A 57,671-nucleotide genomic window follows, 5' to 3' on the forward strand; every position below is an offset into this window, starting at 1 on the left:
TGCCTTTCGACAATCCGGCCGCCCGCCAAATGGCCGCGAATGCCACCAATGACGTTATCAATCGCGTCATGCCATTTTTCGACACCGCCGATGTCCTCATCACCCCCACCACACCCGGACCCGCCTGGGAGGCCGGACAACTCACCGGAATGGATTTCCACGGCGCCGCACTCAAATCACTGCCCGCGGCGAGCTGGACCAATATCTGGAATGTCTGCGGTAATCCGGCCGCCGCCATTCCCACCGGATTCTCCGCCTCCGGGCTACCGCTCTCGGCACAGCTGATCGGGCCGCCCGACAGCGAGCTGCGACTCATATCGCTGGCCGCACAGATCGAACAGGCACAACCGTGGTCGGGCCGCCGGCCACGCATCAGCTGAACCTCCCCGAACACGAAAACGTCACGCAGAGAGATGAGTTCATGACACAGCAGATAGAGGCCGCCGCCGTAGCGGCGGTCGCACCCGAATCAGGCACACCACCTGTCCATCGCCTCAAGGCCAATGCCATCGGCCTGCTGGGCGTGGTCTTCATGGCCATTGCCACGGCCGCGCCGATCACCGCCATGACCGGCAATGTCCCGTTCATGATCTCCTCGGGAACCGGAACCGGCACTCCCGCGGCATTTCTCATTGCCATGGTGGTGCTGGCCGTCTTCTCGGTCGGCTTCACCACCATGTCCAAGCACATCACCGCCACCGGTGCGTTCTACGGCTTCATCTCCTACGGTCTGGGCCGGCGCGCCGGACTGGCCGCCGGAGCGCTGGCGGCCTTCGCGTACATGGTGTTCGAACCGTCGCTGGTCGGCATCTTCGCCAGCTTCGGAACCAATACCGTGACAGCACAATTCGGCGTGCACGTGCCGTGGTGGGTGTTCGCGATCATCATGCTGGGCATCAATTCCATCGGCACCTGGTTCGGTGTCGCGGTGGCCGAGAAGCTGCTGGTGGTACTGCTCGCCACCGAGCTGACCGTGCTCGCCGTGATGGCGGTGGCCGTGGCCGTGCACGGCGGCGGGCCGCACGGGTTCTCCTTCGCGCCGCTCAACCCGGTCAATGCCTTCGCCGGACCCTCCGCGGGACTTGGACTGTTCTTCGCCTTCTGGTCCTGGGTCGGCTTCGAATCGACCGCCATGTACGGCGAGGAATCCAAGAATCCGAAGAAGATCATCCCCAAGGCCACCATGATCGCCGTGCTCGGCGTGGGCGTCTTCTACGTCCTGGTCTCCTGGATGGCCATGTCCGGCAACGGTATCGGCGAATCGGCGACGCTGGCGGGCTCGGACAATCCGATGGATGTGTTCTTCCACCCCACCGAAACCTATGTCGGCCACTGGGCCGTGATCGCCATGCAGTGGCTGATGATGACCGGCTCGCTGGCCTGCGGCATGGCCTTCCACAATTGCGCGGCCCGCTACCTGTACGCCCTCGGCCGTGAAGGCGCGATTCCCGGACTGCAGCGCACCATCGGGCGCACCCATCCCCGGCACGGCTCCCCGCATATCGCGGGTCTGGTGCAGACCGTCTTCGCGGCGCTGCTGGTGCTGGCCTTCGGCATCGCGGGCAAGGATCCCTACTCCGGCACCTACACGCTGCTCGCGATCCTCGGCACCATGGCGATTCTGGTGGTGCAGGCGACCTGTTCGTTCGCGGTGCTGATCTACTTCCGCAACAACCATCCCGAGACCCGGCACTGGTTCCGTACGCTGGTCGCCCCGCTCACCGGTGGCATCGCCATGCTCGCCGTGGTCGGGCTGCTGGTGGTGAACATGGGTGCGGCCGCCGGCTCCGAATCCGGATCGCTGGTGCTGCACGCGACACCGTGGCTGGTCGGGGTGATCGCCATCGGCGGCTTCGCATACGCGCAGTACCTCAAGCAGCGCCATCCCGACCGCTACACGCTGCTCGGCCGCACCGTGCTCGAGGAGACACACGAAAGGTAGTGCCCGGTACGGCGCATCGATCGCGATGCGCCGTACCGTCGTGTCTATGAGTGAGCGCCTGGTGATCATCGGTGGGGATGCGACGGGAATGTCGGCGGCTTCGCAGGCACGCCGGATGAAGACTGCGCAGGAGCTCGAGATCATCGTCTTCGAGCGCGGGCATTTCACCTCGTTCTCGGCCTGCGGCATCCCGTACTGGGTGGGCGGGGATGTGCAGGAACGCGATGAGCTGATCGCGCGCACGCCAGAGGAGCATCGGGCCCGCGATATCGATCTGCGCATGCGGACCGAGGTGCTGGAGATCGATGTACCGGGGCGCCGGGTGCGGGCCCGAGATCTGGAGACGGGCACCGAAAGCTGGACGGAATACGACAAACTCGTCATCGCTACCGGTGCGACGCCGATTCGCCCGCCGATTCCGGGAATCGACGCGCAGGGCGTGCACGGCGTCCAAACCCTCGATGACGGACAGGCTCTCATCTCAACGCTCGAATCCACCGCCGGGCGGCGCGCGGTGGTGGTCGGCGCGGGCTATATCGGGGTCGAAATGGCCGAGGCGCTGATCAATCGCGGCTACGACGTCACCATGATCAATCGCGGTACCCAGCCCATGGCCACGCTCGATCCCGATATGGGTGCGCTGATCCGTAAGGCCATGGACGGCATGGGAATTCGCGTCCTGTGCGATGCCGAACTCACCGCCGTACTGACGGACGACGACGGCCACGTCCGCGCCGTCACCACCGCCGATGCCGAATTCCCCGCCGATGTGGTGGTGCTCGGCATCGGCGTGCGACCCGCCACCGAATTGGCCCGCGCCGCCGGACTGCCACTGGGCCAGCACGACGGGCTGCTCACCGATCTCGCCATGCGGGTGCGCGGGTACGAGAACATCTGGGCGGGCGGCGATTGCGTGGAGGTGCTCGATCTGGTCTCCGGCACCGAACGGCATATCGCCCTGGGCACGCACGCCAATAAGCACGGCCAGATCATCGGCGCGAATATCGGCGGCGGCTACGGCACCTTCCCCGGCGTCGTCGGCACCGCGGTCAGCAAGGTCTGCGATCTCGAGGTGGCCCGAACCGGATTGCGCGAGAAGGACGCCCGCGCCGCCGGCCTGCAATTCGTGACCGTCACCATCGAATCCACCAGCCGCTCCGGCTATTTCCCCGGCACAGCAGCCATGACCGTGAAGATGCTCGCCGAACGGCGCACCGGCCGCCTGCTGGGCGTCCAGCTCGTCGGCCGCGAAGGCGCCGCCAAACGCATCGACATCGCCGCCGTAGCACTCACCGCCCGCATGACAGTCGAGCAGATGATCGCCCTCGACCTCGGCTACGCCCCACCCTTCTCCCCCGTCTGGGATCCCATCCTCGTCGCCGCCCGCAAAGCCGCCCTCGCCGTCGAGCGGGGGCGGTGACCGGCCTCAGATACGGCGGCTCTTGCTGGTCTTGGCTCGGGCGGCGCCGAGGATGGTGAGGATCATGACGGTCATGATCTCCATGGTGTTGAAGTTGGCGGACAGGGGTGTCGGGGCGGCTGCCACCGGGACCTGATGCGGCGGTGGCGGTTTGATCACCACCGGGGCGGGCGGCACCACCGGGACCGGGGCCGGGGGAACGGGCTCGGGCGGGATGACGGGTGCGGCCGCGGGAACCACGACGGGCGGGGACGGGAACCCCAGCGGGGTACTGGGGGCCAGCTCGGGGACGGGCAGGAGCAGCATGCAGGTCAGCAGTGCGCTGCCGGTGACGGCGCTGCCGAACATGACACTGCCCGCGCCCGAGGAACCCGGGCCGACCAGACCGCTGGAGCCGAGGATGAATCCGGGGCCGACCAGACCGGAGCCGAGACCGCTGCCGGTCAACAGGCCCAAACCGATTGCGGCACTGCCGACCACGGCGCTGCCCGCGCAGGCGGGCAGGACACTTCCGGGTTGCAATCCCAGAGTCTCGCCCAGCGTGCCTGCTGCCGGGGTTACCGCGACCGGAGCTGGGGGCGGAGGCGGGGGTGCGATTTCGATGCTCTCCGGTTTAGCAGCCACGGCATGACCGGGCTGCGACCCGTGCGCCGGGTTCATGCCCAGCGAGCTGCCCGAGGACGCGCCGCCACCGCCGCCACTACCGGAGTAACCACTCCCGGTCCCGAGTCCGAGCGAACTGCCGGTGGGCCCGTCGACTGCCTGTGGCTGCGAAGACGCACTGCCACTGGCGATCTCGCCGATGACATCGGGCAGGCTCGGATCGGCGCCCGCCACGCCCGGATGCACGCCAAAGACCGCCGCGGCGATCTCTACCGCGGTCACCGCGGCGAATCCTCTTCCGGCTCTTCGTGTTCGGTTCATGTCAACCATGTGCGACTACCTTCTCTCAGCGCGGAAGCCCGCTGGACGGCGCGCCGGAGGCAGTGATGTGCTGGAAGCGGGACAGCGCCAGCTCGAAGGCGTCCTTGGACACCGTGTTCCCGCCCGCGAACGGCCGATCGAGCTGGTAGACGGCCACGATCACCGCGCCGATCACCATTCCGAACAGTCCGGTCATGATCACGCTGCGCCTGGTGACGACCACACCGGAGAGCACGGTGCCGATCAGCAGCATGACCGTGCCGAACCAGAGCGCCACGTAAAGGAAAGTGGGCAAATGGTATTCGGCGTCGATGCCGCGGTCGTACCGCGCTTCGGCAGCCGCATCGAGCGCCGCATCGGCCTTGCTCTGCAGGTCCTTCACATCCGGATCGGTCGACTGCACGCCCGATACCGCCGCACGAATATTGTCGAAGGTGTCCTGGGTGGGCTGGCTGAGCTTCGAGTCATTGGCCATGACCTTCCACTCCTGGCCCACGACCTCTTCGGTGTAGGCGCGTGTGAGGGACTGGATCTGCGAGCGACTGGGCTCGGGCAGAGTATTGGCGGCCTCATAGACGGTGGTCAGCGCCTTGCCCTCGGCAATGGTGTGCGCATGCGTATCGTCGTACTGCTGCCACAGGATCACCACGATGAAGGCCACGATGGCCGCGAAGAACATATTGACCAGATCGAGCACCATATTGCCGGCGGCTTTGTCATCACCGTGTCGCCAGGATTTCGGGCGTATGCGATCGCCGACCACAAAGACGACCACCGCCACAACAGCGAAAAGGACGAGCACACCCAGTTGCAACGCCATACGTGACTCCGTCTCCAGACCCGGGCAACTCCGATTCATCTGGTATTCGGGGCCACAGGCCGGTCGGATTTGTGAATCAGCCGCCGAAAGTGAGGATTGCGGCCGTTATGGCGACGGTGAATTCCAGTGCGGCCCCGAGCACATCGCCATTGAGCCCGCCGAATCGCCGCACACAATGCCGCACCAGCAGCACAGATACACCGAGCGCGGCAATAACACCGACCGGTCCGTCCCACCAATTCCCGGTGCTGAATATCGCTGCCACTACGGCAATTCCGGCCCACAACACGCCGGTGACCACCGACTGCGTCCCCGCCACAAGTGCCCCGAATCCCGCCCCCGGCGCCGCCTCGATCCCCCGCCGGCAAGCCAGCACCACCGCAACCCGCCCCGCGACCACCGCCAGCACCAGCGCCGCCCACCGCCCCGACTCGGCCAGCGCCGCAAACGAAACCGCCTGAATCCCGATCACGAAAATCAGCGCCGCCACCCCGAACGGCCCCGCCCCACCACTCTTCATAACCTCCCGAGCCCGCTCCGGCGCCCCATAACTCCCCAACCCATCCATGGTGTCGGCAAGCCCATCGATATGCATCCCCCGCGTCCCCACCCCCAACCCCGCCACCGCCACAAACCCACCCAGCAACCACGACCCCCCAGCCGCCCCAATCCCCCAAACAACTCCCGCCGCAGCCACTCCAAGCAGCACCCCCACCACGGGAGCCCACCCAATAGCCCGCCCCGCAGCCTTCCGATCCACCGCATCCGGCCCCCGCACCGGCAACACCGTCAACCACGAGACCGCCAACCGCAACCCATTCATGCGCACGCCCCATGCACCGAGATACTCACGTTGTCGAGCAACTTCGATGCGGACGGCGACGGGGTCGAATGTGCCAGCGATACAGAGGGTCCGGCCGGGCGGTGTCGCCCGGCCGTCACGGTTGCATCGTCACGCACCGGCGGGATCTGCCGCGTCGGCGGTGCCGAATGTGCGCGCGACAGAAGGTGTCCGACCGGGCGGATTCGCCCGGCCGTCATGGCTGCGTCGTCAGGCACCGGCGGGTTCGGTTGCGTCGGCGGTGCTGACGCCGGCGTCGGCGAAGGTCGCCATTTCGGAGAGGGTGGCGATGGCGGCGCGGAGGATGGGGAGGGCGGTGACCGCGCCGGAGCCTTCGCCGAGACGCATATTCATTTCGACGAGCGGCTCGAGTTCGAGGCGCTTGAGGGCGATGGTGTGGGACGGTTCGCTGGAGCGGTGCCCGGCGATCCACCATTCGCGTGCTCCGACGGCCAGCTGATCGGCGATCAGGGCGGCGGCGGTGACCACCACGCCGTCAAGGATCACCGGGGTGCGGCGGGCGGCGGCGCGGGCCAGGAAGCCCGCCATGGCGGCCAGGTCGGCGCCGGAAGCGGTGCGCAGCAGGGCAACCGGGTCCTTGATCACCGGGCGCGCACGCCACATGGCATCGCGGATCGCGGCGGTCTTGCGAATCCAGCCGGCATCGTCGACACCGGTGCCACGGCCGACCGCGACCACCGGCTCGGTATCGGTGAGCGCGGCGATCAGCACCGTCGCGGGGGTGGTATTGCCGATTCCCATATCTCCGGCAATGAGAAGGTCTGCGCCGGAATCGATTTCCTCATCGGCAATGGCCGCACCGGCGGCGAGCGCGGTCTGCACCTCGGCCTCGGTCAGCGCATCCTCGCGGTCGATGGATCCGCTGGAACGCCGCACCTTGTGCCGCGAAATCTCCGGAGCCGTATCCCCGTCCACCGCAATGTCTTCCACACGCACAGTGGCATCGGCCAAGCGCGCCAGCACATTCACCGCGGCGCCGCCATTGAGGAAATTCCCGACCATCTGCGCAGTGACCTCACTGGGATACGCCGACACCCCGTGCCGCGCCACCCCGTGATCGCCCGCGAACACCACAATGCGAGCCCGCTCGAACTGCCTCGGCGGACATACGCCCTGGCACGCCGCAACCCAGTTGGCCAACTGCTCCAACCGCCCCAGCGCGCCGGCAGGCTTGGTCAACTGCAACTGCCGCGCCTCAGCGGCGGCCCGCACCACCGGATCGGGACCGTTGACCGGGCCGAACGCAATCCGCGCAGGCTTGGAAAGATTCGCAGCACCCGGCTGCCCAGCCGCACGCGCTGCAGTACTGCCCGCAGCAGGGGTCGCGGGTGCACCGGTCGAGCCGACAGCGGCCTCAGCGGCTGAGTCGGCCACGCCGCCATCCGCCGAATCAGCTGCAACGCCGCCCATGGTGGCGGCACCCTCCGTAACTGTGTCCGGCGCGGTGGCCGGAGCCGCCGACCCGGCTGCGGCGGCCTCAGCCACTCCGCCTACCGCGACGCCGGCGGCAGCCGAAGCGACCGAAGTCGAAGCCGCCTGCGCGACAGAGGGATCAGCCGTCGCCGCGATGTCGGTAGGTACCTGGTTCGAGACCGGCTGTGTGGCAGAAGATTCCGCCACGGTGCCGACAGCAGCACCACCCGCTACCTGCGAGTCGACAACCACGCCGCCACCGAGACCCGAGGTCGCGAGGGCGGCAGCCGACGCGATCGCACGGTCGGGCTTGACCTGGATGGCCTGACCCGCGACCACGAGGTACACCTCATCGCAGAGCTGAGCCAGCCGCTGGTTGAGCGTGCCGAGCTCGTCACGGAAGAGCCGTCCGGAGCGTGTGGCGGGAACGACACCGAACCCCACCTCCGGGCTGACAATGATCAACCGCTCCGGGTAGGTCCCGACGATATCGACAAGCGCGTCCATATCGGATGCGACGGTGCCCCGCGGGGACTCCCAGGCGCCATGGGCATCGATGCGCGCCGTCAACCAGGTACCGAGGTCGTCCACCAGGGTGACCGAGGCCAGCTCGGCCAGCGCCTCGAGCAGATCGTGCTCCACGATGGTCCAGTTCCCTGGCCGCCGAACCCGATGCGCCGCAATACGTTCCGCGAAATCCGCATCGCCGGGATCCGGCACCGCGGTAGCGATATACCGCACCGCCTCCGAGACGACCAACTGTTCAGCAAAGGCCGACTTACCGGACCGGGCTCCACCGAGCACCAGCGTCCGAAGCGGTCGATCGGTTGATTGAGCACTGTGCGACACGTCAGCACGGTATCAACAGCACGCACTCCCCGGCCGACTAGGCACGACTGTCCCCGCCGATTCCCCGCCACAACCTGTGCCACGCACCCCGAGCGCGACCCACATAGAGCTCGAACCACCCGCCTCAGCCGAACCTACGGCAGCGAAGCAACACCGAAATCGCACACCCGGGGCCGAAGTCTTCTCTCCATCACAGGCAACACTCCGAGCGGGCTGCGCGCGGCCCGCCACACAGCCTGCTCGGACCGGCCGGCACACCAGGCGGTCGGCCAGGCCGTGCAGCCAGATCGGGCTGCGAGACCAGATGACTTGGACAAGCCCACTGCGACCGCGGCACTTACGAAACGCGCGCGCCGAATCTGCGGCGGTATTCGACCGGGGCGATGCCGACCATCCGCTGGAAGTGGTGGCGCAGCAGTGCCCCGGAGCCGAATCCGCAGCGGTTGGCGAGGGATTCCAGATCCAGGTCGGTGTCTTCGAGGAGCTGTTTGGCAAGCAGAATCCGCTGCCCGGTCAGCCATTTCACCGGGGTGGTTCCGGTTTCGTCGGCGAAGCGGCGGGCGAAGGTGCGGGTGGACATATTGGTGCGGGCCGAGAGCGATTCGACGGTGTGGGGCAGGTCGAGGTGCTCATCCATCCAGTGCAGTGTGTCGCTGAGGCTGTCGATGCTGCACTCGACGACCGGTCGCTCGATGAACTGACGCTGTCCGCCGTCCCGCTGCGGCGGCACCACCATGCGCCTCGCTATGGCATTGGCCACCGAACTGCCCAGCTCGCGGCGCACCAGATGCAGACAGGCGTCGATCCCGGCGGCCGTGCCGGCACTGGTGATCAGATTGCCCTCGTCCACGAACAACACATCCGGATCGACGGTGGCCAGCGGAAACCGTTGCGCCAGTTGCCCGACATGCCGCCAATGCGTGGTGCACCGCCGCCCGTCCAGCAGTCCGGCCTCCCCTGCCAGGAACGCCCCCGAACAGACGGTCAAGACGGTCGCACCGCGCTGCGAGGCCTCCCGGACAGCTTCCACTACACGCGCATCGAGCAACTGCGCCTCATGGAACGGAAATGCCGGAATCGCCACCAGATCCGCGTCCAGCAGTTCGTCCAGCGCGAATTCCGGCGTTACCTGAATCCCCGGTGAGCTGGTGTTCAGCGGCTTCCCCGGCTCGGCCCCGCAGACCTTGAAGTCGAATCCGGGCAGCCCGTCGCCCGTCCGATCCAGCCCGAAAACCTCACAGACCACGCCGAATTCGAACATGGCGAGCCGCTCGTTGAGTACGACCGCGACCTTCGAAAGCATGACCTCACCCTATCTGGCTGAATCTTTGCGGACAATGTCAGAGCTGCCACTGTTGGCAGTAACTGCACTAGAGAAAACTTACTGCCATGCAAGCCCTCACCGCAATCGCCGCAGCCGGATCCGCAATGACGGTCCTCGGCTATCTCACCTACGGCGCCATGGCCTGGGACACCACCGATTCAGACGACAGCGAGGCATGCAAATGACCACTCTCACCTCCGCGACCGGCCACATCTCCCGCGGCGCGACCACCGAGCCCAAGGCAGCAGCCATGTTCACCCGACTCTTCGCCCTCCTGGCCGCGGCCGGGCGAGCCGTCCCGTTCCATCGCGAATCCCATTGGGAGATGGTCGGATCCACCGGCATCACCGATCGCGACTACGACCGTTCCGCGCTGGAACTGCGCGCCATCGCCGGTGTCCGCGAGCACGGCTGAGATGCCACGCGATGCTCGCCGGTCTCAGCGGTCCGACATCGCCACTGAGCGGCAATATTTGCAGCGAAGCAGCGGTTTGTGACCGCTCAGGCCGACCCCGCCAACGACTGAGGCCGCCCATCAAGGGCGGCCTCAGTCATAACGTTCGAACCGATCTCAGATGCTGTCGCCAGCGGTGACCCGCGGCTTCGGCGCACGCATCCGCCGAATCTGCGACGCGCGCACAAAGGCGTACCAGCCCAGCGAGAACTTCGAATCCGTCGAATCCGGGAACCGCTCCAGCACCCGCTTGTTCACGATGCGCCCCAGAATCACACCTTCGATGATCATGAACAGCATCATCACCAGCATGGCGAGCGTGACGATCGCCTGCAGCGCCGGCGACAGGATCATGCTCAGGATCAACACGAGCGCAAGGGGCATGAACAAACCCAGCAGATTGCGCCGCGCATCGACGATATCGCGCACGTACCCCTTCACCGGACCCTTGTCGCGCGGCAGCAGGAACTGCTCCTCGCCGGCGAGCATGCGGGCGCGCCGATCCTGCACGGTGGCCTTGCGCTCGGCCGAGTCCACCTTGCGCTCGGCCCGGGTACCGCGCAGCGACTTACGCCGGGCGCGGGCCTCCTTCGAGGTCAGGGGCGCCGGTGCGACCGGCCCACGACGGCGGGCCTCGGCCTCACGCCGCTTGGGCGTCGGCCGCCCTTTGGCGGCGGTGGGTGACCGGTCCGCGACCGTCGCCGCGGCACCGGCATCGACGGCAGAGGTGTCGGAGGTGGGGTTGGAATCGCCACGGCGCAGGAACTTCACGCCGACCAGGCTATTCGATAGCGTGTCCACAGGAAGAACCTGGTCCGTCCATTTTGCCGGCAGAGTGGCAGCCGCGCCGCTCAATCCCTGCACTGCCGCCGGATTGCCCGCCGCGTAAGATTGGGAATAGTCGCCAGCAAAGTGGCGTTGAAGGCCACGTGCCGTGCGCCTCTCACGGGGTGAAAACAGGTCCATTAGGAGAGTTCATGACTGTGCAGAACGAGACCACCACTCATGGTGCGACTCTGACGGACGCCGCCGCCCTCAAGGCGAAGGCGCTGCTGGATCAGGAGGGCCGCGACGACCTGGCGCTGCGGATCGCTGTACAGCCGGGTGGTTGTGCCGGCCTGCGCTACCAGCTCTTCTTCGACGATCGCTCGCTCGACGGTGACCTGGTTGTCGAGTTCGGCGGCGTCAAGCTCGCGGTCGACCGCATGAGCGCCCCCTACATCCAGGGCGCCTCGATCGATTTCGTCGACACCATCGAGAAGCAGGGCTTCACCATCGACAACCCGAACGCCACCGGCTCCTGCGCCTGCGGCGACAGCTTCAACTGAGCTAGCCCCACCAGCGCGGAACGTCCCCTCGGGGAAGTTCCGCGCTGCACTATGTCCGGGGTAGTGGCTCCGAGAGTTGGAGCAACCCGTCTCGGACAGTGTATTTTCTAGGTACGGACCCTTCGGTCCGTCTCCCACCGGCCCCGCGACTGCCGTCCCGCATGCAGGTGTGCGCAGCGCACGTCACCAAAGGATCGACGCCCGTGACCATCGCCGTGTCCGCCTCCATCGCGACCGACCACCTCATGCGCTTCCCGGGAAAATTCTCCGATGTCCTGCTGGCGGACAAGCTCGAGCACGTTTCCCTCAGCTTCCTCGTCGACGACCTGGTCATCCGCCGCGGCGGCGTGGCCGGCAATATCGCCTACGCCATGGGCCTGCTCGGCCAGACCCCGCTGCTCGTCGGCGCGGTAGGCCCCGACTTCGCCGAATACCGGCAGTGGCTGGAATCGAATGGCGTGGACTGCTCCGCCGTCCGCATCTCCACCGAGGCGCATACCGCGCGTTTCGTCTGCACCACCGACGAGACCATGGCGCAGATCGCGTCCTTCTACCCCGGCGCCATGAGCGAGGCCCGCGAAATCTCCATCGGCGCACTGGCTTCCGATCGTGAGCTGGCGCTGGTGCTCGTGGGCGCCAATGATCCCGACGCCATGGTGCTGCACACCGAGCAGTGCCGCGGAGCCGGAATCCCTTTCGCCGCAGACCCTTCGCAGCAGCTGGCCCGCCTGGACGGCGAGCAGGCGCTGTCGCTGATCGACGGCGCCGCGTACCTGTTCACCAATGAGTACGAGTGGAGCCTGCTGCTGCAGAAGACCGGGCTCACCGAGGCTGAAATCGCTGAGCGCGTGGGCATTCGGGTCACCACCCTCGGCTCCAAGGGCGCGAAGATCGTCGACCGCGACGGTACCGAGTTGCATGTCGACGTGGTGCCGGACAATGCCAAGGTCGATCCGACCGGTGTCGGCGACGGCTTCCGCGCGGGCTTCCTCACCGGGCATTCGGCGGGCCTGTCGCTGGAGCGTTCGGCCCAACTCGGTTCGCTCATCGCCGTTCTCATCCTCGAGACCACCGGCACCCAGGAGTGGACCCTCGACCACGACGTCGCTCTCAAGCGCCTGCGCGAGGCCTACGGCCCCGAAGCCGCTTCCGAGATCGAGTCGATTCTCCGGTCATGAGCCAATTCCCTTGCTGCACACAGGAAGAGGCTTGCAGCTGCAACCCGTGGGTCACGCCGCATTAGGCTGCATGACACCAGCCTAAACGGTGGCGCGCTGCGCGATGTTCAGCGCAGCGTTGTAGTCCGCATGCTCAGCGAAGCTGCAGGACCTACAACGAAAAGTCTGCTGGTCACGTCGATTCTTGCGATCGATGTGACCGCAGGCCGAGCACCGTTGACTCGTATAAGCCGGATCGACGACTGTAACCGGCACGCCCGCTAGGGCTGCCTTATAGCTGATGAATGACGCCAACTGCGCGAATGCCCACGAATGAAACATGGCTCGCTGGGGCTTGCGGTGCCGTACCCGCTCACGGATGCCCGTCAATTTCTCAACGGCAATCCCGCGACCGGTGCGTTTCGCCTCAGCCACTATCTCTTTGGACACGCAGTGATTGACGTCGGAGACGAACCGCGTTTCACGGCGCGACCGTCGCTTCAATCGACGTTCCCTTGATCCGGCCGCGTACCGTCCACAACGACACGACCTGAAGATTTGCGACCAGGGAGAAGTTGCGGGAGTCGAACGGTTGGGCCGAATCATTACGAAAAGCAACCCTCCGATTTGCGGCGCGCAAATAGCGCGCAGATCCCTTCTTCCCGTAACTGCCCGCAGCAAGGTTCGACCACAGGCTCGCGTAGGCGTCAGCCACCTTCTTGATTACGTGCTGGGCCGCCCACAACCGGCGCAGGTCATTGATTGCACACGGACAGGGTTCCAGACAGCGCAGCCTCAGTCGCACTGTCTGGCATCAGCCTCAATTGAACAACCAACCTCACGAAATCCAGACTATCGAATCGAACAAATTTTCGAGCCGAATCACGTGAAGTAACTTCCCCAAACCCACTGCCAGTCTGTACTATTCGTCCGGATACTGGCTGTTTCAGCGTCACGACTCTGCAACCTGGCCGACTCATTCGTCCCACACACTGACTCCGTAGTCGGCTTTCAACCCATCTGTCCGGACCACCGAGCCAGACCATCAAGGCTGCCGACGACGCTTGTATTCCAGCTCGTTTCGAAGGACTTGATGATGGTGGTACGGGTCGGCATTGTGGATCTCATTTCGACCCGGCCGGACAGCATGACGCGAAGAGTGTTCCTGGAAGCGGTGCACGGGGGCGCCGGTCAGTTGATCGGTGACGAGTATCGGGTCGAGACAACCGTTTTCGGCATCGATCCTAAAGGATCCGTCGACGACGTCGATTGGCCCGCACTGACCGCGATGGACGCTCTGATCGTCAGCGGCAGCGAACCCACCGGAACCGCGATCGGCGCCGAACCCTGCCTGACGATCATCTCGCGCATCCTCACCGAATGCGCAGCCGCGACCTCGGTACTGTTCTCCTGCCAATCAGCCCACGCCGCACTGCATTTGCTCCACGGCATCGACCGCCACCGACTACCCCGGCGTCAGCACGGCGTTTTCGCGCACACGCTTCCGCTCGAGGCTGCTGCCACTACCCACCGGCAGATTGGACTGGCAGTGGATGCCAGTCCAATCGCCGCAGGCCTCGTCCACATCGCAGGCCTGCCCGGCAGCGCGGAACATGGAGACATCTCAGGTCTCGCGGCTGCCGCAGGCACTTCCGACCATCCACGTCTTGCGGGTGATGCAGGCGCCTCTGGCGATTCAGGCCTTGTGGGTGATACCGGTCGCTCACTGACCGCCGGTCTCGCAGGCGCGGTGCCGTTCCCCCACTCCCGCTGGAACGCAATGACTTCCGCGGACCTCCGCGCAGCAGGCGTCCCCCTCCTCCTGGATTCCGCCGAAGCCGAATGGCACCTGGCCACCTCCCCCGACGGCCTGCACCACGTCTTCCTCCAGGGCCACCCCGAATACCTCTGCGACACCATGGCCCGCGAATACCGCCGCGACCTCCGCCGCTGGATCGCCGACCCGACCCTCCCCTTCCCCGACATCCCCCAGAACTACTTCCCCGCCGACACCCACCGGCAACTCCTCGACCACGCCGCCCAGGTCCGCACCCGCCGAGACCCAGCCCTCCTGGACGAATTACCGCTCCCCGCAACCTTCGACGACGTGGCACACAGCTGGGCACCCCACGCCCAGCAGTTCTTCGCCAACTGGATTCACGCCATCCACGCCCTCTGCACGACCGGCGCTCTGGTGCCCACTTACTGAACTCGCCCGCACGATGACACCATCACCCATCCGCGGTACGCCGTTTCACCCCTCGTAACGAGCGCCTCTGGGATCGACGAACCTAACGTCGCGATCTTGCCGGACACAGGCGGTGTCCGATTCGAACCATGCACTCTGCGGCCGTCAGCGCGTGTTCAGGCGGCGAGGTCGGCTTGGCGGGCCGCTTCCAGTTCGAGCGCAGCCCACGTCTTGAAGAAGTCCCGGCGGATCCGCTTACCGAAATACAGCCTGAACAGCACGGCGAACGGGCCTGTGACTCGCACGGTCTTGTGGCAACGAATTCGACCGTCACCGAGATCCTCGAATCGGTTCTCGCCGACCAGTTTTCCGCCGGGTACCCGGCTCTGCGACCCCCATCGGCACAGCGGCTCGACCGTCGTGATTATCCAGTTGACGCCGGGTCCGCCGCGCGGCTTGGACCATCCGGTGGTTCCCGGAGCGAAGGCGCCGTCCAGCCGGGCCGTCTGCTCGTGCGGATCCCACGCTGGACGCCCTTCCACGTCCGTGGCGGTCGCCCACACGACCGCCAGATCCCCGCGGATGACCGTCTCGGCCGAAATCTCGTACATCACAAGAACTCCTATCATGTTGTCGCGACAACACTAACTGTTGTTGCGACAACATGCAATCCTCAACCTGCACTGGACACGCGGATTCCATGACCTCCGGCCGAGCGCGCACGCGATTGCGGAACGACTCGGGCACGGTAGGAGGAACCGTTCCGGTGGGACTGCTGACGGCACACCCTGATCCGGGACAGGTCCGGGTGCCACGATGAGACGCCGAGGCAATAAGCTTCTCGGCATGGGCTCGGACCGTTTGTATTTTCGTCAGCTGCTCGCGGGGCGCGACTGGGCCGTCGGTGACCCGATCGCCACGCAGATGCGGAACTTCGCCTACCTGATCGGGGATCGGGAGAGCGGGGAATGCGTAGTCGTGGACCCCGCGTACGCCGCCTCGGATCTGGTGGATATCGCCGAGGGCGACGGGATGCGGCTGACCGGCGTGCTGGCCACGCACCACCATCCGGACCACGTCGGCGGCACCATGCTCGGGTTCACCCTGAGCGGTGTCAAGGAGCTGCTCGAAAAGACCGATGTGGCAGTGCACGTCAATAACGAAGAGCTCCCGTGGGTCGCGAATGTCACCGGCATCGCGCCCAGCGAGCTGACCGGGCACGCGCACGGCGACAAGGTCAAGGTCGGCGGCTTCGAGATCGAGCTGCTGCACACCCCCGGGCATACGCCGGGCAGCCAGTGCTTCCTGTTCGAGGACAGGCTGATCGCAGGCGACACCTTGTTCGTCGACGGCTGCGGCCGCACCGATTTCCCCGGCGGCAACTCCGACGACATGTTCCGCAGCCTGCGCTCTCTCGCTGCGCTGCAAGGCAATCCAGTCGTCTACCCCGGCCACTGGTACTCGGAAGAGCCCAGCGCGGACCTGTCCACGATCGTGCAGAAGAACTACGTCATGCGCCCGCAGACGCTCGATGAGTGGCAGATGTTCATGCCGAGCTGATCACGCCCGAAGCTCGTTCTTCTCGACGTCGAGAGCAGATAGCGCCCTGCACATCACGGTAGCTCTCGCCGCCGACAATACGACCGCCGTTTTCACACGAAAGTGCCTGCTCCGAAACCGTTCGGAGCAGGCACTTTTCGATCTTTCGGGCCTCAGGCCACGGCCCTCGGCAGAGCACACGTCGTCGTGCGCCAGGCACCTACGCCATGGTGCGCAGCCAGCCGTGGCTATCGGCGAAGGTGCCGCGCTGGATGCCGGTGAGGGTGTCCCGCAGCGCCATGGTGACCTCGCCGGGTTCGCCTCCGCCGATGGTGAATTCGCGATCGGCGGACTTCACCCAGCCGACCGGCGTGATCACTGCGGCGGTGCCGCAGGCGAAAACCTCGGAGATCTCACCGGATTCGGCGCCCTTGCGCCACTCCTCCACTGAGATCTTGCGCTCCTCCACCTTGTAACCGGAGTCCGCGGCCAGCGTCAGCAGCGAGTCGCGGGTAATGCCGGGCAGCAGCGAACCGGACAGCTCCGGCGTCACCAGGCGCGCCTCCGAGCCCGTGCCGAAGACGAAGAAGAGGTTGTTGGTGCCCATCTCCTCGACGTACCTGCGCTCGATCGCGTCCAGCCACACGACCTGATCGCAACCCTCCTCGGAGGCCTGCTTCTGCGCCAGCAGCGAGGACGCGTAATTGCCCGCGACCTTCGCCTCACCGGTGCCGCCGGGAGCCGCGCGCACATATTCGGTGGACAGCCACACCTTCACCGGCTTCACGCCGCGCGGGAAGTACGCGCCGGCCGGGGAGCCGAGCAGCAGGTACTTGTAGGCGCTGGCAGGCTTCACACCCAGTCCGGCCTCGGTGGCGAACATGAACGGCCGCAGGTACAGCGACTCTTCGCCGCCGGCGGGCGGGACCCACTCGGAGTCGACCTCGAGCAGCTGCCGCACGGATTCGATGAACAGGTCTTCGGGCAGCTCGGCCATGGCCATACGCGCGGCCGACCGCTGGAAGCGTGCCGCATTGGCGTCGACACGGAAGGTGGCGATGCTGCCATCGGCCTGCCGGTACGCCTTGAGACCCTCGAAGATGGCCTGTCCGTAGTGAAACACCATGGTCGCCGGGTCCATGGACAGCGGACCGTACGGCTTGACCTCCGCATTGGTCCACTGCCCGTCGATGTAATCGATGGACACCATGTGGTCGGTGAAGAATCGCCCGAAACCGGGCGCCGCGAGAATCTCCTGTCGCCGCTCCGCCGGGGTCGGGGCGGGATGCGGGGTACGGGTGAATTGCGCGGCAACTGTCATGGGTTGGAGTCTAAAACCTCGGGTGCGGAATGGAGCGATCCGGCCTCCCAGCATTGTGCGGACCGGGCAATCCACACCGTCGGCGCTAGGGTGAGGCCGTGTATCCGCAGCCTCCGCCAGCCCCCCGCTCGAACCGGCCCTGGGTGCTGACATTGATCATCGTGACGGCCTTGGCGGCCATCACCGTGCTCGTCGTGGCTGCGATGCAACCGGGGCGGACGGTGGCCGGAAACGCCCTTCCCGCAGACCAATACGGGCCGCAGGACACTGCTACGCATACGCCTTTCACGACTACTACTACGACGACCGCGGCGAAGGCCGTGATCCCCGCCGTGACGCCCGGCTGGCAAACCGCGTACTCCGTATCCCGTAATGCGGTGTACGACGTGCCCAAGAACTGGAAGGTGCCGACTCCGACGACCATTGTTGGGTTCGAGGGCAGTGGGCTGCGGACGGTCATGAGTGGGGCATCGACGTTCAACGAGAAGGCGTGTGGGGATTACGGTCCGCGAGCGATTGCCGGTGTGACCGGGTCGAAGATCGCCGATCTGGCCGGGGCTGCGCGGGATGTGGCGGATACCTGGTCGAAGGCGGCTACCGCTGATAATGGGGATACGAATCCGCAGATCACGCTGAGTTCAGCCGAGACGCTCACTATTCAGGGGCGGGCTGCGGCGCATGTGACGGCGACAATCACCAATCAGGGTGCGGTGGACTGCAAACACACGCCGTCGGGGGTGGTCCACGCGGTCGCGCTCACCGATAACGTCGGGCAGTCCGTGGTCATGGTCATCTACGCGGACCAGGGAGTTTCCGACGCCGCCACCGCGGACACGATGCGGCAGATGTACACCACGGTCCGACCCGCGAACCTCGCACATGCCGACTGCGTTCAGGACCAAACGGTCGTCGGCACCTGGTGCTGAGTCCCGGAGCCCGGCATCTCGATGATTAGCCCCGTGATCATCCCCGGCACGGACCCCCGACATCCGCAGCGTGAGCTCCCCCCATCCCCGGCATCGACCCCCAATGTCCCAAGCATGAACTCCGCCATCCCGGCTCGCCTTTGGCCGGGGATCCATATGCGTCAGGCGTTGGGCCGGGATCCATACGGACGGGCTTGTAGGTAACGAGCTTCCGGCCTGAGCGGTCAAACTTCGAGGCAAGGCGGCAATTTTTGCCGTTCACTGCCAGTCTTTGACCGCTCAGGCCGATTCCCTTTACGCCGTGTGGGATTCGACGAACGGCGGCTTGACGACCTCACACTTCAGGCGACGCCCACGCACGTCGACCTCGACCTCATCACCCGGCTGGATCCCAGCGGCGGTGTCGAGCAGCGCGAGCGCAATACCCACCTTGAGCGTGGGAGAGAAAGTGCCGGAGGTGGTTTCACCGACCTGCTCGTCACCGCGCATCACCGTCTGCCCCTGCCGCAGCACGCCACGGTCAACAGCCTTGAGCCCCAGCAGAACTCGCCGCGGACCGGCAGCCTTCTCCTGTTCCAGCGCAGCCTTGCCCCAGAACTCCGGCTTCTTCCAGCCGACAGCCCAGCCCGTACGCGCCTGCAACGGCGAAATATCAACGGACAGTTCATGTCCGTGCAGCGGGTAACCCATCTCGGTGCGCAACGTATCGCGCGCCCCGAGTCCGGCAGCCTGGCCGCCAGCAGCTTCGACCTCAGTTACCAACGCCCGGAACACCGCTTCCGCGTCAACCCATCGCGGCAGCAGTTCGTACCCCTGCTCGCCGGTGTACCCCGTCCGGCACACCCGCACCGGCCGCCCGTCCCACTCGGCGTCCTCGTACGCCATGTACTCCATGTCGGTAGGCAACCCGAGCTTGGTCAGCACCTCCGCAGCCTTCGGCCCCTGCACCGCGAGCACCGCATACTCCCGATGCTGATCAGTCACAGTGATCCCCTCGGGCGCGACCTTCTGCAGCTCCGCCACCACCGCAGCGGTATTCGCGGCATTGGGCACGAGGAAGATCTCGTCATCACTCACGTAGTAGGCGATCAGATCGTCGATCACACCGCCTTCGGGCGTGCAGCACAGCGTGTACTGCGCCTTCCCGGGGCGAATCCGATTGAGATCGTTCGTCAGCGCCGAGTTCACAAAGGCAGCAGCCCCCGGCCCCTTGACCGTGGCCTTCCCAAGGTGGCTGACATCGAACAGCCCCACCGTGGTCCTGACCGCAGTGTGCTCCCCCACGGTCCCCGCATACGAAACCGGCATCTCCCACCCCCCGAACGGCGCGAAGGTAGCGCCCAACTCGACGTGGACGGCATGAATGGGCCCCTGCAGCAGCTTCTCGTCGGTCACCCGAAGCAGCTTATCGGTCGGCCTGTTTGCGTGCGATTCGCCCGAACCAGAACACCTCAGAGCTCGAGCGGAACCGGAGCAGCACGGTCAGCGTCGTAACTGATGGTGGCCGACTGTCGCGCGGTTGACCTGCGTTAGAGTCTGCTGAAAGTTTGCGGTGAGGGGGATTATGACGTCACAAGTGAATTCCGCCGACCTCCCGGCAGCGGGCACATTCGCGGCCGATCCTCAGGCGCTACTGAACGTGGCCGACTGGCTGGATCGGTCCGCTCAGGACATCGCGGATGCGGTCGATGCGCACATGCGTGCTGTCGGCGAGTTCCTCGGCGGCGACTGGCTGGGCCAGGCTGCGGAGTCGCATCGGGATCCGTGGTCGGAGTGGCACGACGGTACTCGCCGCATTGTCGGCTCGTTTCACACCGATTCCGGACTCCTCCGACAGGCATCGACCGAGTACGACCACGTCGACCAGGCCAGGGCTACAGCGGTCGAGCAAGCCGGCGCGAGCCTCGACCTTCCGCCCGTGGTGTGACGTGGCCGACTTCAGAGTTGACCTCGACGGCCTGCAGCAGCTGATCGACGGCGCCGCGAAACTCGAAACGACAATCGAGGACGCTGTATCCACCATCGAGAAGCAAGTCGACGAACTCCATGTCAACTGGGACGGTGCCGCCGCGATAGCGCACAAAGGTGCGCACGATGAGCGCATAGCCGCCATTAACGAGATGCGCCAGGCACTGGGAGCGCTCCGCGGCAAACTGAACACCGCCCGTACTGCATACGGCGCGGTAGGCCCGATCAATCTCGGGATGTGGCCGTGAGCCCGACGGCAACAGTTCCGGTCATTCTCTGCCGCGCCGACGAATACCACTCTGCAGGTGAGGTATTCGGCGGGATCGTCACCGAAGCAGTGTCTGTCCACGAAGGACTGATCGGCGTCCTCAGCGCCAATGCGGGCATGGCGGGAAGCGACAGCGTCGGGGGAAAATGGGCTGCTTCGTATGACGAAGCCGCAGGTCTGGCGATGTCCACCTCAGCGCGATTGACGACCGCGTCCGGACAAACCCGCGACCTCATCTCAGTTGGCCTGCACAATCTTCAGACAGGTGAGTCGGCCGCCAATTTCAACAGCGTTCCCCCGCCGGCCGCACCTCAGATGTTGCCCGTGCCCTGCCTGGTCGAAACACCGGCATCGGCGGCCGGCGACGGGATCCCTGAACCATTCGGCTGGTCGATCATCAAAGATCTCGTAGGCGCGGCCTGGCCGAACGGACACCAGGATGAACTTCATACCGCCGAGGCGGCCTGGAACACCGCCGCCTCCGACTTCCGCACTCTGGCAATAGGAGTTCCGGAGGCGGTCGGCTTCCTCTCGAACCAGCAATCGGACGAGATCCCGGCCGCGATCGACGCCTGCACACAACGACAGAACGATCTCAACAGCCTTGCGGACGCCTGCCAGAGCCTCGGTCAAGCCTGCGGCGAGTATGCCCACCATCTCGACGAGGCACACCACCAGATCCTTGACGAGCTGAAGGAATTCGCGGCCGAAGCGGTAGTAGGCGAGCTCGCGTTCGCCGCCCTCGCTCCATTCACCGCGGGAATTTCCGAGTGGGTCGGCAATACGGCCCTTGGTGCGCGCGTCGCTATGAAAGCCCGTCGTGTGGCTGCGATTATCGCGAACCTCGCGACCAAGGCCGCCGAAATCGTCTCCCGCACAGTCAAACCGCTATCGAACGCTCTCAAGCCACTGCTCGAGAGAATCAGCACATGGGTCGACGCGGCCCGTACGAAGCTCGCAACAATAGGTCAGGGAACAGGAAAGGTCCTACCAGCCACACTCACCCAAGCCGACGAGGACGCGATCGCGGCGTACACCAACCCATATACTGGCCTATACGAAGAACTCAACAGCGCATTACGGGCGGGCAGCGTGGACGCAACACAGAAAGCGCAGATCAAAGCGGTCGAAGAGGCACTCGCAAAGCTCCCGGATCACAACGGCGTAGTCTTCCGCGGCACCGACCTCCCACCGAACGTCCTTGCCAAATACGAGAAGGGAACAGTGGTCACCGAGGACGCCTTCACCAGCACGTCAGCCTCCGCTGATGAGGCATTTCCCGGAGACACGCAGTTCACGATCCTCTCGAAGTACGGCAAGGACGTCAGCCTCCACTCGGATGTTCCTTCTGAGCAGGAGGTGCTGTTTCCTCCAGGTACCCAATTCGATGTGGTCAGCAAGGTGTTCGACTCGAAGTCCGGCACGACCTTCATTCGCTTGATCCAACGATAGGCGGGAAGCCATGAGCGAAAAGATTGCAGGAAAGACGTTTTCCACCAGGGAGGAACTCGGTCTCGAACCTCTCAGCGAGGAGGAACTCTCCGCAGCCGATCGTATGTTCGCAGAGGCCGAGGCCCGCCAGGCCGCCGTGCCTTCGGAGAAGCGGGTCGTTGCCCCTCGCAAGTTCTGGGATGACACCAGTGGAACTGAATTCGAGCAACGTCCCGAAGAAGACGAGTGATTCGGACGACCGTTTAGCGACCCGAGGCGTATCCCCCTGACTTACAAACGAATTCCAATCCTCTCAGGGCGCTACAGGTATCCGTTCGAGGTACGCGAGTAGCCGCTGTTCGTCCACGACTTCTATCTGCTGGCCCCGCATCTGCAGTTCAGCGACTCGACAAGCTTTGGAAGTGGTGAACACGGAAGCATCCCGGCCCGCGAAACGGTCACCGATCACCAGACAGGTGGTGCGCTTGGTGACGTTCTTGGCAGGTGTCGCGCCGTACGCCGCGATTGCGTCCCATGCCTGCTGGCGGGTCATCGAGGTGAGATCGCCTGTGAACACGACGATCTGGCCAAAGAATGGGTGGCTCGGGTCGGTGCCGGAGATCTCGGGCATGACCAATTCTTCACGGGAGAATACAGATCGGCGAGGTCGACTGAACTGCGGCGTCGGCCGGAACGGCGAGTCGAACCTCAGCCGTTCGAGCACTGTCATCTGCTCGAGCTCGGACAGCGAATCCACTCCGACGATCGCCGCGAGCGCCAGCACGATATCGGCGGCCGCCCTTGCGTCGGCTGCGGCATCGTGGTGCGCGATCAATGAGATGTCCAGTGCCCCAGCGACATCTGGGAGTCGGTAACCGTCGAGGTCGAGATGCTTGCGTGACATCGCTAGACTGCAGCTGAATTCCCACCTCGGAGCTTCGATTCCGCTGTGGCGGCAGGCTTCTCGGATAGCGCCGCTGTCGAATCCGGCGTTGTGCGCGACCAGAGGAAGGTCTCCCACCACCTGGTGCACCTCGGGCCACCGCTGCGCGAAGGTCGGCTGGCCCGCGACCATCGCCGGCCGGATGCCGTGCACGCGAATGTTGTGCGGCGAGAAGAAGTCCACGGCGGTCGGTGGACGGCACAGCCATGAATACGTCTCTTCGCGAATACTGTCACGAACGATCGTCACACCAACCGCGCAGATGCTCCCACGGGAGGAGTTCGCGGTCTCGACGTCGATAGCGGCGAACGACAATCCCGCCACTGTCACCGCACCACGAGCGGCAATGGACGAGCCGTCTTACCGCCCTGTTCGACCAGGAACGGTCGCGCTGCCCGCAGCGCCTCGAACTCCGCCCACCGATCAGCGAGATCCGCGATTCCATGTGCCAAACACAATGCCGGACGGACGGTTTCATCAATCTCGCGCAGTGGCGGAGCAGCTTGGCTCGGATGCACCAGAGCGGGCCACTGCGGCCGAATCAGCTTGTTGGACAGCGTTTCCTGATGCTCAGTAAACCGCTCGTCCACCACCGCAACCTCGGCCAGAACCGCATCCACAGTCGCATCCAAGTCGACAACACCCGTCTCCGCCGTGCCCGCAACCACCTCACCGCCACACCAGATCGCGCAACACCCAGCCGTAATCGTCGAGATCACATCCTCCTGGTCGAGTCCAACCACCCAAGCGCCCGTTAGCCGCGAAAGCCCCATCCCCCGACCAACATTCACATGCCAAACAACCAACCGGTCGCCCACTTTATCGAGCACGGCAACGAGGGACAACACAGTCTGGTTCGTGATGCTCATAACGCTCCGAGTCCGCTGCTGACAGTCTGCACCGGCCACCGTAAACCATGGGTGTGACAAACCAAACGATCTCAGCCCCAACACCTCCGAGCCATTTGCGCTGGCCTCACCATCTGCTTCAGTCACGCCCTTCGATCAGCGCCCTCCACAGAGCATCGAGTCCATCGGTGAACTGGCGGTTCACCTCTCGCTACTCCTTGAAATCCGGCCGTGGGATATGGAAGTTATTGCACTGTGGCTCAATAGTTCCGGTCGGTTGGTTCATGGCCCGTAACCAATCAGAAGCACACCGTGATCACTCTGCACCACACCGATTCATCCTCCATGGAATCGATGAACATCGGCGCAACATCAACTAGTGTCGGGCTGTGGCCAACATGCAGCCGCCTTCGCCCACCCGCCGTGGACCGCGCCGCACGCGACCGGTGACCTTCCGCTTGCATGCGACGGTCGTGGGCACCAAGCCGCCGCTGTACCGAGGGCTGGACGTCTCCTCCGAACTGTTCCTCAACGACCTCAATGAGGTCATCGGCGCATCCTTCGGCTGGGTCAACCGCGCCTCCCACGAATTCCGTTGTGGCGCAGCCGTCGACGACCCCACCGCGGACCGCTACATCTGCCCCGAAGCAGTCGCCGACCGCGACCCCGCCGTCCCCGAGGAGCAGGTCCGCCTGGACGAACTCCTCACCGACCTGGGCGACACCCTGTATTACATCTACGACTTCGCCGACCCCTGGGTGCACCACATCTACGTCGAACAGATCCTGCCCCGCACCGCGAAAATGCCCCGAGCCCGCTGCGTAGGCGGTCAGCGCGACTGCCCCGCAGACGTCGTGGGCGGCATTGCCCGATACGAATACTTGTCTCGCAGAGCAGATTGGGATGACGAAGGGGAATCCTTCGAGTACATCAGCCCGGAAGACATCATCATCGAATCCGAGTACGCAGAGCCCGGGCCGTTCGTCATCGAAGAGATCAACTGGGCGCTGGCCAACACCTTCGGCTACGGGCGGGAGCAGAAGTCAGTCGGTCCATGACGACGCCTTGAACCCCGCCAATCGATGCAAGCGGAAAGTACATCACCGCCAGTTATAGTTGCGTTTAGTATAGATAAAGTATTCTAAGCGCAGAGTTGGTCGACCTTATTCAGAGGAGACCTCGCGAACTGGCCACCGCAACGAAGGTCGAATCTGGGACCCACGTCAGCGCCAACGCTCATGGGCGGATCGGACCTCGACCGGATCACAGTCGCGATTCCGCCCAAAATAGGCACATTCGATTATGACCCGACCGGCACAGTCGCTCGCACCCACGAAGCGGAGTTGATTGCGATTGCCCGCCTCGAGGCCGGGTTCGGCGAGCATCTGGCGCCGCTGGCCGACTTCCTGCTGCGCAGTGAGTCCGTCGCATCTTCCAAGATCGAACACATCGATGCAGGCTGGCGAGCCTTCGGCAAAGCTGTCGCGGGAGGTAAAGCCGGCGACGAGGCGAAGTCGCAATTGGCGGCGGTCAAGGCTCTGATCGCGATGGTCGATGCGGCCGCCGCTGGCACCATCCAGCTCGACGATCTACTCGAAGCACATCGGCTACTGATGGCCGTCGACTAATACACCGCTCGCGATGCGGGACAACTGCGGGATGTGCAGAACTGGATCGGCGGCAGCGACTACACGCCGATCAACCCCGCGCATGTTCCACCGCCCCGAACTGGTTGCCGAGTTGATCACCGATCTGCTGGTTTTCGTCAACCGGGATGATCTGCCGATCCTCGCGCAAGCCGCCATCGCGCATGCACAGTTCGAGCCCATTCACCCGTTCACCCGTTCACCGATGGGAATGGGCGGATCGGACGCGACTGATCAGCGCAGTGCTGCGCCGCCGCGGCCTCACCCTCCGAGTCACCGTACCGCTGGCCTCGGTCATGCGGCAGACACCGGCCGATACTTCATGCACCTCAACCGATTTCGCAATGGCAACGTCGACGCGTTCGTGGAATCCCTGGCAATCGGCGCGATCCACGCCAGCGAGGCCGCGCAGGACTCCGCCCTGGCCCTGGCCGACCTGCTGGCGAGACATCGCCCGCCCGCGTACCAACTCGGCGGATGAGACCCTCCTCGCAGCCCTGCTCGAAACCCCAATCCTCAACGCCGACAACGCACAACACATCGCTGGCACCACCGAAGCCAGCACCTGTCGGGCACTCGGAAGGTTGACCGACGCAGGGATTCTCGAGCTCCTCTCGGACAGCAAACGCAACCGTATCTGGGCCGCGACTGACTGCTTGCCGAGCTGGATGCGCTGAGCGCGGCCATTGGGCGGCGCACAATGGAGCACCTCTAACGAGGCGCCGCCACGTTGGTGTTTCGAATCGGCGCGGCATCACACCGCCCGTCAGGTTCCACCTCCGTGGGCAGGCTGGGCTGATCTCGGTGGAGCTGCGATGGTCGGTCGAACTGGAGATCCAATGTTAAAGCTGTCACGCCCCTTCGTCGCGAATGAACCGTTTGCCAAGGATCTACATTGTGTGTCACGATTTTCGGCTCGGATGCCCCGAGCCGCCCGTTGCGGCGCCCTGTCCCACCGAGGTATCCGTTGCCATGTCTCACCACCGCCGGCCCCGCCGATCTACGGTGGTGCCCGCCACTTGGCCGAAGCGATCACGCTCACGCGTTCCGGCACGCTGGCCTGTCAGTGCGGACTATCTGCCAGCTCACCTCGGCGTTCAGCCTAGGGTATGCGGTGCACCGCGCCACCCACGCCGACAGGAGGTCTCACGTGCCCGACACTGCGTACCGCTTGTCTTTCACAACCGGTGGGTTGCTACGCACGGAAGCCACAGCCATCGCCGATCTCGTGTTGACGACGCCGGATGCGGACACGGCCCGACGCCGTGCAATCTCAGCCAATGTTGTCCAGCAACGCATGGCGTCGTCGACCGAACGAGTGACACGTGAGGTGTTGCAACGATTGACGGCACTGCCGAAGCCGGGGATCGAATTGCTGGCGCATGGTCCGGTCGATGACGGACGACACCTCATGTGGCTGGCGGTTTGCGTGCGATACCGGTTCCTGCGCGATTTCGGCCGCGAGGTGCTGCGCGAACGGCCGGTCGTGACAAACGGAGATTTCGACACCTTCTGGAATGTGCAGTCCTCCTGGGTGGACGCCCTGCGGGATTCGAAATTTTCCACCCGAAACAAACTGCGCCAGAATACTTTCCGTATGATGCGTGAGGCCGGTTACCTTGATGCGGGGGGCGGGGTTCGGCCGGTTCAGCTGTCACCGGCGGTCGTGGACGTGATCCGCGGCGTCTCACCCGCACTGTTCGCCAGCTTTCCGCTGGACACGGCACAGCTAGCTGCAGTGGATCGACCTGGAGGGGGATTCTGATGGTCCGGAACTCGGACGGCATGACGTTCGAACAACGCTTCGAGCACGCCTATCGCGTGATGAGCTCATCACGGTTCTTGGAGATGAAGGGGCTGGGTAACGAAGTCCCCTATTTCATCCTCACCTACCAGCCGCAGGATGAGCCGAAGCTCGCTGCAGCCCGTGACCGCCTATTGCGGCGACTACGGGGCGATGGCACCAAGGTGTGCGAGATCGACCTGTGGGCGCTGGCGTCGCGGCTGTGGCGGGCGACGGGGATCTTCGATCAGATATTGGCCGCGGAGCCGTCGATGACGAAGTCGGAGTTCGGCGACAATGTCGCGAATGTCGTTTCGCCCGTGGAGTATTTGTCGCCACTCATCGCGGAGCAGGTCCGCGCCCTGGATCCGCCCCCGAAGGTGACTGTGCTGTCCAATGTCGGGCGCTTGTTCCCGCTCGTGCGCGCGCACGCGATCCTCAACACCCTTCAACCACTGGTCTCCGACGTCCCGGTGGTGCTGATCTTCCCCGGCTCGTTCCGCCAGTCGACCACTCAGGGCTCATCGCTCGAATTGTTCGACAAGCTCACCGACGACGACTATTACCGTGCTTTCGATCTGCTGGACCAGGAGACCAACTGATGACAATCGAACAGATCCTGGCCAAACCGATCGACCGCCCTCTCGACGGTGTGGTCAAGGCATCCAATCTCTCGGACCTGCGCACCGAGGTCGAGGAGTATGTGATCACCAAGGAGATCGCCCGGCACCTCAGCCAGCTCCTGGATGTGTACGCGCAGCCGGGAGTGCCGCAGTCCAACGGTGTCTGGATCGCGGGCTTCTTCGGTTCCGGTAAATCGCATCTGTTGAAGATGCTGGCGCGCCTGCTCGGCGATATGCCGGCGGGCGAGGTAACCCGTGCCGAGGTCGCCGCCGCGTTCGTCGGCAAGGTGTCCGCCAATGAAAAGCTGCTGCGGGCGGCGATCCAGCGCGCGGCGACGATCCCCGCCAGTTCGCTGTTGTTCAATATCGACGAGAAGGTCGACAAGAACGAGAAGGACCAGCCCGACGCCCTGCTGAAGGTGTTCGTGCAAGTCTTCTACGAGTCGTGCGGGTTCTTCGGCCGACAGCCCTACATCGCCCGATTCGAGCGGGACTTGGCCAGAGAAGGACTTTTCGAGCAGTTCAAGCAGGCGTTCGGGCAGCATTACGGCAAACCATGGGAAAGGGGCCGCGACACGCCTACTTTCGCCGAACCCGCCGTCACGGCCGCGTACCAGGAGATCACCGGCCGATCGCTGCACAACCCGTTGAAAGGCTACCGCGACGACTACACCGTCTCGATCGAGTCCTTCGCCGAGGAGGTGGCCGAATGGCTTGCCGAGCAACAGAATCCTGCCGCACGATTGAACTTCTTCGTCGATGAGATCGGCCAGTTCATCGGCGACGACACCAAACTCATGCTGAGCTTGCAGACCATCGCGGAGAGCCTGTTCACCCGCTGCCAGGGCCGCTCGTGGGTGGTGGTGACCTCGCAGGAAGTGATGGATTCAATCATCGGCGATCGCACCAAATCTCAGAAACAGGACTTCTCGAAGATTCAGGCGCGCTTCGCGGTTCAGCTCAAGCTGGATTCGAAGAATGTGAAGGAAGTGGTGTCCAAGCGCCTGCTTGCGAAGACTCCGGACGGCACGCGAGAGCTCGAGGCGATCTACGAACGCAATGCCGACCGCTTCCGGTCGCTGTTCGCCTTCCAAGGTCAGCGGGCGTACCGCAACTACGCGGCGGCCGAGGATTTCGTCGGTACCTACCCGTTCGTGGACTACCAGTTCGAGCTTTTCCACTCGGCGATGCGCGGCTTGTCCGATAATGGCTCCTTCACGGGTCGGCACGCGTCGGTGGGTGAACGTTCGCTGCTGGGCGTCACCAAGGAGGTCGGCACCGCACTGAAATCCGAGGACGTCGGCTCGCTCGCCACCTTCGACCTCTTCTATGACGGCATCGAGAACGCGGTGCTGTCCGGGACCAAGCGGAACGTGAATTTGGCCGATGAGAATCTGCCAGACGGTCCTTACAAGGCTTTGGCCGTCCGGGTGCTCAAAGTGCTGCTGCTGACCAAGTGGAATGAGCAATTCGAGGCGACGCCCCAGTCGCTGGCGGTGCTGTTGACTCCGGAGATCGAATCGAATGTGGCGAAGTTGCGCGACGATGTCGAGCGCGCGCTGCAACTGCTGTACGCCAACACCTACGTGCAGCGCAACGGCTTGACGTACACCTACCTCACAAATGAGGAGCAGGACGTCGAAAAGGCCATCAAGGCAACCGATCTCAACGAGACCGAGGTCAACAAGCTGCTGAACGACGAAGTGGTGGCGGCCTCGGGGGTGGGTGCGAAGGTCCGGCATGACAAGACCGGCGTCGACCTCAAACTCGAGCGGTCGCTCGACGGAGAGCGGCAGGGCAACAGCGCCCCGCTCGGCGTGCACTTCCTGACTTCGGGGGCGGCCTCGATCCTGGACGTGCAGCATAAGTCCAGCGGCGAGCCTGGGACCGTGTACGTGGTGTTGGACCTCGACCAGCGCACCGTCGACGAAGTGCAACTGTCGGTGCGCACCAGGGAGTACGTGCAGCTGCAATTGGGCAAGATGATTCCGGAGACGCGCCGCAGCATCCTTGAATCGCAGCGCCGCCGCAATACCGAGCGTGATCGCGAGGTCCGCAAGGCGCTACGCGACGCGGTTGAGCGGGCCGCGTTCGTCCACAATGGCGCGGTGCTGACGGTGTCTTCCGGTGCGGCTAAGGAGCGAGTGCAGTCCGCGTTGCAAACCGCGATCGAGGCGAAGTACACCCGTATCAACGAGGCGAGTGGCGTCGCCAGTTACACCGAGAAGGATCTGGGCCGGCTACTAGAGGAAAAGCACACCCTCGATTTCGAGGTCACCTCCACCCTGGAAGCGTTGGCCCAGCAAGTGGTCAATCGCCGGCGTATGGAGAAGACTCACCACAAGGTCACGACGGTGGCGTCACTGGTGAACGAGTTCGCGCTGCCACCCTTCGGCTGGTCCGCGACGGCGGTGCTGACCGCGCTCACGCACGGCGTACGCACCGGCCGCATCCGGTTGGCCCTCGACGGCCGTCCACTGGTGCGCACCCAGGTCGCCGGTGAGCTGCGCAATTCCGCCAAGCACCGCAATATCAGTGTGGATGAGGTGCGCGAGCACGATCCGGCCAAAGTGATGCGGCTGCGTAAATTCCTCACCGAGTTCGCGGACGTAGGGAATCTCCCCGCCACCGCCGAGGACCTGACGCGGCTGACTCGGCAGGAACTCATAAAAAGCGCTGCACTGGTGGCAGATTGGGCGGCGAAGGGTTACCCGTTCGCTGCGGATCTGGGATCGGCCCACGCCAAGGTGCTCGCGACCACACAGGGGCGGGAGGACGACTGGTACCTGGACGGCTTCCTTTCCGGTCCCGCCGATGACCTCCTCGACCTCAAGGACGATCTACTCGATCCGGTTCGCGAATTCCTTAATGGTTCACAAAGCACCATCGTCGATAACGCCCACAACTTCCTGACCGCACGGGGGGGCGAACTCGACGGTGCCGACAGCGCCGACGCGGACCGACTGCGGGTCCTGCTGACCGATCCGCGCTTCTTCCGAGGCGACGGAGTCTCGCGGATCAAGCTACTGCACGAGCAATTGGGCGACCGGTTGAACGCCGCGGTGGCCGCCGACCGGGAGCAGTTGGTGCGCGAGATCGACCAGCGCCGAACCGCGCTCCTCGGCGACGCAGCGTTCCAGTACGCCGAGCCAGCGGCACAGACGGCGGCGACCACACAGTTCGATGCGCTGGTAGCCGGTGTCGAACGGATGGACGGTCGGGGTGCGATCGCGCTGGCGCGCAACCAATTTTCCGGCCAGTACCAGCAGATCATCGAACGGCTGATCGCCACGCGCCCGATCGAAGACCCGGTGGGCGGCGACCCAGCCGAGACCGGCGCGGGTGCAACGAACTCCGGCGAATCCAGCACGGCGCCCGCCGAGACCAAGCCCAAGCCACCACAGCGCACAGCCGTGCAGCTGGCTTCGCTGCATGTGGCCGACGCCCCCACCACACTGTCAACCACCGCACATGTGAACGCCTATGTCGAAGCGCTGCGGGCAAGCCTGCTCGCAGCCATCGCGGAGGGTAAGACGATCATCCGATGAACAACACCACGGCATTGCAGAACTTCGCGACCACCGCGCGCCGCACCCTCAATGAGCAGATGCGTGCGCGGATCACCCAATTGCTCGACGACGTACCCGCGAAGCTGGAGTATCCGCGCGAGGTGGCCATGCTGACCGCGGCTGTCACCGCGCGCGGGGTGAACGGCGCGGCCGAAGAGGCCGCCTATACCTGGTTCAACCGACTCACCGCCGCCCGGTACATGGATTCGAAGGGATTCTCCGGCCTGTACCAGATCGTCTCGCCCGGGGCGGGTTCGGCGTCGGCGCTGCCGGAGATCCTCACCCGTGCACACGCCGGGGCGTTCCCCGACGAGGTGCCCGACGCCGTGCGGTCGGATGTCATCGATCTGCTGTCCGGCGCGCGAGTGTCGCAGAATGCGGATCTGGAGGCGTACACCCTGCTGACACAGGCCGTCTTTCGCGCCTGGCACAACCCGATGCCGGAGGTGTTTCCAGCGGCGGTCGACTGGATTCGGCTGCTTATCCCGAGCGATCTCCTCGCTCCGAATTCGGTGCGGGCGCAGGCTATCCAGGTAATGGACGACCAGGCCTGCAAGGAGGTGGAAGTCGTCGGCTGGTTGTACCAGTTCTACAACGCGGAACTGAAAGCCCAGATCGACAAGGCCAAGACACTGGTCGGCGCGGCGGAGATCGCACCCAAGACCCAGCTGTTCACCCCGCACTGGATCGTCCAATACCTGGTGCAGAACTCGCTCGGGCGGCTCTGGCTGCGGTCAAAACCGTCCAGCGGGCTGCGGACCAGCATGAAGTACTACGTCGAACCCGTTCCCGGACAATCGGATACGGGCGTCACTGTCAGCTCACCGCAGGAGATCCGGGTAGTCGACCCGGCCTGCGGCTCCGGCCATATGCTCACCTACGCCTTCGACCTGCTCTACGACATCTACGAGGAGGAAGGCCTCCCTGCGAGCCAGATCCCGGAACTGATCCTGCGAAACAACCTGCGCGGCCTGGAGATCGACACCCGTGCGGCGCAGCTCGCGTCATTCGCACTGGCGATGAAGGCGCGCACGAAAGACCGACGGTTCCTGACTCGTGACGTGCGGCCGGACATCGTTCACATCGAGGCGGTGTCGTTCAGCGATGATGAGGTTCAGATCATCGTGAACGCGGTGGTCCATGAGGACGCCACGGTGGATCGGGTGGCGTTGGCGCGGTTGCTGTACGCATTCCAGGATGCGGACACGTTCGGATCATTGATTCGGGTGGAGGGCGAGGTAGTGGAGGCGCTCGACATTCAGCTCGATGCGCTTGAGCACGGCGTGCATGCGCTCTACGTGCATCACGCCGTCGATCGGTTGAAGATCCTTGTGCGCCAGGCGAAGTCGTTGACGGATCGGCAGTATCACGTAGCCGTCGCCAATCCGCCCTATCTCGGTAGCGGCAACATGGGAGGTCAACTTAGGGCCTTCGCGAAGAAGGAGTACCCGAAAACTAAGTCGGACCTGTATGCGATGTTCATCGAGCGGAGCCTTGAGCTCGCTACCGCCTCCGGCTCGGTAGCCATGATTACAATGCATTCCTGGATGTTTCTGACTTCATACACAAACTTCCGTCTCAATATGATCGACACGGGACACCTCAAGTCGATGATCCATCTTGGAACACGAGCTTTCGACTCCATTGACGGCGAGGTAGTACAAACCGCAGCCTTTGTCATCGACGTTGACACCAATCCCGACATTAGAGCAATTTTCATTCGCTTGACGGAGGCAAAAAATGAACAGCAGAAATCCGAGGCACTACTTCAAGCTCTGGAAAATGGTGAAGATTCGAATCGATTCGAATCTTCACTGAATGATTCTACTTTTCTGAAAAGTCGAACGATCGCCTACTGGACACCGGCTGGCATCCGAAATGCGTTTAAACTCGGGACCCCGCTTAGGAATGTGAGCCCTCCACGCCTAGGGCTTTGCACAGGAGACAATGGGCTGTTTATTCGCCACTGGTTTGAAGTCTCGGCCGCGAAATTTAATTTCGGCGCTAAATGCAAGGCCGATGCGGAGAATTCGTTGGCCACTTGGTTTCCGTACAACAAAGGAGGTGGCTACCGTCGCTGGTGGGGAAATCAGAGTCTAGTTGTCAACTGGCGAAATGGAGGCGAGGACTGCCATGCATTCGCCCAGAAGAACCCGAACGGTGGTACACGGATTCAGAATACCGAATTCTACTTCCAGAAATGCATTTCCTGGTCAAATGTATCCACAGACACTCCAACTTTCCGCTACTACCCCAGCAGCTTCATGTTTGACCAAAAAGGGCAGGCGATCTTCCCCAGCGAAACCCAATTGAGGACACTGCTTGGCTTCTTGAATTCATCAGCAGTATCAGCGATGACTGAAATTACCTCACCGACCCTCAGTGTCAACGCAGGCGAAATCGCCAATCTCCCGATATCAGCCTCCACCAACCCGGCCGTTGACAGAATTGTCGATGAATTAATCAGCTTACATCGCGCGGATTGGAATGACTACGAAACATCGTGGAATTTCGAGAACAACCCGCTCGTGAGGTTGGGGACAGGCGCCCTTGAGAAGCATTCGAACACCCGCTGGCACGAAGCAATCGGCCTAGTTAGTCATGTGTGCGCGCTTGAGATGCAAAACAACGAATTCTTCGCAGCAGAGTACAGCCTTCAAGGCATCATCAATTGCCAGACTGAGCCCAATCGGGCGACGCTAGTCCAGAACCCGTACTCGCGCTACGCTCCAACAAAAGGCAGTGTACGAAGCGACCTTGAATACAGGGAATTATTCAATCGCGACCTCGCAATTGAACTAGTATCCTTCGGGGTTGGATGCGCAGTGGGTCGCTATAGCCTGAGTCGCCCCGGCCTCGTTCTGGCCGACGCTGGTTCCGGCGTTGCCGATTTCGACCGCGTCGTCCCCGACGCACAGTTCCGCCCGAGCATAAATGGGATCATCCCTATCACCGCCGAACGGTACTTCGAGGACGATATCGTCACTCGAATGCGCGAGTTCCTGGCCACAGCTTTCGGACCTGAGAACCTCGAAGCGAACGTCGTATGGCTGGAGCAAGCACTCGGCAATGGCAAGCCCCTGCCCCTGCGTAAGTACTTCCTTGAGAAGTTCCACGCCGACCATGTCCAGATGTACTCCAAACGCCCCATCTACTGGCAGGTCTCGTCCCCGAACGGCGGTTTCAACGCCCTGTTCTACCTGCATCGCTACACCCCCGCCACTCTGGGCCTCATCCACCAGAATTACGCCGAGGAGTACTGCGCGAAACTCGAGGCCCGCATCGAGCACATCGACCACGCCCTGCTGAGCGCGGCCAAGGGTGAGGCGGCGAAATTGGGTAAGGAGCGTGAAGGGTTGGCGAAGGAGTTGCGGGGTGTGCGGACCTGGATCGATGGAGAGTTGTTCCCGGCCGCGACCGCTGAGATTCCGCTCGATCTGGATGACGGTGTGAAGCAGAACTATCCGAAGCTGGAGGGAGTGGTGAAGCCGGTGAGCGGGCTGTGAGTGCGGTGTCGCCGCAGCGGATCGCCGAGCTGCTAGCCGGTCGGTTCGCGAACTCGTCGGTGCTGACTTGGCAGGATTGGGACGGCGAGCACGCGGAGAGCTTCGATGAGATCGCGGCGATTCTGGGTGAGCAGTTCCCCGGGTTGGTGACATTCCGGGTGGCGGGCAATGAGTTCGGGGTGCGGAACGCCGTGTACGCCGCCCTCGACGCGGGTGATCCGGACTCGGTAAGGGTCCTGATTTATCGGGGCGGGCCCGCCCCAGAACAGTTCCGGGACAACTGGCTGCTCGACATCGAGATCGGCTACGGCGTCTTCACCGCGAACACCTCCGCCATGCTCATGCACGATTTGGGGCTCGACGGCTATGACCTGGCGGGGGTGCTCGATAAGCATCCGAATGTACTACGAACGCCGAAGCAGGTCGCGGCGGCGCGCGCGCATTTGAGTCAGCTGCCAGAGATGGCATCCGAGAAGATGTCCCAGCATCTGCGCGGGGTGCTCAGCGCCACGGCACTCGGATTGCGCGGTACCGGCAGTCACCGCCTGCACCGGATTGTCGAGCGCCTGTTCGAGGATCTGATCGAGGATCGCGCCGACGCGTACGACACGCTCGTCGAGCACGGACTTGGTGAATTCCTTTGGCAGGGTTGCGCTCGCATCTACGGCTATCAGGACGAGCATGATGTCGGGGTGCTGGCATCCTGGTTCTTCGAGCGCGCCTGGACCGGCTGGCACGGCGCGAACAATGCCGCACGGCTCGATTTCGAACGGTGGCGCACCGACCTCGGGTGGCGTCCAGTGTTCACCCGGCTGGCCGAACAGGAACAGAAGCAGCTCAATATCAAAGACCGGGTGCGGTCCGAGAACCCGTCGATGGAACGCCTGGCGGAAATGGACATCTTCCCGGTCGTGGATGCCGAACTGCTAGCAACATTGACCGACGGACTGCTCCGCAAGACGGTGACCGCCGATCAGATTGCCGCGCTGGTGCGGACCCGGTCCATCACGCCGTGGTTCGGTAAGCATGAACACGCCTACCGCGCAATCGAATCCGCAGCCGGCTGTCTGGCCCGTGTTGACGTCTTCAGTCCGAAGATCGCCGACGTCGCGGACGGTGTGCGCCGCTACGCCGAGGAATGGAGCGAAATCGACCGCGCCTACCGCGCCTTCCGATATCACTGCGACAAGGCGCAAGGCAACGTCCACCCGGAGGTCGCGGACCGCGTCGAGCACCGCTACCTCGAGGAGTACCAGCGTCCGCTGGCCGCTGCCTGGCAGGAGCGGGTCGACGCCATGGAGGCCTGGCGGGTTCCTGGCGTCACGCCGCTGTCCGATTTCGCGGCGAAAGATCTGCCCGCCAAGAAGGCGAAGACCCTCATCGTCATCTCCGACGCGCTCCGCTACGAGGTCGGCCGTGAGCTCGCCGACCGGGTGAACACCGAGCATGAATGGTTCAATGCCACCGTCGAACCGCGACTCGCGCCGCTACCGTCGTTCACGCAACTGGGCATGGCTGCGCATTTGCCACATCAGGAACTGGATCTCATCGACGACGAGACCGTGCGCGCCGACGGGCGAACCACCGGCGGGCTCGACAATCGTGCGAAGATCTGGAAACAGGCTGGGGTCAAGGCTATCGGCTTCGAAGAGGCGAACCAGAGCTCACCCGAAGAGCTTGCCTTGCTCTGGTCCGAGTATGCGGCGCTGGTGGTATACCACGACCGGATCGACCGGATCGGCGACAACGCCAAGTCCGAGCAGGACACCCCAGAAGCCTGTCGGCAGGCGATCGACGAGATCATCGCTTTGGTGACGAAGTTCGGTCGCGCCAAGATGCGCACCAGCCGGGTACTCATCACCGCAGACCACGGATTCCTCTATCAGAGCTCACATCTGCAAGACAGTGACTTCCTCAGTGAGCGGGCGCACGGCGACACGGTCGTCAAGACCAAACGCAGGTTCGTCCTCGGGCAAGGCCTGCGCGCCGACCCGGCTTTCACGCTGTGGGAGCCGGAACAACTGGGCCTGATCGGCAGTGTGCAGGTGCAGATCCCGAATTCGCTGTACCGGATGCGCATTCAGGGACGCGGGGTGCGGTTCGTGCACGGCGGCGCGACCTTGCAGGAGGTCGTCGTACCGCTGGTCGAACTGCGTCAGACCAAACAGCGCAAGCAGATTCGCAAAGTAGAGGTCGAGATCTCCACCACCAGCCGGACCGTCACCTCCAGCACCGTCGTGGTCACCTTGACCCAGGCGGAGGCAGTGTCGGCGACGGTGCGCGCCCGGCGACTGCGCGTGGGAGTATGGGCAAACGGCGAACTGCTGTCCAACACCCGGGATATCGACATGGACAGCACCACCGACGACATCAGGGAACGCGTGGTGCGCCTGGAACTGGTGCTCAGCGATGACGCGCAGAAGTACAACGGCAAGGAAGTCAAGATTCGGGCCGACGATCTGCGCGGCGAGAGCAGAATCGACTACAAGGACACCCATGTGGTCCTGCAACGCGGCTTCGGCGGGTTTTTCGATCAGCTGTGACGGAGTGTGCACCGCCTGAGTTCCTGTGCAAAAGTTGAGACTTGGTGTTTCGGCCGAGGCCGATCGGGTCCGGCGCGACCATCGCGCCGAACCCGATAAACCGAACATGGAGGAGCGCGACCGGTGAGCGAGTCAACCCAGCCCGAACCCCGAACGCTGTCCGAACTCGATATCCAGGCCAACGCCGCCTTCCCCGGCTATATCGTCCGCAAGGACCTGGTCGGGCGGGTGCGTGGCAATGCCATCGTCCCCGGTTACGTCTTGGAGTACCTGCTCGCCATGTACGCCGCCGGTGACGATGAGGCCAGCATCGACGCCGGAATCGAGAATGTGCGCGGCATCCTGGCCACGCACTACGTTCATCGCGGAGAAGCGGAGCTGGTCAAATCGACCATCCGCGACAAAGGGCATCACCGGATTATCGACAAAGTGGGGGTTGCGCTCGACGATCGCCGCGACATCCACATCGCCTCCTTCACCAACCTCGGACTGCGCAATATCCCAATTGACGACGGCATTGTCAGGCGCCAGCCCAAACTGCTGACCGGCGGCGTGTGGTGCTTGGTCGACCTCGAGTACACCTCGGGCGACGTCGACGAAGCCCGCTGGTTCATCGCGGCACTGAAACCGATCCAGTTGGGCCAGTTCGACTTCGAGAACTACGTCGCCAAACGTTCCGGATTCGCTACTACCGAATGGATCGACCTGCTGATCCAGACCATCGGCTTCGCCCCCGAACATCTGTCCGACCGAGAGAAGCTGCTACAACTGGTGCGGCTCATCCCGTTCGTGGAACGCAATTACAACCTGATCGAACTCGGACCCAAGGGTACGGGCAAATCTCACATCTACTCCGAATTCTCACCGCACGGCATGCTCATCTCCGGCGGCGAGGTGACCGTACCGAAGCTGTTCGCCAACAACGCCAATCACCAGATCGGACTCGTCGGGTACTGGGACGTAGTCGCCTTCGATGAGTTCGCTGGTCAGAAGCGCGTGGATAAGTCGCTGGTCGACATTATGAAGAACTACATGGCGAACAAGACGTTCTCGCGCGGTATCGAGACCATCGGCGCCGAGGCGTCCATGGTGTTCATCGGCAATACGAATCGCCCGGTGCCCGCGATGCTCGCCCACTCGGACCTGTTCGAGGTGCTGCCCCTTGCCTACCACGACTCCGCGTACCTCGACCGGCTGCACTATTACATTCCGGGCTGGGAGGTGTCGATCATCCGACGTGAACTGTTCACCGATGGTTACGGTTTCGTCGTCGACTACCTGGCCGAAGCCCTCACCCACCTGCGCTCGCTCGATTTCTCCGACGACTACACACCGCGTTTCAAGCTCTCGGACAGTATCTCCACCCGCGATCGTGATGGTGTGCGAAAGACCTTCTCGGGCTTGATGAAACTCATTCACCCCAACCGCGCCGCCACGACGGCCGAGACCGAGGAATTGCTTCGCTTCGCGATCGAGGGCCGCAAACGGGTCAAAGATCAGATCCTGCGAATCGACCGGACGATGGACGAGGTGAAGTTCGGCTACACCGACGCGAGAGGTGTCTGGCACGACGTCAAGACCCAAGAAGAACGCGACTATCCCCAGTACTACGACCATGACTCCGACCACACCGACGAATCCGAAGCACTCCCGGTCGTCGTCTCCGCCGAAAAACCACCCGCACCTGTCGAATTGGTTCCCAAAACGATCGATATCCCCTCGAACGCGCGCGGTCATTCTTACCGCACGCTGATCCTGCCGTACCTGCGTAACGCCCGCAAGATCACCATCGTCGATGCCTACATCCGCACACCACACCAATTACGGAACCTATTCGAACTGCTCGCCGATATCGTTGCCGCTAAACCAATCGACACCCAGATTAAGGTGCACCTGGACACTGTCGAGGAGACCAAAACCTCAGAATTAAAGTTTAAGCAGACGGTCGCTCTGATGGACATCAAGAACGCTGTTCTGGAGGCCGGCATCGTGTTCGACTGCCAACTCCACGACCACGGCGATTTGCACGATCGGTGGATCGTCACCGATACTGGATGGCGGATCATGCTTGGCCGCGGCCTCGATATGTTCGAGCCATACGAACAGCGATTCGATCTGCGCTCTCAGGTTCCCGAACTGAGACGGATGAAGTCGTGCACCGTCATCTATACGCGCACCCCAGACTGAGTCCGAGCGAAGAATCACGCCGCCACCCCACCGACGTTCATCCAGAGGAACCGCGGTGACAGACTGGTCGACTCGCGCCGACCTGGCGGCTCGGCTGCGTCGGCGCTGGGCTACCAGTGAACTTCTCAGCGGATATGCGAACCGTAATCCGTTGTTGCCCATAGATATTCCGCTGCACGGTCCCAGCACCCCCAGCATCGCCGCAGACCTCGGTGCGGCGCGGTCCTGGCGTGAACTCGACGGCAAGGCGCTGACTGGACTATCACATGGTCGGCGGACGGCTGATCGGCACGAACGAATTGCCGCGCCGGGCCTGAATCTAAGACTGAGATCGGCTCTGGTCGCCGCTGAGCGTCACCTCCTCGGTGCGCCGATTCATGGCATTGCTGGAGCGAACCCGGGCCGCCTCCCCCGCGCCGGCGGAGGGGGTGCTCGAACGTCCACTTCAGGCACTGGATCTGGAGGAGGTGTGGGACAAGATCGTCGCCACCGTGCTGTGGATCGAAACCGCCGCCGGAACCGACCACTATCTGCGGCAGATCGACGTACCAGGTGTAGACACCAAGTTCATCGAACAACACCTGTGTGCCCTCGCACACCTGCCCACCCGATGCCGACACCGTCGTGGTCGTCGAGAACGAGATCACCTATCTGACACTGTCTGAGATACCGCGCACCCTGGCCATCTTCGGCGGAGGCTACCTACTGTCGGATGTCACTCAGCGTATATACCAGGAAAACCATCAGCGGTTCGGCCCGCTGTATCGGAAGCTGGGCGTGCCTGAGGATCCGCTGTCGGCAGCGATTGCCGGTTGGCGCACACTCGAATCCCGCCCTTTTCGTCTCGTGCACGCGGATGTGCACCGGAAGAACATGATCATCCAGAACGGCCGCAATGTCGTATTTCTGGACTGGGAACTGGCGCTGTTCGGCGATCCTCTGTACGACGTGGTCTCGCACCTACACAAGATGGGTTACCAGCCGAACGAGCGCTCCGATTTTCTCGCTCAGTGGACCGCGGCAGAGCCCGAGGCGGCAACCGGACGGTGGGAGGCCGATCTGCAGACCTACCTCAACCATGAACGAATCAAATCCGTCATCGTCGACTCGGTGCGATACGCGAAGGTGCTCAAGGAAGGGAGCCGAACCACCGAGCAGGAACAAGCGCTGGTGGTAAATCTTGTCGCCAAGCTCACTGCAGCCCATGAGATTTGGGCAACCGGCGCACAGTTCGATCCGGAGTTCGTCGAGTCAGAGTTACGAGCCTGCAGCTGAAACCACGATCGGGGTGGTTCAGGTTTCAGTGGCCGGCGTAGCGAACCATATCGCTGCGTCCGGCCGCGCCAGTAGACCGCGCTGCTCCGGGTTGTCCTTCAGGAACTGCAGAATCGCCAGCAGCGTATTCGGTTCCCCTGCAAGCAAAAACGCCGGGAGCACAACGCAGTCGGCGGAATCCCACTGCTTGTGCTGCACCTCTTCACGAGGTATCCGGAGTCGAAGTTCGATCAGGGGCCGTCCACCGGTTTGCGCCGAAGTCCGAACGGTCGTCGGTACGATCGCCTCGATGCCGTCCCAGTCGACGAAATTCTCCTTGCGGATCCTCAGGACCGGAGAGCTCATCACCCGGCGAATGCCGTCCGGATAGAGCTCGACGGTCCATTTCGTATAGATGACAACGAAGAACGCGAACATCACCGCGGCGACGACGCCGAGCACCAATCCGATCGTCGCCCCGCCGGAGTTCTCCTTGGACATCGGCAGAAGGTCGCCACCGGTCCCCCGCTTCCACGAAATCCACGCTGAGATCCCATACACGGCAATCCCGCCGAGCAGAAGCAGGATGATCGGCGTCAGTTGCACCGAACGGACCACTACGCCTGCGCCGTGATCGTCGCTCACCAGATGCTTTGCGCCCAAACGGTTCCTGCGCATTGAGCCGGACGCGGCCATACCCATCAGCAGCACGCCGACCGCGACGGCGATGGATCCGCAGGCACCGATCGCGGTGGCGAGGTTGCTCTTCGCGATTCCGTCGCCGACCAGAGTTACCACGCCGGCGATCGCCAGCAGTAGCGCGATGGCGAACAGAATCGCCGGCACCACAAATCGGGAGAACGTTAGGCGTACGGGCCACGCAGGTTTGCCGGAGATCACAGGGAATGCTGATTGCGACGGACCGCTGCCGGGCGGAATCACCATGGCCACACCTTCTGTATGCCTTTCGAGCCGAGATACGCGACAGCGCCGCCGACCACGGTACCGACGACCAGGCCGGCGGCCGTGCCGACACCCGGGACAACCGAGCCGATTGCGGCTCCGGCCGCGGCATCGGCGACGATGCCCGCAGCTACGCCTCCGGCGACCACTCCTGCCGCAGTGCCGCCGCCTTCACTGACTATCGCTTTGGTCGGATCCATTCCGCCGTTGATGTCGTTGGCGATCGCGGGGACAGTTCCGATCGCATTGCCGACGATCCCCATACGGCTGACCCTGCTATTCAGCTCGAACCGGCCCGCTTTCGCCTCACCTCAGTTCTGCCCACTTCAGCACCGCACTGTCACCAGCATCGGCTGCCGCACTTGCCATTCCGATCCGACTGCTCTCGGTCATGGTTCCTGCGGACGGGGCCATCTGCTCAAGCACGCCGACGGAGTCCACGATCCGATCGGGGCCAGACCGCCGCCAAGATTCTTCGCAGAATCCGGACCGCCCGAGGCTTTGGCACCGACCGCCCCTTGCGAGCTGTAAGCCTCTCCGGGAACACTATTCGCTGGACTTCACTACCGACGACGGGAAATAGTTGTGCCGCGGTTCACGAACGAAACCGAACGGGTTCTTCGCGCTTCGGGATGGCTGCCCGGCAGGCAGGTCGACACCAGTTCCTGGAGGGAGAGGACGGAACTAGGCGGGTTCAGGTGGAACGCAGCGGCGGATCGATTTCTCGAGGAATTCGGAGGGCTGGCTGTTGATATATCCGGCTCGGGAATCAACTCCGCCCGTGAACCTTTCGATTTGGATCCTACGTTGGTCGACGGCGAGGACCACAGGTTCGCCCAATGGGCCGAGATCGTCGGTGAGTCGATCACACCGGTGGGTGAACTCGACTCCGGCCGCTACTTCCTCGGAATGTCCGCGTCGGGCAATCTCTACCTGGTTGCCGATTGGCTCGCCTTGTTCGGCCAGATTCCAGAGGCACTCGAGTCCCTGATCCGCGGAAGATCACCTGTGCCCGTCGAAGAGGCGTGACGCGGTGCCGAGCGCCCGAGACCATAGCTAAGAGGGAAATCATGACCACAACGTACGACCAGGCATTCGAGACCATTATCAGCCACTTCAGGCAGAAGTGGAGTCCTGGCACCTTTTATGTCGACGATCAAGAAATCGTCGAGACCGATGAGCTGTACGTGTTCAAGGTAGGCGCACGCGAGTGGCTCATGGACGGCGATCTATCATTCGCTATAGCGGGCGGAATTCCCGTGGTGTACAAAGATTCAGGTCAGCTGGGCTCTCTCCCCTCGGTAACGGTAGCCACAGAACCGAATGTTCGGGCGCGCCCTAATCCGAATCCGATTTTTGCAGCAACAGCCTCTGAATGACCGAGCTGCTGGATCATCGAGTTGATCCGTACGCGAGCCTGCGCCAACCTTCTTCTTTCGATCCGCTGGCTCCGGTACTCCAGGGCGCCCGGGGAGGGCAACCGAACTGCCGACCAGGAACTGGCGCCGGTGGCGAATCTCGTCAGGAAGGTCGCTGCAGCCCCAGCGGTTTGGAGAACCGGCGCACAGTTCGATCCAGCCTTCGCCGAGTCGGGGCTACGGCCTGCAGTTGATCACTGTGCTGTGCATTAGAACGAATCCCACATCTCCCGGCCGACTCCCAACCATCAATGCCTCGAATGAGGCTGCCCGCCAGAACAGTTCAGCGTTGCCAAACCTCGCTCGCGAGGAACCTGTCCCACTGATCAGCGGAGAACACCAGCGCAGGTCCTTCTGGATTCTTCGAGTCACGAACCCCGACCGCCGAGCACGACAGATGGGCGATCTCAACGCAATCCGCATTGGGCTGGCTATAGGTGCTCTTGAACCACTGGACACCGGACAGGTCTACGGTCACGTCCCGGACTCCTTCACCATCTGCTGCACCAACTGCTTGGTGTCATCCTCGCTCAACGCTACCCGCTGAATGTCCGTAATCGCCCGGCGATGCCGGTCGATCATGTCTGCTCGCTCCAGGTACAACCCACCTTCGTAGCCCTCCACATAGACCACGGGCGGCTCTACGAGATGGCTGGCGAGAGGAGGGAATTCCAGCAAAGTGAAGGACTGTACGAGTAGGCCCAGATGGCTTCCGGCGTTCATCGGAACGATCCGTATCGACAGATTCGGCCGGGTACCGATCAGTTCAAGAATGTGGTTCATCTGCTCGACCATGACGACCGCACCACCGGGCGTATGTCGAAGCACACTCTCCGACAGCAGGATGTCGACGCGGAAGTTCGGATCCGCCAGTCGAACCTGCCGGTGGGCAGCAAGTTCCAGTCTCCGGTCCATGTCGGCCGCAGACAGGCTCGGGTCCCCGATGTAACTCACGGCCCGCCGGTAGCCGGCCGTCTGCAGCAATCCCGGCAAGAGCACAACCTGATGAGTGGTCAGGTGCGTCGCGACAGCCTCCAGACCAAGGTAATGGTCGAAGTGCGGTGCGTACTGGTCGGTGTACGCCTGCCACCAACCTTTGGTCGTGCCAGCCAGTTTCGCTGCATGCGCCTGGTCTTTCACCTCCTGCCACAGCCTGAGGACTTCCTCTCGACCCTCACTCGGATCCAAAACCTCGTAGAAGTCGAGCAGGTCCCGGATTTGTGACGAGCAGATCTTCACTTTCTGCCCATCCTCCATTCGGCCGATGCTCTGCGGCGATAGCTCGATGTGCAGACCGGCTGCCAGCTGGCTCTTTTTCGACTGAACTCGGTAGCCGCGCAGCCTGCGACCGAGAGCCCTTCGGGGAAGCGATGATCCGGCCATTTCGTTAGCCTCGCTATCTGGGAATCTCCGTTCTGGAATGCCCCTGGCTGGACTGCTCGCTGTCTTCCGCACATGCCCAGCTGGACATTCCAATTCTATTGCCGCAGGCGTCTACTGAAGTAACGAACGCGAATGCCGAGGGGAGCAACGAATGACAAACCATCTGCCGTCGAAGGACCTGCTCCTGGAGGCCTGCACGGGCACTGTCGCTCTACCGCATCCGCTTCTACAAGCCGCGTATGAACTGGCCAGTCTCCACGAAGCCTGGCACGCCGCGGATCCCGAAGCCCTTGCCGAAATCGACTGCACCCGAGCCAGATTGATACACGACATCGACCGCTGGATCGCGCAGGAACTACCGCGGCCATATGCCGCCGCAGCCCTTCACACCGAAACGGTCGGTATGGTCATCGACCGAATCGCCCACTTTTCAGTCGACGCCTATACAGCACTGAGCAGCCCCGCCTCCGAGTGCCGACTGCACTACGCATGGAAACGCCTCGCAGAACTGTCCCTCGCCTACGCAGACCTCTCCCACGACCTGACCGCGCGCACCCGCCGCATCCCTGACTACACCACTCCTCAGCCGGAAGACCGTCAACACCAGCAGATTTGAGATCCCTCACCGAAAGAGGTGCACAATGACCACAGCATGGCTGCCCTTCCTCATCGGCCTCACCACCGGCAGCGTTCTGGTTTGGTTCCTGAGCACGATTCCTTCCCACGGCCGTGCATCATCTACCGACGGGTGGACCGTTGCCGCTATCTCGTCTCGAATAGCACACGAGCGCAGCAACTTCCGTAGTGAAGCACACCACACCACGATCACCCGGCACAGGAGATACACCTCAGCGGCAAGGCTGCCTAGGATGGAGGTTGCTCGAACATCTTCATCCAAAAGATGATTCAGATTCGTCCGAATTCGCAAGCAGTAAGCGTGATCCACCGTTCCCCAGATACACGCTTATCATTGCAATTTCGTCGCCCGGATACCGTCGCAGCAGCTCAACAAGTTTCTCGGTCTGATTCAACAGGTCGGCGTCGCGTCCCGTTCGACGCAAACGGCGAGAGTATGTGCTCAAGAGATTCGAAGTTGGCACCCGGCGACTAACTACGGCATCCCGATCGTGAATCCCCGCAAGGGCTTCCTCCGCGACGAGCCCCCGTGAGCTAGCTGCAAGAATGAGCTGCTTTACTTGAGCCGCGTCCATATCACCGTCTCCAACATTGCTCTGCCCGCTCAGTCGTGGCGGACGCACTCTGAAACTCCGGGCCCATAAGCGAGATCGCTGCCGCCGCTGGCCTCGATCAACCAGGACAGCGAACCGGTTTCGAACGGCCATCCAGTAGTGGCCACCTGAACCCAACCCTCGCCTGACACTTCGGTTCCCGCGTGCCACCACCACCAGCTGCGATCGTCACCGCGACCTTCCTCGGTCGTGTCGAAGTAGAACAGCCAGTCCGAGAGTGACCATGGCCCCTGGCACGCGACTGCCTTCTGCTCAGGGGTCTTCGCCCGCCATTGCCGCAGCCACGCCTCTACGTTCGAGGGGTCGCTCTGCTCAGGCTCGACGTGCTCTGGTGCGGACCGTTGAATGAACCACTCCGGCAGCAGCTGTTGCCACCGATCGAATGCAGGCCAGTCAGCCACCTGCTCAACCACACACGTCAGCACAGCACGCGCATTAGCTATGACCTGGACTGGATCCTCGGCGGTGAACCGGGCGCGTACGAAGAATTGCCGCTGCTCGTCCTGCGCTCCTGGCCCAGACCGAAGACGCCGCAGCTCTCCTTCCGCGATCTCCATAACACGACAGTGTGCACCACGAAAATCCCTGGCGCACCCCTGTTTCTCCCCGGCTGTGAGCAGTCTGCTCACAGGTTCTAAGGGCCCGTGTCACGGAAGTTGAGGGCTCGCCTCGGGGACCTACCGACTGCGATCTCCTTGGACACGGCACTAACACGGTGACCTCCGAGACATACTGGCAGGCAGTCAATATGGGGCACCAGCACGATCGTCGGGCGTCGACCGCTCGGCTAGGAATCGCAATCGATCGAGGCCGGCCAGGACACGCACACGATTGTCGGCGCTTTTCATCCACAGCGGCAGTCGGGCGAACATTGCACTCGTGGAGTGGCTTCCGCTTCGTTCACGCAGCCTCGCACCTACGTAAGCAGCCAATTCTTCAACATGTTCCACGTTCAGTGCCCAAAGAATGTGCCCAGCACAACGGGTTTGCAACCACAGAGGTTGCCCGAAGTGCGGATCCACTCGGTCAATGTTTTGCCCGCTGCTTGCACGCGTGGAACGACCTGCATGTCGCGTCCAGTCGACAGCAACATCGCATCTGACGCAGACAAGCCGCCGTGGCTGATACAAAAACTGAGTCCAGTATTGAGGCGCGGGGAGATCGGGCCGACGAAGGTTCAGCGCGCGACCACCACATCGTGGGCACACCACCAGAATCTGCCCTGCGAACTCCAGCAGTAACCGCCCCGAATCATAATGACGGACAGGATTATTCACAGCCTGGCCTATCAAGCATTTTCATCCAAAATAGGATATCGAATCCCTCCGAATCCGCAAGAAAGCCTCTATAAAATCCAGCGCCCGATTGCACTGAGATCCATGAAAGATACTTACTTTGATACGACTGCAGTAATCGCACGAGATCTTCAGTTTGTTTCAGCAGCTCCGCGTTATCACCGGCATGCCGTAATCGCCTCCCGTAGGTACTCAGAAGAACAGAGGTTTCAATCCGGCCAATCCGAATAAAAGAGCTACGATCAACCCCTATCAGAGCTGCATTATCGACAATCCCCATCCCGACAGCCTCTTCGAGAAGTCGTGTCCATGCCGACACATTCATGGACCCTCATATTAAGATCTAGCAGAATTAAGATAATAGGGATACTAATAACATCAAAACTCGCGTGTGAATTTCTGCGGCAGCTTCCCGGCATCCCATAATCCGTCAAGCAACACAAAGAATGCATCGGGGTCATCTTCTAGTTTACGCCGCTCGCCAGAAGATAGAGTTTTAAGCGGGTCCGACATAATCAGGCCATCAGTATCTGGCCCCGTCCAACCTTTGAATCGACGACACGATGCACACCACATATAAGTTATGCGAGTCACCCTATGGGTTGCACTGTTTCGGTAGATATACGTACGCACGGCCCTTTTTTCACACACCGGGCATATGCGTTCCGTCGAATCTTCAAAAAATTTAGGACCCGACACCAGAGCGGCCTGCTGTTGATAGCAGTACTCCTCCATGCACTATTGTCCCGTCGGAAAGATAGAAATAGACATTGCAGTACCACAAATACGCTGGCCATTTTGCACGTTTTGGGCGCCTTTCGATTCGATCATGACCGCACCCGGATTGAGATCCGACTCACCGTAGTCCTTGCTACTTCACTGTCGCAGATACGCCTTCACTTTATGCTTAATAGCCTGAGTTGCCCAGTCACATTGTTGGAGATCTATCAATATCGCCCTCTCCTGTTCTGTCACCGACAAAGGATCAACCCATTTCAGCGCGAGCTCGGTCCAGTACACACTCTCCATCGAGATGGCTGCTTGAAGCAGCAAAATGGGTCGAATGTTTGACATAATACTATTCTTCGGCCAGCCGAGTTCATCCTCTCGCGCACTCACCGCGGAGACTACCTCGGAGTATCCGAACTCCAGCAGAGGCAGTAGGGCCACCGAATTATCCGGTTCGATCGATTTTAAGGGCCCATCTAAAGTGCCAACATAAAGCATGTCGCCCACCAGCCCGAGCCAAATATCGGACTTAAACCGGAAAAATGGAATCCAATGCGCATTTGGACTACTTTCCTCCATGGTGGAAGACATCGAATCCGTATCCTTTCATCGTCTCAATGAACTGGGCGCGAACATCGCCGTTCCAATTCTGCCAGAAATGTCCACTCGCTTCATTTGTACGCATGCAATCTCCGACATCGTTCCAGAACATCCCACCAACGACACTAGAGGGATCAGCACCGATACTACGAGCAAGTTTCTCATGTGGACTTCCATCGATACCGGAACGCTCATACGGCGCAATTTCGCCAACGGCGAACCTCCCATTATTGGGATCGAATACGAACTCGACACCATGAGACGGGTGGTAGTTATGAAGTGCCGCAAAGGACTTTACACGATCGCTTGCCTCGATTGCACCGGGAGCTGGACCGCTGCCGTGTAGCTTTTCACCCTCCTGCTTGCACCCATCAGGGGTTAACCCCAATGGGTCTGACCACACAGTCGGATTATGCGGGTAAGTGTTCGGATTTACCGACGGCGCCAGACCCAGCGGATCTCTTGTAATGTAATTTCCGGTCGAAGGATTGTAGTATCAGTGCAGATTGTAATGAAACCCTGTTTCCCTGTCATGGATCTGGCCGGGAAAGCGAAGGGGTGTATCGGTCTTGCCCTTCCAGGAAGTAACGCCCCACAAATTCGATGATGCCGTTGCGACTATTTCGGCCGTTCCAGAGTCAATGAGATCAGTCGGAGTTCCAACGAGATCAGCGACGATTACGTAGAATGCACGGTCGACCGTGTTCTGACCAGTGGACTGTGTAATCGGCGTGCGGGAATTCGGTTGGTAGTGCCAGCGTGTGGTGGCATCGGTGGTGGTCTGTTCGACGAGGTAGGTGCCGTCCCAGGAGTAATCGGTGCGGTCCAGGATGGTGCCGTCAGCGGCCAGGCACTGCTTGCCGACGCGACAACCGGTGGCGTCGTAGGTGTAGTGCCAATGCTGCCCGACAGGGGTCCAGACGTCGACGAGCTGATGAAAAGCGTTGTAGCGGTAGTGCCAGACGTCAGGCTTGCGCGAGATCCTGGTGGTCGTTTTGCGGATCAGGCGGCCTAGGGCGTCATAGCGGTAGCGCGTGCGCCCGTCCCGGATCAACAGATTGTTGCGGTATTCACGATAACCGTCAGCCCTCGAATCTGTGTGTGTAGCAACCGTGCGATCGAATTGCGCTTCCGTTGTCGCTGAACCTGATTCGCCAGGCGGGCGGATCTCGTTGGCGAGATTGCAGGTGACGATGTTGCTGAGCGGGTCGTACGAATAGGCCTCGGCCAAGACATCATCATGGCTGATCGCAGTGATGCGGCCAACCTCGTCGAGTGTGTAGTCACGCTGCAGGCCAGAACGAGTCGAGCCGTTAGTTGTGTGGCGAATGAGGTAGCCGTCGGGTCGGTAGGTGTAGTTGTCATGACGCACGACGTGTGGTGCTGGGCGGATCGCAGCTGTTGTATCGAGGTTCAGTGACGATGCTGGGAATCCGGTGATCTCCCTGGCGGATACGAGACCGTTTCCGGACAACGTGTGGCGGACCGCCAGTTCGCCGACTCGCCATCCAGTCGATCGGCCGATCGAGTCGTAGGAGAAGTCGATGTGGTGGCCGTCGACGGACATGCTGCGCGCGCGGCTCGCGGGGTCCCACTGCCAGTTGGTGACCGCGCCGCTCGGCGTCGTGCGGCGGATGCGGCGGCCGTGTTCGTCGTAGTCGAACCGCATCTCCGGCTGGTCATCCAGCCGTTGCGAGACCGCTTGTCCGCTCGCTGAGTAGGTGTACTCCAGTGTGTGGATTGGGTTTTCACCGAGACCCGACGTGGCGGTCAGAACTCGACCGGCCGGATTGTGGCTGTAACGCAGCCATTCGCCGCTATCCGCGGCGATCTCGGTGACTCGGCCGAGCACATCATAGGTGTGCCGTCGTGTCACCTCGGTCGCGTTCGTTGCGGTGACGACGCGGCCGACCCTGTCGTGGGTGTAGCGGTTGACGGCGCCCGAGTAGTCGGTTTCTGCGATCAGCCGACCCACGCGGTCGTATTCGTACTTCCAGGTCTGGCCGAGAGGGTTGAGGACGCCGGTGAGGCGGCGCTCGGTGTCCCAGGTGTAGCGGGTGACCGATCCGTCGGGGTCGGTGCGGGATTCCATGAGATCGAAGGCGCCGTAGGTAAAGCGGGTGACGGCGCCGGTGGGGGTGGTCTGGGTGAGTAGATTGCCCTCGCCGTCCCAGGTCCACGATTCGTTGTGGCCATCAGGGTCGGTGCGCTGCAGCAGTTTTCCGTTCGGCGCCCACACGTAGTGTGTCGCCGCGCCCAAGGGATTCGTGACTCGGACAGGGCGGCCGAAGTTGTCCCTTTCGGTGCGGGTGACTCCACCGTTCGGGTCGGTTACCGCGACCGGCAGGCCGGCCGGATCGACATCGAAGGTCGTGCGTGCACCCGTCGGGCCCACAATCGATGCGACGGCGCCGTTGGCGTGGTGGACGTAGTCGGTTCGACCACCCATCGTATTGATCGTGGCGGTCAGGAGACCGGTACCGTCCCACTCTTGTTGCCGCACACTGCCGTCGGCGTCTGTGACTGCGGCTGGGCGATTGCGTCGGGCGTACTCCGCGGTAATTGTGGCGCCGTCAGGGCGAATGATCTGAGCTACATCACCCAGCTCGGTGTAGCGGTAGCGCGTCGTCGCACCATCTGGCGCAACGACTTCGAGCGGCCTGCGTTCGGCGTTGTAGTCGATGTGGGTTCTGGCACCAGTCGGATCAACCAGGTCCCGCAGGCGAAGGTCACGGTCGAAGCCGTGGGTGGTGACACTGCCGAGCGAGTCTGTGACCGTCGTCAGGGTGCCGGTGTCGTCGGGGAACGGCAAGTAATCCAAGCTGCAGCTGAGAATCCCAGCGGTACCGTGCTGGGCGACTACCCGTCCGGCGTTGTCGTAGATATTGAGCATCGAGTTGGCGTTCGAGTCGGTCCACGACACCATCCGCGCGTGCTCGTCGTAGGTGTAGCGGGTGACAGCGCCGACAGCGTTCGTGACAGCGACCAGGTTGCCTACCTGATAGTCGAATCCCTTTACCTTCGTGCGGATTTCGGTCTGATCGGCGCCGACAACCGTCAAGGCGATGACCCGCCCGCCTGCCGTATCGATATCGACTCTGTAACCGCCGGAATGGGTCACAGAGACGGGGGCGCCACCAGCGTCATAGTGGAAGCGGATTCGATTGTGGTGCTGATCGGTGATCGCGCTGATCGCGAAATTGCCCAGCTGGACGTCCAGCCCGTCGAGACCGGACTCAGGCGCGAAATGCCAGGTCAACTCCCGGTCCGTGTCCTGTACCTGATAGCCGCCAGTTTCGGTGCGGGTCAGAGTGTGGCCGCCGGCCGTCGACTCGACGGCAACCCCAGCCGAGGCGTGCGGGAATGCGAGTAGCAGACCATCCTCGCCAAGGAATGTCACTCCCTCGGCATCGACGATCAGGCGCAAATCGAGGGTCGCGGACCAGGACGGCCCGAACCAACGGCCGAACCTGTAGCTCGAACGGTGGGTTCGCCGTAGCACCAGCCCCAGCACGCCCGGGAGATCGAGATCGGTCTCCGGAAGCAGGAATGCGCCGGTGGCGATGTCTACCGGATCCTCTGTGACCGTCTTGTCGTGGAGGTCGCTGGTGTCCTCTGGGTGCCCGCTGCGCGCATGCTCTGGTGCCGGCTGGTCGGCGACCGCACGCTCATCCAGCGTCGGGTTGTGTGCGACCTGCGCTGGCTGCTCGTGGTTTGGGGCGCCATGTTCTGGCGAGGCGTCGTGTCCGCCGGCGTGGGTGCCGTCAGGATCTGCGGGATGCGCGGGGTTGCGATCTGGCTCGATATGCGGGCCGCTACCGCCTGAGTCACGCAACGTGTTCGGTGATTCGCCGTGTGGCGCAGCCGAACCGGGTTCATGGAAGGCAGGCGGAGTGGTCTCCAGTTTCGGGGTCGCCTCCGGGATCGGGTTCTCTGCGCGGGCCGGAGCTATGTCCGCAGGCCGATCATTGTGGGGCGCGCTGGAATCGGGATCTGGTTGCGAAGCTTTCTCCGGATTCGACCGCGGGGCATCCTGGTCCCGGCGTGGTGCCGATGAGTCGGCGTCTGGGGCATGCTCGTTCGCCGGATGCGGTTGCGCGACAGGCTGTTCCTGGTGCGGACCTGGGGATGAAGAGTCCGGCGCTACCTCGTTAGGACGGGCATCGGCGACTGGATTGGCTTGTGGTGCAGCGCCGTCCGGATGCGGGGCAGCAGCGCGGCCGCCGCCCTCCGGTGCAGCAGCACCTGGAGCGGCACCGTCGGGACGCGGCAGGCCTGCCTTCGGGGCCTGGGCATCAGGAGCATCCGGTTTCGTCGCGTTCGGGCGGGTCTCCGATGGGGCTCCCGATTCGTTGGGAGTTCCGGCGCGGTCCGGTTTCGGTTCGGTGCGTGCAGGAGCTACCGGGGCGTCACCGCGCGGCAGGGCACGGCCGGGGGCTGCGCTGGGGACGTCTTCGAGCACGCTGGTGGTGGCCTTGGTGACCTTGGTGGCGTTGCTGAGCTCGTCTAGGGCATCGACGCCGATCTTGGCGGAACCGCCGCCACCTGTCGCGACGGTGAGTACGACGTTGCCGGTGATCGCGCCCGCGGCCTCGAAGGGGTTCTGGCGGGCGTCCGAGAGCATGGCGCCGACTGTCGCGCCGGGGTCTGCGGCGGCCACGACCATTCCGGTGCCCAGGTCGGACATGCTCGAGATGTATTGGGCCGGGTGCGAGATGTTGTAGGGGTCAAGGACATCGACTGAGCGGGCGAATTGGGCGATCGAGGTGAAGCTGGTCAGGACTCCGGCGTAGAAGCTGTTTTTGCCGTTTTCGTAGACGCCGTTCAGGTCTTCGAAGTTGTCGGTCCAGCGGGCGGTGAAGGACGGTTCGGTGGGGGCGTCCTGGGTTTGGGCTTGGAGGCCGCTTACTACGGTGCTTGCGATGCTGTCGCGTTGGGAGCGGGCGTTTTTCAGGATGTCGCGGGCTGCGTCTCGCATCGGCGACCACGTGTCGACGAGGGTGGTTTTCTTTTTGTCCTTGTCCGACAAGGCGTTCCAGGAGTCCTTTTGGGATTTCTCCTCCTTGTCGGCGGCCTCCCACTTGTCGATCGCCTCTTGCGCCTTCGCCTGGCCGGTGACGACTGCCCAGTACCAATTATCCAGGTGCGCTGCGGCTTTCGAGAATGCATCGCCCGCGGTCCACCACAGCTTGGGCTGCTTGTCGAAGGCGCTGTGGAATGCGGCGGCGCCCTTGCCGGTCCAGTCCGCTACATCGATGGTGCGCAACGCATTTCCGGTCGACTCGATCGAGGTCGACATGGTGCGGAGTTTGTCGGCGACGTCGTGGATCTTCGACGGCTCGCCGCGGATGAGTTCCGTCTTGTCCTTGGTTTGGCCGAGTTGCCGCTCGAGCACCTCGCCGCCCTGGTGGTCGGCGATCTGGTCGCCCAGGTCCTGGATGGCGGACGCGACCGAATCCGCGCCGACGTCGCGGGCCAGGTCGGCGACCTCGTAGGTGCCGCGGTCGATGATCGAGCCGGCCTTGGTTTCGACCTCGTCGATGCCGTTCTCGATCGCATCGCCGATCTTGTCGACGAAATCGCCGAGCCCCACTAGTGTTGTCCCCCTTCAACACCCGGGGTTGCCGGATCGGGATGCAGGATCTGGGCTGCTCGTGCGGCGGCGCCGGTGTTCCACCCCGCTCCCCCGTCATTGCCGAGCGGATTCTTGAACAACTGGTCGTTCGCCAGAGCCTGCGGGGCGACCGCCTTGACCGCTTGCGCGTCGGTGCCGACGTGGCTGAGCATGTCCTGGAACGACTTATCGCTGTAGTCGGGGTGAGCCAGCGCGTTGAACTCGTTGTCGGAGAAGGTCTCGCTCCACGACCGGCTGTCGATCTGATCCTTCGACAGGTGCGGGTCGCTGAACAGGTCGCTGTAGGCCTCTTTCAGTGCGTTCTCGCTCTGCTGATCCATCATGTGATAGCGGCCGGCCGCCAACCCGACTGCCTCGGCCATATTGTTCGCCGACTGAACCAGGGAGCGGACACCCCACGACCAGCGGTCGCAGAAGGTTTCGAACGTCGATTGCACCGACGCCTTGCCCGCCTCCAGGGGTGACAACGCCAGCAGCGAGAAGCCCCGGCCCAGTGCGCCGGTTTCTTTGATGCCCAGGCCCGAGAGCTCGCCGATGATCGCGTTGATGCCTGCCTCGGCCTGTTTCAGTACGGCCGGTTCGACCTTCAGTTCGTCGCTCACGAACCCACCCCTACTTCGTCGACCTCGGCGAGGAGCTGCGGCGGGAAGGCCACCGGCGCGGCGCCCGCGCAATCGACCGATATGCCGGTCGGCTCGGGGCGTGAGGCCGCGTAGTCGATCAAACGGCAGCCGAGCAAGGTCTGGTACTTGTACTCGTGATCGGCCGCGACCCCTCGGGCGACCATGTAGCGAGCGTATTCCTCCATGCTGGTGAAGGCGCAGATCCAATCGATCTCGCGCACCCGCGAGGTGAAGACGCGGTCGGTGTCGACCAAGGGCACCAATACCGCGGCTTGCTCGAAGGCCCGGCGCAATAAGTCAGGCTGCCCGAACCCGGCGTAAAACGCCACAATCTCGGACCGCAGCCCCTCCAGACCATCATCAGCACTGATCAAGACAGCACCCCCTTGCAAACAGTTCCCCCGCGAACAGCAGCAGATTGACCCTACAGCACGGTCATGGGACGACCCGAGCAAGAAGTCGCCCCGTCGAGGCGTCCCTGATCGAATCCACGCTCGCACTTCAGCGAGCCGGGGATCGACTGCAACCGCAGTCCGATATCCGCGGTCTGGACGGGCCGTCGCTGAGCCGCTGCCGTCAATCCATCCAAACCGGACATCTACCGGCGGCCCAAACTCGTTAGATGCCAACAGTTCTCACGACAACTCAAGTCAAGTGTCGTACGGTAGAAAAACTACTGGGTGTGCGTAGGCAGCGAACGGGGACGATGCCATGGGTGGGACCGAACGACCGACTCAGCTGCTGCGCTTCTGGCGGGCTATCGAAATGTTCAGCCCGCAGGAGGTACCCAAAACGGCCAGCCGGGCATCCGAACCGATTGTCGTGGGCATCGCGACCGGCGGACCAGCGCCTTGGGAACCCGAGCATCCGCTGTGGCGGGATTACCCACTGCCGCCGGGGAAGGTATGGCGATTCACGGTTTACGGCGGGCTCTACCAGATCGAGCAGGTCCGAAACGAGTTGATTCGCGCCTTCGGTCCCGAACAGGCGCAGCCAGACGCTCGGCCGATCGGGACAACTGCGATGTTCGCCCTCACCCTCGACCACAGCGGGGCGCTGCTGGAGGACTCGCCGAAACTCTCCGCCTGTGCGTGGGCGATGGGCCGGTTGCAGTCGCCCGGCCCAGGCGACCGGGGCTGGTTGAATGGCTTCGATGATGACGAACAGGCATTCGTAGCCGGATTGAATCAACTCGCCTCACCCGGGTTCGCTGACGCGGTGTCGAAACTCTCCGCGCTCGGGAAGGCCGCGGGTGACCGAACCAAGAATGCGGGGCGGGAGGCTCTGGCCAAGGGGCTGGCTACCGCTGCGACAGCGGCCACGGCTGCTGCGGTGACTTCGGTCGCGGGCCCGGTGGCCGGTGGTATCGCAGGGGCCACGGCAGGAACCTTCGTCGAGAAGATTGTGGCGAAATCGGCTGCGGCCAAAGCGAAAGACACCGACAAGGACGCCGACGCTCCGGCTACATTCGCATTCTCCGCGGAGGATCTCCATCAATTCAGCGGAGAACTCAGTGATGCGCTCGGTATCACCGGAGTGCTCGACGTCGGTGGTGTTCGAGTGAAATGCACTCAGGTTGCCAAGAATTGGGTTGTAGATGTCGATGCGGACTTCCTGAACAGCTTCATCGCACAGGATCTCGCCGACATCGAGAAAGCGGTCTCCCAGAAGGACATCGGGATCGCACTGCGAAGCTACCTCTCCGATGACTGCGATGCCGGGCGCCGGATCGACGTAAGAGCGAACCAGACCGCAGTGGTCGCAGGACTGAGCCCGCGCCGAATCCCAGGCGGGCGCTGGCCCGGCGACGCCAGCAAGCCGCTGGTCCTCAGCCAGCAATTCGCAGTCAACGAACTCATGGCCGAACTATCCGACAGCGCTGGAATTTTCGCAGTCAACGGACCGCCCGGCACCGGCAAAACCACCATGCTGCGGGATGTACTCGCCGCGGTCGTGGTGGAGAGGGCGGTTCGTCTGGCAACGTACGACAATCCCGCTTCCGCATTCACGCGGTCGCTCGGAACTGTTCAAGTCGGTAAGGCGCCGTTCACAGTCAGGATGCCGAGTCCGGACATCACCGGCTTCGAAATCGTGGTCGCTACGGCCAGCAATGACGCCGCGTCGAACGTCACCGCGGAGATTCCCGCGGTAGGCGCGGTCGCCGGGGCGCGCGAAGAGGCGCTCGCTGCGGACTACTTCCCTGAGCTCGCCTCGCACATTCTCGACGACGAAGCGTGGGGATTGATAGCCGCTGTACTGGGCAATATGAAGAACCGCACGGGCTTCTCAAAGCGATTCTGGTGGGGTAAAGATGGAATCCCTCGCGATCCCTCGGAACCCGAACAGACACCCGATCCGGCCGACGACCCCATCGCCGGAATGCAGAAGATCCTGGCGCGGGCGGCCGGGAGCCGTGAGACCTCGACCCACTGGCGGTCGGCTCGCAATGAATTTCGCAACGCGCTAGCCGAGGTCCATCGGCTCGCGGACGAGCGGCAGGCCGTCGCCGACGAGATTCTGGAGCTCGGCCGATTGAGAATCGTAATCGAAGCCGCTGCAGCGGGTTTCGAGGCAGCCGAACTGGCCTATGAGACCCGGAAGGCAGAACACCACACAGCAGAAGTCGAGCGGAATCGCGCAGCCGACAACCTGACCGCAGCGCGGGAGGCGGTCGAGGAACACGAGGCGGGCAAGCCAGGGTTCTGGAAATCGCTGTTCGGCGCGGGAGGCAGATGGCGC

49 protein-coding genes and 3 pseudogenes (2 of these 52 running past the window's edge) are annotated in these 57,671 nt (G+C 63.0%); 28 read left to right on the plus strand and 24 right to left on the minus strand.

The features are described 5' to 3' along the window. The 3 genes in view from ABZX86_RS38125 to ABZX86_RS38135 are tightly spaced (at most 46 nt apart) and all read left to right on the plus strand, a layout consistent with a single transcriptional unit that may run on beyond the window. Positions 1-380 carry the 3' portion of an amidase gene (locus ABZX86_RS38125; RefSeq protein ID WP_355130991.1) on the plus strand. 1,177 nt of this gene lie to the left of the window's left edge, so only the last 380 of its 1,557 coding nucleotides appear in the window; its start codon lies beyond the left edge, outside the window; its stop codon occupies positions 378-380. A gap of 41 nt (positions 381-421) precedes the next feature. Further along, the gene (locus ABZX86_RS38130) at positions 422-1,942 is read left to right on the plus strand and encodes an APC family permease (RefSeq protein ID WP_355130993.1); all 1,521 of its coding nucleotides are present in this window, start codon (positions 422-424) and stop codon (positions 1,940-1,942) included. Between the two features lie 46 nt (positions 1,943-1,988). Next, a complete protein-coding gene (locus ABZX86_RS38135; protein WP_355130995.1) occupies positions 1,989-3,362 on the plus strand; it encodes an FAD-dependent oxidoreductase in 1,374 nt (457 codons plus the stop codon). Between the two features lie 6 nt (positions 3,363-3,368). Here ABZX86_RS38135 and ABZX86_RS38140 read toward each other — a convergent pair whose 3' ends face one another. The 6 genes and pseudogenes from ABZX86_RS38140 to ABZX86_RS38165 all read right to left on the minus strand — a co-directional run bounded on the left by ABZX86_RS38140 (position 3,369) and on the right by ABZX86_RS38165 (position 9,533). Next, complete coding sequence (locus ABZX86_RS38140; protein WP_355130997.1) at positions 3,369-4,247, minus strand: hypothetical protein; 879 nt, start codon at positions 4,245-4,247, stop codon at positions 3,369-3,371. Between the two features lie 64 nt (positions 4,248-4,311). Then, positions 4,312-5,106, minus strand: a complete 795-nt coding sequence (locus ABZX86_RS38145) for a DUF4239 domain-containing protein (protein WP_355130999.1) — start codon at positions 5,104-5,106, stop codon at positions 4,312-4,314. 76 nt (positions 5,107-5,182) lie between these two features. Beyond that, positions 5,183-5,929, minus strand: coding sequence for an adenosylcobinamide-GDP ribazoletransferase (locus tag ABZX86_RS38150; RefSeq protein ID WP_355131000.1), 747 nt, complete (start codon positions 5,927-5,929; stop codon positions 5,183-5,185). A gap of 228 nt (positions 5,930-6,157) precedes the next feature. Further along, positions 6,158-7,216: a nicotinate-nucleotide--dimethylbenzimidazole phosphoribosyltransferase gene (gene cobT, locus ABZX86_RS38155; RefSeq protein WP_355131087.1), complete on the minus strand. Its 1,059-nt coding sequence runs from the start codon at positions 7,214-7,216 to the stop codon at positions 6,158-6,160. Between the two features lie 492 nt (positions 7,217-7,708). Further along, positions 7,709-8,230 (minus strand): annotated as a pseudogene (locus ABZX86_RS38160) (bifunctional adenosylcobinamide kinase/adenosylcobinamide-phosphate guanylyltransferase); the annotation flags it as partial. 337 nt (positions 8,231-8,567) lie between these two features. Next, positions 8,568-9,533, minus strand: a complete 966-nt coding sequence (locus ABZX86_RS38165; protein ID WP_355131001.1) for a helix-turn-helix domain-containing protein — start codon at positions 9,531-9,533, stop codon at positions 8,568-8,570. Between the two features lie 202 nt (positions 9,534-9,735). Here ABZX86_RS38165 and ABZX86_RS38170 point away from each other — a divergent pair, with 202 nt between their 5' ends. Further along, positions 9,736-9,969 carry a hypothetical protein gene (locus ABZX86_RS38170; RefSeq protein WP_355131003.1) on the plus strand — a complete coding sequence of 78 codons (234 nt, stop codon included), beginning with the start codon at positions 9,736-9,738 and terminating at the stop codon, positions 9,967-9,969. Between the two features lie 156 nt (positions 9,970-10,125). Here the strand turns inward: ABZX86_RS38170 and ABZX86_RS38175 are convergent, their stop codons facing one another. After that, entirely contained in the window at positions 10,126-10,779 is a 654-nt protein-coding gene (locus ABZX86_RS38175; RefSeq protein ID WP_327146657.1) for a DUF3043 domain-containing protein, read from the minus strand. Positions 10,780-10,985: 206 nt separating this feature from the next. On the opposite strand from ABZX86_RS38175, the gene ABZX86_RS38180 reads away from it, so the two are divergent. Both ABZX86_RS38180 and ABZX86_RS38185 read left to right on the plus strand, forming a co-directional pair. Then, positions 10,986-11,336 carry an iron-sulfur cluster assembly accessory protein gene (locus ABZX86_RS38180; protein ID WP_327141129.1) on the plus strand — a complete coding sequence of 117 codons (351 nt, stop codon included), beginning with the start codon at positions 10,986-10,988 and terminating at the stop codon, positions 11,334-11,336. 203 nt (positions 11,337-11,539) lie between these two features. After that, positions 11,540-12,514, plus strand: a complete 975-nt coding sequence (locus ABZX86_RS38185) for a carbohydrate kinase family protein (RefSeq protein ID WP_355131005.1) — start codon at positions 11,540-11,542, stop codon at positions 12,512-12,514. 81 nt (positions 12,515-12,595) lie between these two features. On the opposite strand, the gene ABZX86_RS38190 is transcribed toward ABZX86_RS38185, so the two are convergent. Next, the gene (locus ABZX86_RS38190) at positions 12,596-12,997 is read right to left on the minus strand and encodes a transposase (protein WP_355131007.1); all 402 of its coding nucleotides are present in this window, start codon (positions 12,995-12,997) and stop codon (positions 12,596-12,598) included. Next, positions 12,975-13,208, minus strand: a complete 234-nt coding sequence (locus ABZX86_RS38195; RefSeq protein WP_355131009.1) for a hypothetical protein — start codon at positions 13,206-13,208, stop codon at positions 12,975-12,977. The genes ABZX86_RS38190 and ABZX86_RS38195 overlap by 23 nt, the downstream gene beginning before the upstream one ends. Positions 13,209-13,589: 381 nt before the next feature. Here ABZX86_RS38195 and ABZX86_RS38200 point away from each other — a divergent pair, with 381 nt between their 5' ends. Then, complete coding sequence (locus ABZX86_RS38200; RefSeq protein ID WP_355131011.1) at positions 13,590-14,702, plus strand: homoserine O-succinyltransferase; 1,113 nt, start codon at positions 13,590-13,592, stop codon at positions 14,700-14,702. A 155-nt stretch (positions 14,703-14,857) separates the two neighbouring features. Here ABZX86_RS38200 and ABZX86_RS38205 read toward each other — a convergent pair whose 3' ends face one another. Beyond that, the gene (locus ABZX86_RS38205; protein WP_355131013.1) at positions 14,858-15,292 is read right to left on the minus strand and encodes an SRPBCC family protein; all 435 of its coding nucleotides are present in this window, start codon (positions 15,290-15,292) and stop codon (positions 14,858-14,860) included. 235 nt (positions 15,293-15,527) lie between these two features. On the opposite strand from ABZX86_RS38205, the gene ABZX86_RS38210 reads away from it, so the two are divergent. Then, positions 15,528-16,241: an MBL fold metallo-hydrolase gene (locus ABZX86_RS38210; RefSeq protein ID WP_355131015.1), complete on the plus strand. Its 714-nt coding sequence runs from the start codon at positions 15,528-15,530 to the stop codon at positions 16,239-16,241. A 199-nt stretch (positions 16,242-16,440) separates the two neighbouring features. Here ABZX86_RS38210 and ABZX86_RS38215 read toward each other — a convergent pair whose 3' ends face one another. Further along, a complete protein-coding gene (locus ABZX86_RS38215) occupies positions 16,441-17,541 on the minus strand; it encodes a branched-chain amino acid aminotransferase (RefSeq protein WP_355131017.1) in 1,101 nt (366 codons plus the stop codon). A 161-nt stretch (positions 17,542-17,702) separates the two neighbouring features. Here ABZX86_RS38215 and ABZX86_RS38220 point away from each other — a divergent pair, with 161 nt between their 5' ends. Beyond that, positions 17,703-18,467, plus strand: coding sequence for a hypothetical protein (locus ABZX86_RS38220; RefSeq protein WP_355131019.1), 765 nt, complete (start codon positions 17,703-17,705; stop codon positions 18,465-18,467). A gap of 294 nt (positions 18,468-18,761) precedes the next feature. Here the strand turns inward: ABZX86_RS38220 and gcvT are convergent, their stop codons facing one another. Further along, positions 18,762-19,862 carry a glycine cleavage system aminomethyltransferase GcvT gene (gene gcvT / locus ABZX86_RS38225; protein WP_355131021.1) on the minus strand — a complete coding sequence of 367 codons (1,101 nt, stop codon included), beginning with the start codon at positions 19,860-19,862 and terminating at the stop codon, positions 18,762-18,764. Positions 19,863-20,031: 169 nt separating this feature from the next. On the opposite strand from gcvT, the gene ABZX86_RS38230 reads away from it, so the two are divergent. The 4 genes from ABZX86_RS38230 to ABZX86_RS38245 are packed head-to-tail and all read left to right on the plus strand — an operon-like array spanning position 20,032 to position 22,384. Continuing rightward, positions 20,032-20,394 carry a WXG100 family type VII secretion target gene (locus ABZX86_RS38230; protein WP_355131023.1) on the plus strand — a complete coding sequence of 121 codons (363 nt, stop codon included), beginning with the start codon at positions 20,032-20,034 and terminating at the stop codon, positions 20,392-20,394. Between the two features lies 1 nt (position 20,395). Next, positions 20,396-20,683, plus strand: coding sequence for a WXG100 family type VII secretion target (locus ABZX86_RS38235; protein WP_355131025.1), 288 nt, complete (start codon positions 20,396-20,398; stop codon positions 20,681-20,683). Then, complete coding sequence (locus tag ABZX86_RS38240) at positions 20,680-22,155, plus strand: ADP-ribosyltransferase domain-containing protein (protein WP_355131027.1); 1,476 nt, start codon at positions 20,680-20,682, stop codon at positions 22,153-22,155. The genes ABZX86_RS38235 and ABZX86_RS38240 overlap by 4 nt, the downstream gene beginning before the upstream one ends. 10 nt (positions 22,156-22,165) lie before the next feature. After that, the gene (locus tag ABZX86_RS38245) at positions 22,166-22,384 is read left to right on the plus strand and encodes a hypothetical protein (RefSeq protein WP_327141140.1); all 219 of its coding nucleotides are present in this window, start codon (positions 22,166-22,168) and stop codon (positions 22,382-22,384) included. Positions 22,385-22,447: 63 nt separating this feature from the next. On the opposite strand, the gene ABZX86_RS38250 is transcribed toward ABZX86_RS38245, so the two are convergent. Together ABZX86_RS38250 and ABZX86_RS38255 are read right to left on the minus strand one after the other, a co-directional pair. Continuing rightward, the gene (locus ABZX86_RS38250) at positions 22,448-23,401 is read right to left on the minus strand and encodes an exonuclease domain-containing protein (protein WP_355131030.1); all 954 of its coding nucleotides are present in this window, start codon (positions 23,399-23,401) and stop codon (positions 22,448-22,450) included. Between the two features lie 2 nt (positions 23,402-23,403). Beyond that, positions 23,404-23,946 carry a hypothetical protein gene (locus ABZX86_RS38255; protein WP_355131032.1) on the minus strand — a complete coding sequence of 181 codons (543 nt, stop codon included), beginning with the start codon at positions 23,944-23,946 and terminating at the stop codon, positions 23,404-23,406. Between the two features lie 377 nt (positions 23,947-24,323). On the opposite strand from ABZX86_RS38255, the gene ABZX86_RS38260 reads away from it, so the two are divergent. From ABZX86_RS38260 to ABZX86_RS38310, 11 genes and pseudogenes are all read left to right on the plus strand, one after another. Beyond that, entirely contained in the window at positions 24,324-24,983 is a 660-nt protein-coding gene (locus tag ABZX86_RS38260) for a plasmid pRiA4b ORF-3 family protein (RefSeq protein WP_355131089.1), read from the plus strand. Between the two features lie 151 nt (positions 24,984-25,134). Then, positions 25,135-26,286 (plus strand): annotated as a pseudogene (locus tag ABZX86_RS38265) (Fic family protein). Between the two features lie 435 nt (positions 26,287-26,721). Then, entirely contained in the window at positions 26,722-27,336 is a 615-nt protein-coding gene (locus ABZX86_RS38270) for a DUF1819 family protein (protein WP_355131034.1), read from the plus strand. After that, on the plus strand, positions 27,336-27,956 hold the full coding sequence (locus ABZX86_RS38275) for a BREX protein BrxB domain-containing protein (protein WP_355131036.1): 621 nt from the start codon (positions 27,336-27,338) through the stop codon (positions 27,954-27,956). Before ABZX86_RS38270 ends, ABZX86_RS38275 begins: the two co-directional genes overlap by 1 nt. After that, on the plus strand, positions 27,956-31,525 hold the full coding sequence (gene brxC, locus ABZX86_RS38280; protein WP_355131038.1) for a BREX system P-loop protein BrxC: 3,570 nt from the start codon (positions 27,956-27,958) through the stop codon (positions 31,523-31,525). The genes ABZX86_RS38275 and brxC overlap by 1 nt, the downstream gene beginning before the upstream one ends. After that, positions 31,522-35,052 carry a BREX-1 system adenine-specific DNA-methyltransferase PglX gene (gene pglX / locus ABZX86_RS38285; RefSeq protein ID WP_355131040.1) on the plus strand — a complete coding sequence of 1,177 codons (3,531 nt, stop codon included), beginning with the start codon at positions 31,522-31,524 and terminating at the stop codon, positions 35,050-35,052. The genes brxC and pglX overlap by 4 nt, the downstream gene beginning before the upstream one ends. Continuing rightward, positions 35,049-37,595, plus strand: a complete 2,547-nt coding sequence (gene pglZ / locus ABZX86_RS38290) for a BREX-1 system phosphatase PglZ type A (protein WP_355131042.1) — start codon at positions 35,049-35,051, stop codon at positions 37,593-37,595. The genes pglX and pglZ overlap by 4 nt, the downstream gene beginning before the upstream one ends. 123 nt (positions 37,596-37,718) lie before the next feature. Further along, positions 37,719-39,782 carry a BREX system Lon protease-like protein BrxL gene (brxL, locus tag ABZX86_RS38295; protein WP_355131044.1) on the plus strand — a complete coding sequence of 688 codons (2,064 nt, stop codon included), beginning with the start codon at positions 37,719-37,721 and terminating at the stop codon, positions 39,780-39,782. Between the two features lie 55 nt (positions 39,783-39,837). After that, a pseudogene (locus ABZX86_RS38300) lies at positions 39,838-40,002 on the plus strand (DUF3322 domain-containing protein); the annotation flags it as partial. Positions 40,003-40,159: 157 nt separating this feature from the next. Further along, positions 40,160-40,447 (plus strand): DUF3322 domain-containing protein, encoded by a 288-nt coding sequence (locus ABZX86_RS38305; protein WP_355131046.1) that lies wholly within the window; start codon positions 40,160-40,162, stop codon positions 40,445-40,447. Continuing rightward, complete coding sequence (locus tag ABZX86_RS38310; protein WP_355131048.1) at positions 40,368-41,057, plus strand: phosphotransferase; 690 nt, start codon at positions 40,368-40,370, stop codon at positions 41,055-41,057. Before ABZX86_RS38305 ends, ABZX86_RS38310 begins: the two co-directional genes overlap by 80 nt. An 18-nt stretch (positions 41,058-41,075) precedes the next feature. Here the strand turns inward: ABZX86_RS38310 and ABZX86_RS38315 are convergent, their stop codons facing one another. Continuing rightward, on the minus strand, positions 41,076-41,981 hold the full coding sequence (locus ABZX86_RS38315; protein WP_355131050.1) for a hypothetical protein: 906 nt from the start codon (positions 41,979-41,981) through the stop codon (positions 41,076-41,078). Further along, positions 41,975-42,262 (minus strand): hypothetical protein, encoded by a 288-nt coding sequence (locus tag ABZX86_RS38320; protein ID WP_355131052.1) that lies wholly within the window; start codon positions 42,260-42,262, stop codon positions 41,975-41,977. Before ABZX86_RS38320 ends, ABZX86_RS38315 begins: the two co-directional genes overlap by 7 nt. Before the next feature lie 322 nt (positions 42,263-42,584). On the opposite strand from ABZX86_RS38320, the gene ABZX86_RS38325 reads away from it, so the two are divergent. Beyond that, complete coding sequence (locus ABZX86_RS38325; RefSeq protein ID WP_355131054.1) at positions 42,585-43,028, plus strand: SUKH-3 domain-containing protein; 444 nt, start codon at positions 42,585-42,587, stop codon at positions 43,026-43,028. Positions 43,029-43,069: 41 nt separating this feature from the next. Further along, positions 43,070-43,378 carry a hypothetical protein gene (locus ABZX86_RS38330; protein WP_355131056.1) on the plus strand — a complete coding sequence of 103 codons (309 nt, stop codon included), beginning with the start codon at positions 43,070-43,072 and terminating at the stop codon, positions 43,376-43,378. 322 nt (positions 43,379-43,700) lie between these two features. Here the strand turns inward: ABZX86_RS38330 and ABZX86_RS38335 are convergent, their stop codons facing one another. Further along, a complete protein-coding gene (locus tag ABZX86_RS38335; RefSeq protein WP_355131058.1) occupies positions 43,701-43,895 on the minus strand; it encodes a DUF397 domain-containing protein in 195 nt (64 codons plus the stop codon). After that, positions 43,892-44,800, minus strand: a complete 909-nt coding sequence (locus ABZX86_RS38340) for a DUF5753 domain-containing protein (RefSeq protein WP_355131060.1) — start codon at positions 44,798-44,800, stop codon at positions 43,892-43,894. The genes ABZX86_RS38335 and ABZX86_RS38340 overlap by 4 nt, the downstream gene beginning before the upstream one ends. 151 nt (positions 44,801-44,951) lie before the next feature. Between ABZX86_RS38340 and ABZX86_RS38345 the strand changes: the two genes are divergently transcribed. Beyond that, positions 44,952-45,416, plus strand: coding sequence for a DUF4254 domain-containing protein (locus tag ABZX86_RS38345; protein WP_355131062.1), 465 nt, complete (start codon positions 44,952-44,954; stop codon positions 45,414-45,416). A 624-nt stretch (positions 45,417-46,040) separates the two neighbouring features. Here ABZX86_RS38345 and ABZX86_RS38350 read toward each other — a convergent pair. The 6 genes from ABZX86_RS38350 to ABZX86_RS38375 all read right to left on the minus strand — a co-directional run bounded on the left by ABZX86_RS38350 (position 46,041) and on the right by ABZX86_RS38375 (position 55,306). Then, entirely contained in the window at positions 46,041-46,607 is a 567-nt protein-coding gene (locus ABZX86_RS38350) for a hypothetical protein (RefSeq protein WP_355131064.1), read from the minus strand. A 1,614-nt stretch (positions 46,608-48,221) separates the two neighbouring features. Continuing rightward, on the minus strand, positions 48,222-48,665 hold the full coding sequence (locus tag ABZX86_RS38355; RefSeq protein ID WP_355131066.1) for a hypothetical protein: 444 nt from the start codon (positions 48,663-48,665) through the stop codon (positions 48,222-48,224). Further along, on the minus strand, positions 48,640-49,077 hold the full coding sequence (locus ABZX86_RS38360) for a polymorphic toxin type 43 domain-containing protein (RefSeq protein ID WP_355131068.1): 438 nt from the start codon (positions 49,075-49,077) through the stop codon (positions 48,640-48,642). Before ABZX86_RS38360 ends, ABZX86_RS38355 begins: the two co-directional genes overlap by 26 nt. A gap of 93 nt (positions 49,078-49,170) precedes the next feature. Continuing rightward, positions 49,171-54,267 (minus strand): putative T7SS-secreted protein, encoded by a 5,097-nt coding sequence (locus tag ABZX86_RS38365; protein ID WP_355131070.1) that lies wholly within the window; start codon positions 54,265-54,267, stop codon positions 49,171-49,173. After that, a complete protein-coding gene (locus ABZX86_RS38370) occupies positions 54,267-54,911 on the minus strand; it encodes a hypothetical protein (RefSeq protein WP_327141158.1) in 645 nt (214 codons plus the stop codon). Before ABZX86_RS38370 ends, ABZX86_RS38365 begins: the two co-directional genes overlap by 1 nt. Continuing rightward, positions 54,908-55,306 (minus strand): hypothetical protein, encoded by a 399-nt coding sequence (locus ABZX86_RS38375; RefSeq protein ID WP_355131072.1) that lies wholly within the window; start codon positions 55,304-55,306, stop codon positions 54,908-54,910. The genes ABZX86_RS38370 and ABZX86_RS38375 overlap by 4 nt, the downstream gene beginning before the upstream one ends. 448 nt (positions 55,307-55,754) lie before the next feature. Here ABZX86_RS38375 and ABZX86_RS38380 point away from each other — a divergent pair, with 448 nt between their 5' ends. After that, positions 55,755-57,671, plus strand: partial view of a DEAD/DEAH box helicase gene (locus tag ABZX86_RS38380; RefSeq protein ID WP_355131074.1) — the 5' portion only. It continues 1,362 nt past the right edge of the window; only the first 1,917 of its 3,279 coding nucleotides appear in the window; the start codon lies at positions 55,755-55,757; its stop codon lies off the right edge, out of view.

This window comes from Nocardia sp. NPDC006630 (genome assembly GCF_040611495.1).
Classification (GTDB): domain Bacteria; phylum Actinomycetota; class Actinomycetes; order Mycobacteriales; family Mycobacteriaceae; genus Nocardia.

What these genes read in the sequence shown, in the direction of transcription:
- ABZX86_RS38130 (WP_355130993.1), top strand. Translation starts at nt 422, where the DNA reads ATGACACAGCAGATAGAGGCCGCCGCCGTAGCGGCGGTCGCACCCGAA.
- ABZX86_RS38135 (WP_355130995.1), top strand. Translation starts at nt 1,989, where the DNA reads ATGAGTGAGCGCCTGGTGATCATCGGTGGGGATGCGACGGGAATGTCG.
- ABZX86_RS38145 (WP_355130999.1), bottom strand. Translation starts at nt 5,106, where the DNA reads ATGGCGTTGCAACTGGGTGTGCTCGTCCTTTTCGCTGTTGTGGCGGTG.
- ABZX86_RS38150 (WP_355131000.1), bottom strand. Translation starts at nt 5,929, where the DNA reads ATGAATGGGTTGCGGTTGGCGGTCTCGTGGTTGACGGTGTTGCCGGTG.
- ABZX86_RS38165 (WP_355131001.1), bottom strand. Translation starts at nt 9,533, where the DNA reads ATGCTTTCGAAGGTCGCGGTCGTACTCAACGAGCGGCTCGCCATGTTC.
- ABZX86_RS38170 (WP_355131003.1), top strand. Translation starts at nt 9,736, where the DNA reads ATGACCACTCTCACCTCCGCGACCGGCCACATCTCCCGCGGCGCGACC.
- ABZX86_RS38180 (WP_327141129.1), top strand. Translation starts at nt 10,986, where the DNA reads ATGACTGTGCAGAACGAGACCACCACTCATGGTGCGACTCTGACGGAC.
- ABZX86_RS38200 (WP_355131011.1), top strand. Translation starts at nt 13,590, where the DNA reads ATGGTGGTACGGGTCGGCATTGTGGATCTCATTTCGACCCGGCCGGAC.
- ABZX86_RS38205 (WP_355131013.1), bottom strand. Translation starts at nt 15,292, where the DNA reads ATGTACGAGATTTCGGCCGAGACGGTCATCCGCGGGGATCTGGCGGTC.
- ABZX86_RS38210 (WP_355131015.1), top strand. Translation starts at nt 15,528, where the DNA reads ATGGGCTCGGACCGTTTGTATTTTCGTCAGCTGCTCGCGGGGCGCGAC.
- ABZX86_RS38215 (WP_355131017.1), bottom strand. Translation starts at nt 17,541, where the DNA reads ATGACAGTTGCCGCGCAATTCACCCGTACCCCGCATCCCGCCCCGACC.
- ABZX86_RS38230 (WP_355131023.1), top strand. Translation starts at nt 20,032, where the DNA reads ATGACGTCACAAGTGAATTCCGCCGACCTCCCGGCAGCGGGCACATTC.
- ABZX86_RS38245 (WP_327141140.1), top strand. Translation starts at nt 22,166, where the DNA reads ATGAGCGAAAAGATTGCAGGAAAGACGTTTTCCACCAGGGAGGAACTC.
- ABZX86_RS38255 (WP_355131032.1), bottom strand. Translation starts at nt 23,946, where the DNA reads ATGAGCATCACGAACCAGACTGTGTTGTCCCTCGTTGCCGTGCTCGAT.
- ABZX86_RS38260 (WP_355131089.1), top strand. Translation starts at nt 24,324, where the DNA reads ATGCAGCCGCCTTCGCCCACCCGCCGTGGACCGCGCCGCACGCGACCG.
- ABZX86_RS38275 (WP_355131036.1), top strand. Translation starts at nt 27,336, where the DNA reads ATGGTCCGGAACTCGGACGGCATGACGTTCGAACAACGCTTCGAGCAC.
- brxC (WP_355131038.1), top strand. Translation starts at nt 27,956, where the DNA reads ATGACAATCGAACAGATCCTGGCCAAACCGATCGACCGCCCTCTCGAC.
- pglX (WP_355131040.1), top strand. Translation starts at nt 31,522, where the DNA reads ATGAACAACACCACGGCATTGCAGAACTTCGCGACCACCGCGCGCCGC.
- ABZX86_RS38305 (WP_355131046.1), top strand. Translation starts at nt 40,160, where the DNA reads ATGGCATTGCTGGAGCGAACCCGGGCCGCCTCCCCCGCGCCGGCGGAG.
- ABZX86_RS38315 (WP_355131050.1), bottom strand. Translation starts at nt 41,981, where the DNA reads ATGGTGATTCCGCCCGGCAGCGGTCCGTCGCAATCAGCATTCCCTGTG.
- ABZX86_RS38320 (WP_355131052.1), bottom strand. Translation starts at nt 42,262, where the DNA reads ATGGGGATCGTCGGCAATGCGATCGGAACTGTCCCCGCGATCGCCAAC.
- ABZX86_RS38330 (WP_355131056.1), top strand. Translation starts at nt 43,070, where the DNA reads ATGACCACAACGTACGACCAGGCATTCGAGACCATTATCAGCCACTTC.
- ABZX86_RS38340 (WP_355131060.1), bottom strand. Translation starts at nt 44,800, where the DNA reads ATGGCCGGATCATCGCTTCCCCGAAGGGCTCTCGGTCGCAGGCTGCGC.
- ABZX86_RS38345 (WP_355131062.1), top strand. Translation starts at nt 44,952, where the DNA reads ATGACAAACCATCTGCCGTCGAAGGACCTGCTCCTGGAGGCCTGCACG.
- ABZX86_RS38350 (WP_355131064.1), bottom strand. Translation starts at nt 46,607, where the DNA reads ATGGAGATCGCGGAAGGAGAGCTGCGGCGTCTTCGGTCTGGGCCAGGA.
- ABZX86_RS38355 (WP_355131066.1), bottom strand. Translation starts at nt 48,665, where the DNA reads ATGTCTTCCACCATGGAGGAAAGTAGTCCAAATGCGCATTGGATTCCA.